Consider the following 55,821-nt stretch of genomic DNA (forward strand, 5'->3'; position numbering starts at 1 on the left):
TCTTGCCGTAGATCTCGGCCATCATCCCGTGCACGTCGACGCCTTTCGCGATGCAATGGCCGTGGCCACGGTGCGTGGTCGCGACATAGTCGTCGAGGCCGAGGTGCAGTATCGTGCCGACCGCGGACGCCTCCTCGCCCGCGTACAGGTGAACGAAGCCGGGGATCTCGCCGGTCGCGAATTCGACGTGCAGGCGTTCCTCGAATTCGCGGATCGTGCGCATCAGCCGGTAGGCGTCCAGCAGCTTGTCCCTGCTGAGCTGTGTCGAAACGGTCATGTGTGTCTCCTGGGTAGGTCTGACTGCGAATGCCGCCGCGGCGACGCCGTGGCGACGGATTGCACGGCCTGCGGCCGTCAGTGGAACGTGAAGCCGCCGTCGACGTTCACGGCCTGGCCCGTCACGTTGTCCATCGTCGCGAAGAACAGCGCGAGCCGGCCCATGTCTTCCGGTGTCTGCGCGCGGCCCTGCGGAATCAGCGTCAACTGGTGCCGCTGCCACGATTCCTCGACCGTTTCGCCGTCGGCCTTCCATTCGTCGGACAGCCGGTCCCACATATAGGTACGGACGATGCCGGGGCAGATCGCGTTGACGGTCACGCCGTCGCGCGCAAGCTCCTTCGCGAGCGCGTTCGTGAAGCCGACGACCGCGAATTTCGATGCGCTGTAGTGCGCGAGATTCGGAAAGCCTTCCTTGCCGGCGATCGACGCGACGTTGATGATCCGGCCGCGGCCCTGCGCCTTCAGGTGCGCGAGCGCCGCGCGGCAGCCGAGGAAGGTGCCCTTCGCGTTCACGTCCATCACGACATCCCAGTCGCGCTCGGTCAGTTCGGCGACCGGATGAATGCTGATCACGCCCGCGCAATTCACGAGGATGTCGAGCCGGCCGAGCTCGGCGAGCGCCTGCGCGACCATCGCGTCGACCTGCTCGGCCTGCGTGACGTCGACCTTCGCGACCGCCGCCCGCCGGCCGAGCGCGCGTACCTCGCGCGCGGTGGCGTCGAGCGCGTCGTCGAGCAGGTCGGCCAGCAGGATGTCGGCGCCCGCGCCGGCAAGCGTCAGCGCAATGCCGCGGCCGATGCCGCGCGCGCCGCCCGTGACGATGGCGACCTGTCCTTCGAGTGAAGCCGTCATGGCAATGTCTCCTTGAGGATCGTTATGGATGTCGAAATGTCATGCGAAAAAGCGGCGGCTCAGTCGTGCCACGCACCGGCATCGCGCAGCAGTTGCCGCGACGACGCGTAACGCAGCGTGCGGCCGACATCGACCGTCAGCGGCCCGCGCCAGTCGAGCGAGATCTCGTAGCGATCGCCGCGCGCGACCTCGATCTCGCGTTCACCGTCGAACGCCAGCGTGCCGCGCTCGAACGGGATCGTCTGCCACGCGCCCGGCTCGAGCCGTTCGCAACTGCGCATCACGACGCGATCGACGCGGCCCGGCGCAATCGGCGCGACGAGCGGCGTGCCGGCCGCCTTGCCTTCGGCCGCGAAACGCATCGCGAGCCCGTGCGGCGCGCTGCGTTCGAGCGGCGCCCACGCGCCGCCGAGCGCGGACAGGCCGATCCCGTCCGGTTCCGCGAACGTCAGGTAGAGCGAATCGATGTCGTCGGACCCCGAGATCGCGCGGGCGCCGATGAAGCGCTGGCGTGCGGCGCACACGTCGACGAGCGCGATCTCCTCGCGCCCCGGCTGCGCACCCGCCACGCAGCGCACGACGAGCCGCTTGTTGCGCGTGAACGCGACTTCGGCCGGCACCGCGCCGGTCGCGGCGAGTCCTGCCGCGACGCCCGCGACGGTTGCCTCGCGATGTTCGGGAAACGCGTTGTTGGTGCCGGTGGACAGCGCGACGAGCGGTGTCGCGCCACAGTGCGCAGCCACGGCGCGATGCGTGCCGTCGCCGCCGAGCACGACGATCAGCGCGACTTCCATCCGGTGCAGGTACGCGGCACCGGCCTGTGTGTCGGCGACGGTATCGGTGATCGGCAGGTCGACGAATTCGACCTCGGGCCAGCGCTCGTGCGGCGCGACCGCGCGATGCGTGTCGATCGCGCGCAGCAGCAGCGTCGCGATGCCCGTGCGGTCGCGCAGCGTCAGCACGCGCTCGACGCCCATCGCGCCGAGGCCGGCCAGCAGGCGCACGATCATGTTCGCCTTCTCCGCCGTCGGAAACACGGAGGCATGCGTCGTGAGGCGGCGGATGTCGCGCCCCGATGCGGGGTTCGCGATCACACCGACGGTAACGGGCGTCGTCACGGGTTTGTCTCCATCCAGTTGGCCGGCCCCGGCGCATGGGTGTACGCCGCGGCCCTGCCTGTCTCGTCCGCTGCCATCGCCGGGCGGCGGATCTTCATCGTCGACGCGACCGCGCCGACCTGCCCGAGATCTCTGCAAGCGGCGTGCCATCGTGCGTGCGATGACCGTGAAACCCGTGTGCACGCTGGCGCGGCGGGAATGTCGACGCCGCCGGTTCGCTGCCGGAGCCACGGCGTGCGCGGCAATTCCGCCCGTTCGTCTCACCCCGTCGATGCGACGAAACGGCCGCCGCGACGCCGGTGCAAGCGCGCCGTTGCGCCCGCAAACCCCGCGCTGTCGCGGCGCCGCGCGGGCCGCGTCATGCCGGACGATCCGCGCATGCCGCACATGCGCGCGTCTCAGCGACACGAGACAGCGCGCGATACCGGTGAGACGAACGTCTCACGCCCGCCGCGTGCTGCGATGCAATGTGATCCGTCGAACGGGATGTGCTACAAGAACATCGCATTCCCCGCCGTACGGAACCGGAGCCGACCATGCCTTACGCCGTCCCCCAGGCCCAGCACGCCGACCGTGTGCTCGGCGCGCTCGCCGGACGCCTGCCCGCGCCGGCCGAATCCACGCGCCTCGTGTCATCGTGGCAACGGTCGCTCGAGCGCTACCGTCTCGACCCCGCTTCGTCGATCGGCCCGCGCGTGCTGACCGCGGCGGAGCTGCGCGAAGTGCGCGACAAGGAAGAGGCCTTCCTGCGCGCGTCGGGCCAGTGCCTGACGCGGCTGCACGACATGATCCGCGTCGCCGACTACTGCGTGATGCTGACCGACGCGCACGGCGTGACGATCGACTACCGGATCGACCGCGAGCGCCGCAACGACTTCCGCCACGCGGGGCTGCACATCGGCTCGTGCTGGTCGGAAAGCGAAGAAGGCACCTGCGGTGTCGCGAACGTGCTGACCGATCTCGCGCCGATCACCGTGCACAAGACCGATCACTTTCGCGCGGCCTTCACGACGCTCACCTGCAGCGCGGCGCCGATCTTCTCGCCGGGCGGCGAGCTGATCGGCGTGCTCGACGCGTCGGCCGTTCAATCGCCCGACGGTCGCGACAGCCAGCGTCTCGTCTATCAGCTCGTGCGGCAGAGCGCGGCACTGATCGAGGACGGCTACTTCGTGCACAGCACCGCGCAGCACTGGATCCTGTTCGGGCATCCGAATCGTCACTACGTCGAAGCGCAACCCGAGTGGCTGATCGCGTTCGACGAATGCGGCAATATCGTCGCCGCGAACCGGCAGGCGCGCGACGCGCTGCCGGCACTGCGCGAACCGCGCCATATCGACGAGATCTTCGATGCGACCGAGATGCCGCTGCGCGATGCCGCGCGGCTCGATGCGATCGTCGCGCTGCGGCTGCGCGCGACCGGCGCGCCGCTCTATGCGCGGCTGCGCGCGCCGCTACGGCGCACCGGCCGCGAGCCCGGCACGGCCTCGCGCCGCCCGGGCACCACGCAACGCCACGTCGGCGCGCTGACGCCGTTCCTGCACAGCAGTGATGCGCATATCGCGCAACAGGCCGAACTCGCGTTGCGTGTCGCGAGCAAGCGGTTGCCGATTCTCGTGCTCGGCGAGACCGGTGCGGGCAAGGAAGTGTTCGCGCGCGCGATCCACGACGCCGGCGCGCGGCGCGCGCGGCCGTTCGTCGCCGTCAACTGCGGCGCACTGCCGGAAGCACTGATCGAGAGTGAATTGTTCGGTTATGCGGCCGGTGCGTTTACCGGCGCACGCAAGCACGGCGCACGTGGCAAGATCGCGCTCGCCGACGGCGGCACGCTGTTCCTCGACGAAATCGGCGACATGCCGCTCGCGCTGCAGACACGCCTGTTGCGCGTGCTCGCCGATGGCGAGGTCGTGCCGCTCGGCAGCGATACGCCCGTGCGCGTCGATCTCGACGTAATCTGCGCGACGCACCGCGATCTCGCGCGCATGGTGGCCGACGGCACGTTCCGCGAGGATCTGTACTACCGGCTGAGCGGCGCGACGTTCGAACTGCCGCCGCTGCGCGCGCGCGCGGACGTGCGCGACGTGATCGCCACCGTGTTCGCCGAGGAGGCGCAGGCAACCGGCCACGTGCTGACACTCGATGCAACGCTCGCGGAACAGCTCGCCGCGTATCCGTGGCCCGGCAACGTCCGGCAGTTGCGCAACGTGCTGCGCTATGCGTGCGCGGTGTGCGACGCCGCGCGCGTGACGCGACAGGATCTGCCGGCCGATATCGCCGCGCAGCTCGGCGGCGCGTCGATCGGCACCCTGCCTGACGACGAGCGCGGCCGCATCGTCGCCGCGCTCACCGCGCACCGCTGGCGGCCCGACGCCGCCGCGCAGGCGCTCGGCATCTCGCGCGCGACGTTGTACCGGCGCATCGCGAAGCACCGGATCATCGCGCCGCACCGCGCGTGACGCGCGGGTGCCGACGCGTGCCCCGTCACGCGAGCTGCCCGACCGCGTCGTGCGCGTCGTTCGCGTCGTTTTCCTCTGCGGCCGCTTCGTCGAGCCGCGCGAACACCTCGCGCGCCGCGAACAGCGCGTTGAGCGCGGCCGGGAAACCCGCGTACACGGACATCTGCATGAACACCTCGACGATCTCGTCGCGCGTGCAGCCCACGTTCAGCGCGGCCTCGATATGCACCTTCAACTGCGGCTGCGCATTGCCGAGCGCGGCCAGTGCCGAGATCGTCGCGATCTCGCGCGCCTTCAGGTCGAGTTGCGGCCGGCTGTAGATGTCGCCGAAGCCGAACTCGACCAGCAGCCGTGCGAAGTCCGGGGCGATCGGCGCAAGCGCCGCGATCACGCGTTCGCCCACCTCCCCGTCGATTTCCTTCAGTTTGTTCCAGCCGCGCGTGTAGCGGTCCTCAACGAGTCGTTCCATGGTGTTCGTCCTGTTCCGATGGGGAGTGAGAGGGTTTTGCCCGTCGTGCCGCATCACGCTCCTGTGCCTCGTAGTACGCGATCTTGTCGCTGATCACGTCGAGGCTCGCCTGCAACTCCGCGAGATGCGCGCGCACCGCGTCGCGATGCGTGACCAGCAGGTTGCGCCGCGCACCGAAGGTCGGCTCGCCCTGCGCGCGCAGCGCCGCGAATTCCTGCATCTGCGCGATCGGCATGCCGGTCGCCTTCAGGCGCATCACGAAGGCCAGCCAGTCAAGGTCGGCCGGCGCATAGAGCCGGTGCCCGGCCGCCGTGCGCGAAATCGCACGCAGCAGGCCGGCCTGCTCGTAGTAGCGCAGCGTATGCGTGGACAAGCCGGTCAGCTCGGCGACTTGCCCGATCGTCAGCGGGCCGGTGGCGGAAGGTTTGGATACGGTTTTCGACATGGCAGGAACAAGGTTAGGAGTTAGAGTCAACTCTAAGTCAAGCGCTTTTGAACGGCCAGCGCGACGACGACCCACGACACCCCGCGACACCGTAAAGAATGGTCAAAACCGCCGCCCGGCACGGGTTTCGGTCTTTACAGCGCCGCAAGCCTTCAGCAAGATTCGGTCAGCCTGTCTTAAAAAGGGCACGCATTTGTCCTATGCTTAACGGCGACGCCCGGCCAAGTCTCGCCCGCCGTCCGTTGCAACAGCCATTCATCCGTCAGAATCAGAACCAGGGAGCCTTTGCCATGCTGAAAAAGCTGCTGATGCTGTTCGTCGCGCTGTCGCTGTCACTCGCCGCAGGCCTTGCCGCGGCCGTCGAAGTCAACACGGCCGACCAGGCCGCGCTCGAATCCGTGAAGGGTCTCGGGCCGGTGAAGTCGAAGGCGATCATCGACGAACGCACCAAGAACGGCCCGTTCAAGGACGCGGACGATCTCGCGAACCGCGTAAAGGGCCTCGGCACGAAGTCGGTCGGCCATCTCGAGGAAAACGGCCTGACGATCGGCGGCTCGTCGACGCCGCCGAAGGGCGTGAAGCTGTCGAAGCCGGCCGCGACGACACCGGCGACCCCGTCGGCAACGACGTCGGCAGGCACCGCGTCGACGTCCACGACCGCAACGGCCGGTACGACGGCCACTGCGCCGGCACCGGCGGCAAGCGCGCCGGACACGGCGGCGAAACCGGCCAAGACCAAGCGCGCGTCGAAGAAGGAAAAGGCCGCCGCGGCCGCAGCGGCATCCGCCGACGCGGGTGCGAGCGCACCGGCCGCGGCGTCGTCGACCAAGGCGACGAAGGGTTCGAAGAAGAAAAACAAGAAGGACAAGGCAGCCTCCGCCGCCGCGGCGTCGGGCGCCTGATGTGCGCCGCGCGCGCGACGGCGTGCGCGCGGCATTCGTTCAACGGGCGTCGTCGTCACGACGCCCTTTTCAGTAAAGGTGAAGCACCATGGGTCTCCTCGACATCGTTGGCGGTCTGCTCGGCGGCCAGGCCGGCGGCAACTCGCAAAGCGCGCTGATCACGACCGCGCTCGAATTCATCAACAACCAGCCGGGCGGCCTGAACGGCCTGATCGAGAAATTCAAGGCAGGCGGCGCCGGCGACATCATCGGCTCGTGGGTCGGCAACGGCGAAAACCAGCCGATCTCGGCAGACACGCTGCAGAACGTGCTCGGCTCCGACGTCGTCGGCTCGCTCGCGAGCAAGGTCGGCATCGATCCGTCGCAGGCTTCGTCGATCCTCGCGCAGGTGCTGCCGCACGTCGTCAACGGCGCGACGCCGAACGGCGAAGTGCCGGCAGGCGGCCAGGTCGATACGTCGAACGTGCTCGGCACGCTCACGCAACTCGCCGGCATGTTCGGCGGCAACAAGCAGGGCTGAGCCCGCACCACGCCGGCTGACGGCCCCGGCGGCGGTTTCGGCCGCCCCATAAGCAAACACCCCGCCGAGGCGGGGTGTTTGTTTTTGCGCGCCCGGCGCGAACCGGGCGGGCAGCCGATGGCAGGCGATCAGTGAACGACGCGGTCGAACACAAACTTGCCGTCGTTGACGTCGACCGGAATCACGTCCTTCGGACCGAAACGGCCCGCGAGGATGAGCTTCGCGACCGGGTTCTCGATCTCCTGCTGGATCGCGCGCTTCAGCGGCCGCGCACCGAACAGCGGATCGTAGCCGACCTTGCCGATCTGTTCGAGCGCCGCCGGCGACACGTCGAGCGCCATGTCGAGCTTCGCGAGCCGGTCGTGCAGGCGGGCGAGCTGGATCTTCGCGATCGACTCGATGTTGCTGCGGTCGAGCGCATGGAACACGACGACGTCGTCGATCCGGTTCAGGAACTCGGGGCGGAAATGCTGCTTCACCTCGAGCCACACCGCGTCCTTGATCTCTTCCTGCGGCGCGCCCGTCATCGCCTGGATCACCTGCGAGCCGAGGTTCGACGTCATCACGATCACCGTGTTCTTGAAGTCGACCGTGCGCCCCTGCCCGTCGGTCATGCGGCCGTCGTCGAGCACCTGCAGCAGCACGTTGAACACGTCCGGATGCGCCTTCTCGATCTCGTCGAGCAGGATCACGCTGTACGGCTTGCGGCGCACGGCTTCCGTCAGGTAACCGCCTTCCTCGTAACCGACATAACCCGGCGGCGCGCCGATCAGCCGCGCGACGCTGTGCTTCTCCATGAACTCGCTCATGTCGATGCGGATCAGATGCTCTTCCGAATCGAACAGGAACGTCGCCAGCGCCTTGCACAGCTCGGTCTTGCCGACACCCGTCGGACCGAGGAACAGGAACGAGCCGTACGGACGGTTCGGATCGGCGAGACCCGCGCGCGAACGGCGGATCGCGTCGGCCACCGCGCTGATCGCCTCATCCTGGCCGACCACGCGCTCGTGCAGCTTTTCCTCGATGTGCAGCAGCTTCTCGCGTTCGCCCTGCATCATCCGCGACACCGGAATCCCGGTCGAACGCGACACGACTTCCGCGATTTCCTCGGCACCGACCTGCGTGCGCAGCAGGCGCGGCCGCGTCGGGTTGTGCTGCTCCTGCTCTTCGGCCTGCGTGACCTGCTTCAGCTGTGCCTCGAGCTGCGGCAGCTTGCCGTACTGCAGCTCGGCGACCTTCTCCAGCTTGCCGTCGCGCTGCAGACGCGCGATGTCCGCACGCACCTTCTCGATCTCTTCCTTCAACTGCGCGCTGCCCTGCACCGCGGCCTTCTCGGCGGTCCAGATCTCCTCGAGGTCCGCATATTCGCGGCCGAGGCGCTCGATCTCTTCCTCGATCAGCTGCAGGCGCTTCTGCGATGCTTCGTCCTGCTCCTTCTTCACGGCTTCGCGCTCGATCTTCAGCTGGATCAGCCGGCGGTCGAGCTTGTCCATCTCTTCGGGCTTCGAATCGATTTCCATCTTGATCTTCGAAGCGGCTTCGTCGATCAGGTCGATGGCCTTGTCGGGCAGGAAACGATCGGTGATGTAGCGGTGCGACAGTTCGGCCGCGGCGACGATCGCCGGATCGGTGATGTCGACGCCGTGGTGCAGTTCGTACTTCTCCTGCAGCCCGCGCAGGATCGCGATCGTCGCCTCGACGCTCGGCTCGTCGACGAGCACCTTCTGGAAGCGGCGCTCGAGCGCGGCATCCTTCTCGATGTACTTGCGGTATTCGTCGAGCGTGGTCGCGCCGATGCAGTGCAGCTCGCCGCGCGACAGCGCCGGCTTCAGCATGTTGCCCGCATCCATCGCGCCTTCGGCCTTGCCCGCGCCGACCATCGTGTGGATTTCGTCGATGAAGACGATCGTCTGGCCTTCGTCCTTCGCGATGTCGTTGAGCACCGCCTTCAGGCGCTCCTCGAATTCACCGCGATACTTCGCGCCGGCGAGCAGCGCGGCCATGTCGAGCGACAGCACGCGCTTGCCCTTCAGCGTCTCCGGCACCTCGCCGTTGACGATCCGCTGCGCGAGCCCTTCGACGATCGCGGTCTTGCCGACGCCCGGCTCGCCGATCAGCACCGGGTTGTTCTTGGTGCGGCGCTGCAGGATCTGGATCGAACGGCGGATTTCGTCGTCGCGGCCGATCACCGGATCGAGCTTGCCCGCACGGGCGCGCTCGGTCAGGTCGACCGTGTACTTCTTCAGCGCCTCGCGCTGGCTTTCCGCATCCTGGCTGTGCACCTGCGAGCCGCCGCGCACCGCGGCGATCGCGGCTTCGAGCGACTTGCGCGTGAGGCCGTGCTGGCGCGCGAGCTTGCCGGCTTCGCCCTTGTCGTCGGACACGGCGAGCAGGAACATTTCGCTCGCGATGAACGTGTCGTTGAGCTTCTGCGCTTCCTTGTCGGCCTGGTTCAGCAGCCCGGCCAGTTCGCGGCCGATCTGGATGTCGCCGCCCGTGCCCGTCACTTGCGGCAGGCGCGAGATCGCTTCGTTCAGCGCGCCTTGCAGCGCCTGGATGTGAACACCCGCGCGCGACATCAGCGAGCGGGCGGAACCGTCCTGCTGCGCAACCAGCGCGGCCAGCACGTGAACGGGTTCGATGTATTGATTGTCGCGGCCGGCCGCAAGGCTTTGCGCGTCAGCGAGTGCTTCCTGGAACTTGGTGGTGAGCTTGTCGATTCTCATTTTGTCGAGACCTCCAATTTTCGATTAACACCAAGGTGAGGATGGTTATGCGGCTTTCAAGCGTAATTCGGGTTGATTCAGCGCAAAAATCGATGGATATCCTCGAAGCGGTCCCGGGACGGGCCGCTGCCGGGTCGCAGGGCACGGCGCTCGCGTATCAGCCGCCCGTCGACGGCGGCTCGACGGACACGGGCGCGTCTTCCGGCAACGGCGCGGCGGGATGCACGCGCACGGCCGGGCGAATGCCGAGCAGCGCCATGAGCGGCGCAGCGGGTTCGACCAGTTCACCGAGCGTGTGACGGTCGAGTTCGGCGAAGAACGCATCGCGCGCGGCCGCCAGTACGCCCTTCAGGCGACACTGCGGCTCGATCACGCAGCCGCGCGACTCACCTTCGGCCGAAAAGCAGCCGACCAGCGCGAAATCGCTCTCGGTTGCGCGCACGACCTGACCGACGGTCAGTTGCAGCGATTCGGGGAACAGCCTCAGCCCGCCATTGCGGCCGCGAACGGTGTCGACCCATCCCAGCTCGCCGAGCTGCTGCACGACTTTCATCAGATGGTTCTTCGAGATGCCGTAGGCGTCCGAGATCTCCTGGATCGTCGCGAGTCCCTCGCCGCGCACGGCAAGGTAAAGCATCACGCGCAGCGAATAGTCGGTGTAGTCGGTGAGTCTCATGGGTGAATACGGAAGAGATCGATCGTGTCCCATTTACGTGAGCCGGGCCGATCGGGATGCGCACGGGGCCGGTCGACAGCCCTGTTCCGCGGCCCCGGGTTGCCGGGATGGCGCGCGCGCAATAAGATGCGTGACATCTACACGTTTTTCAGGGGTCGTTGGTCGCTATTTTGCGTCAAAATCCGGCCGGCGTCCTGCCCGATGCCGCCGCCGCCGCCCCGTCGTTGTCTGTCTCTCCCGGCCCTTTTTTGCCATGACCGTCCTGCCTGCCTCGCCCGAACCCGCACCGGCCCGCCCTCGCGACGCCGAGCCGACCGAAGAAAACATCCGCGATCTCGTCTACGCGTTCTACGACCGCGTGCGCACCGATCCGCTGCTCGGGCCCGTGTTCGACGCAAGGCTGGCCGGCCGCTGGGACGACCACCTGCCGAAGATGGTCACGTTCTGGTCGAGCCTCGTGCTCGGCACCAAGGGCTATCGCGGCAACGTGCAGCAGGCGCACCAGCCGCTCGGCGGGATCGAGCCGGCCCATTTCAGCCGCTGGCTGTCGCTGTTCCTGAAGACCGTCGAGGCGCGCTACGCACCGCCCGCGGCGATCCGCTTCATGGAGCCGGCGCTGCGGATCGCACAGAGCCTGCAGTTGAGCCGCTTCGGCTGGGATTACCGGATTCCGCCCGAGCAGCAGGCGCTGCTCGACGCGATCGCACCGCGCCGCCGCGGCGGGGACGACGGGGGCGACGATCCGCACGCGTTGCCGTCGCGTGCCCGCGGCGAGCCGTTTCCGACGAAGATCATCGGGCGCAGCACCGATCCGGACGCATAACGGGTTGCCGTCACGGGTTGCCGTCGCGCGCGGCGCTTGCATGCATGCGGCACCTTGCCGCACGATGCCGACGCCGCGCTCAGCGTCGTGTATTGCCCGATTCGATCCCCCAGCGCGCGAGCGCGGCATCGTCGGTACTGCGCGCGTCGACCCAGCGCTCGCCGTCCGGCGTGGTTTCCTTCTTCCAGAACGGCGCTTCGGTCTTCAGGTAGTCCATCACGAACTCGCACGACGCGAACGCGTCGCCGCGGTGCGACGCAACCGTGGCGACCATCACGATCTGGTCGAGCGGCAGGAGCCTGCCGACGCGATGCACGATCGCGACGTCGATGCCCGGCCAGCGCCGGCCGGCCTCGGCGGCAATCTTCTCGAGCGCCTTCTCGGTCATCCCCGGATAGTGCTCGAGTTCCATCGCGGCAACCGCATCACCTTCGTTCAGATCGCGCACCGTGCCGACGAAGCACGCGACCGCGCCGATCTTCGGGTTGCGCGCACGCAATGCCGCGACCTCGGCGTTCAGGTCGAAGTCGTCGGTCTGGATTCGTACCGTTGCCATTGCCGGTGCCTCAACCGCCCGTCACCGGCGGAAAGAACGCCACTTCGCAGCCTTCGGTGAGCCGCGTATCGGGATCGGTCATCTCGTGATTGCACGCCATGCGCAGCGCGCGCCCTTCCGCGAGCGTCTCGGCCCATGCCCCGCCGCGCACGCGCAGCCATGCGCGCACGTCGCCCACGGTCGTGACGCTGTCCGGCACATCGGCCTGCTCGTCGGCCACACCGAGTGCCTCGCGTACGCTTGCAAAAAATTTCAGCTGAATCTTCATGGTTCGGGAAGCCGTCGCGTTACGACAGCAGTTCGGAAAACGGAATGAAACGCACGGTCTCGCCGGCGCTGATCGCGTGCTGCGGCGGATTGTCGATCAGGCCGTCGCCCCACACCGTCGACGTCAGCACCGCCGAACTCTGGTTCGGGAACAGGTCGAGGCCGCCGGCCGCGTTCACGCGGGCACGCAGGAATTCGTTGCGGCGGTCGCCCTTGCGTTGCGAGAAGTCGGCGCGCAGCGACAGCGCGCGCGGCGCGACGTCGCGCACGCCGGACAGGCGCAGCAGGAACGGCCGCACGAACAGCAGGAACGTGACGAAACTCGACACCGGGTTACCGGGCAGCCCGATGAAGTGCGCGTCGGGGCGATCGTCGCCGCGGCGCACCGCGCCGTAGGCAAGCGGCTTGCCGGGCTTCATCGCGATCTGCCACAGCGCGAGCCGCCCTTCGGCCTCGACGGCCGGCTTCACGTGATCCTCGTCGCCGACCGACACGCCGCCGCTCGTCAGGATCACGTCGTGATCGCGCGCGGCCGCGCGCAGCGTGTCGCGCGTCGCGGCGAGCGAATCGGGCACGATCCCGTAGTCGGTCACGTGGCAGCCGAGCCGCTCCAGCAGCCCGCGCAGCGTGAAGCGGTTCGAGTTGTAGATCGCGCCAGGCTTCAGCGGCTCGCCCGGCATCGTCAGTTCGTCGCCGGTGAAGAACACCGCGACGCGAATCCGCCGCGCGACCAGCAACTGCGCGCAGCCGACCGATGCGGCAAGACCGAGCGCCTGCGGCGTGAGCCGCGTGCCGGCCGGCAGGATCACCGAGCCCTGCCGGATATCCGCGCCCTGCGCGGTGATCCATTCACCGGCCTTCGGCGTGTGCAGGATCTCGACCGCATCGCCGTCGGCCGACGCCTGCTCCTGCATCACGACAGCGTCGGCGCCGGGCGGCACCGTCGCGCCGGTGAAGATCCGCGCGGCCGTGCCGGCAACGAGCGGCGCGGCCGGATGGCCCGCCGGAATGCGCTGCGACACCGGCAAACGCCGCTCGCCATGCAGCAGGTCGGCGACGCGCACCGCATAGCCGTCCATCGCGCTCGTATGCATCGGCGGCACGTCGAGCGGCGAGCTCACGTCGGCCGCCAGCACGCGGCCGAGCGCATCGAGCGTGGCGACGGTTTCGACGCCGGGCAACGGCTTCGCGGCATCGAGCAGCGCGGCGAGCGCCTCGGCGGTCGACAGCATCGGCGCGCGCGGCGCCGCGGGATTCGGGTTCGACATCGATGGAATCGGGGATCGTTGGATGCAATACGTCATTGTAGCGACGCCGTCGCGCGGACGCGCGATATGGCGGACATGCGGAAACTGTGATTCGCGCGAACGCGCGGGTCTGGCACTTGTTTCACGCGCGATGCCGGTTTGACCGCAGCCGCGCGGCGCGGCACCGCCAAACGAAACGGCCGGAACCCCGATCCGTTCGACGAATCGGCATTCCGGCCGTCCTGCGCTGCCGGGCCCGCGGCCCGGCCACGCGTCATGCGCCCGTATGGGCGGCGATGAAGTCCTTCACCTGCTGCGCGTCGGCCTTCACGACCTCGAAACGCTGCGGCAGCGCCTCGAGCCCGTCGAATGCGGCCGGACGTTCGGCTTCGCGATCGAGCGCCTCGCGAATCGTCTCGCCGAACTTGATCGGCTGTGCGGTCTCGAGCACGACCATCGGCACGCCCGCGTCGAGATGCTCGCGCGCGACCTTCACGCCGTCGGCCGTGTGCGTATCGATCATCGTGTCGTAACGCGAGAACACGTCGCGGATCGTCGCGATGCGGTCCGTGTGGCTGCTGCGGCCCGACACGAAACCGAACTCGGCGACCCGTGCGAAATCGCCGCTCGCCGCGAGATCGAAGCCGCCTTTCTCCTCGACGTCGCGGAACAGCTGCATCACGCGCGCCGGATCGCGGCCGAGCAGGTCGAACACGAAGCGCTCGAAGTTCGATGCCTTCGAGATGTCCATGCTCGGGCTGCTCGTGTGATAGGTGTTCTCGGCGCTGCGCACGCGATACGCGCCCGTGCGGAAGAACTCGTCGAGCACGTCGTTCTCGTTGGTCGCGACCACGAGCTTCGCGATCGGCAGGCCCATCATCCGCGCGATGTGGCCCGCGCAGACGTTGCCGAAGTTGCCCGACGGCACCGTAAACGACACGCGCTCGTCGTTGGACTGCGTCGCCGCGAAGTAGCCCTTGAAGTAATACACGACCTGCGCGACGACGCGCGCCCAGTTGATCGAGTTGACCGTGCCGATCTTCTGCTGCGCCTTGAACGCGTGATCGTTCGACACCGCCTTCACGATGTCCTGGCAGTCATCGAACACGCCCTCGACCGCGAGGTTGAAGATGTTCGGATCCTGCAGGCTGAACATCTGGGCCGTCTGGAACGCGCTCATCTTCTTGTGCGGCGACAGCATGAACACGCGCACGCCGGCCTTGCCGCGCATCGCGTATTCGGCCGCGCTGCCCGTGTCGCCGGACGTCGCGCCGAGAATGTTCAGCGTCTGCCCGTGCTTCGCGAGCGTGTACTCGAACAGGCTGCCGAGCAGCTGCATCGCCATGTCCTTGAACGCGAGCGTCGGGCCGTTCGACAGTTCCAGCAGCGACAGCGCCGCACCGTTCTCGGTGCCGAGCGTCTTCAGCGGCGTGATGTCGGACGCGTTCTCGCCATGGCGCGTGTTGCGGTACACGTCGGCCGTGTACGTGCGGCGCGTGATCGCGCGCAGGTCGTCGGCCGGCACGTCGTCGCAGAACTTCGACAGGATCTCGAACGCGAGATCCGCATACGGCAGCGTGCGCCAGCGCGCGAGCTCGTCGGCCGACACCTTCGGATATTCGGACGGCAGGTACAGACCGCCGTCCTTCGCGAGGCCGCCGAGCAGGATGTCGGAGAACGTGTGGCGCTCGCCGATGCCGGCGCCGCGCGTGGAGATGTAGTTCATGTCGCCTTCCGTCCTCAGTTCAGCGCTTCCATGCGCAGCTTCGTTACCTTCGAGACCACCGTCGAGAGGCTCTCGATCTGCGCGATCGCCGCGTTGACGTTTTTCTCGACCGTCTCGTGCGTGATCAGGATGATGTCGGTCTCGCCGTTCGCGCCGTCGATCTGCTCGGATTCCTTCTGCAGCAGCGCGTCGATCGAGATGCCCGACGCGGCGAGGATGCGCGTGATGTCGGCCAGCACGCCCGTCTGGTCGGCGACGCGCAGGCGCAGGTAGTAGCCGCTCGTCACTTCCTCGATCGGCAGGATCGGCGTGTTCGACAGGCTGTCCGGCTGGAACGCGAGATGCGGCACGCGATGCTCCGGGTCCGCCGTGTGCAGGCGCGTGACGTCGACGAGATCCGCGACCACGGCCGACGCGGTCGGCTCCGCGCCCGCGCCCTTGCCGTAATACAGCGTCGTGCCGACCGCGTCGCCGTGCACGACGACCGCGTTCATCGCGCCCTCGACGTTCGCGAGCAGGCGCTTTTCCGGGATCAGCGTCGGGTGCACGCGCAGCTCGATGCCGTTTGCGGCGCGGCGCGCAATGCCGAGCAGCTTGATCCGGTAGCCGAGCTCTTCCGCGTAGCGGATGTCGGTCGCGTCGAGCTTGCTGATGCCCTCGACGTATGCGCGGTCGAACTGCACCGGCACGCCGAACGCGATCGCGCTCATGATCGTCGCCTTGTGCGCGGCGTCGACGCCTTCGATGTCGAAGGTCGGATCGGCTTCCGCGTAGCCGAGCTCCTGCGCGGCCTTCAGCGCGGTCGCGAAGTCGAGCCCGCGATCGCGCATTTCCGACAGGATGTAGTTGGTCGTGCCGTTGATGATGCCCGCGATGTACTGGATGCGGTTCGCGGTCAGGCCTTCGCGCAGCGCCTTGATGATCGGGATGCCGCCGGCGACGGCCGCTTCGAACGCGACCATCACGCCCTTCGCGCGCGCGGCCTCGAAGATCTCGGTGCCGTGCACCGCGAGCAGCGCCTTGTTGGCCGTCACGACATGCTTGCCGTTCGCGATCGCGCGCAGCACGAGGTCGCGCGCGATGCCCGTGCCGCCGATCATCTCGGCGACGATCGCGATCGACGGATCATCGACGACCGCGTTGAAATCGTCGGTGATCTGCGCGGCGCCGGCATCGCCGCCGAGCGCAGCCAGCGCCTTGGCCGGGTTGCGCACCGCAATGCGCGTCACCTCGATACCGCGCCCCGCGCGTCGCTTGATTTCTTCCTGGTTGCGGCCCAGCACCGTGAAGGTGCCGCTGCCCACCGTGCCGAAGCCCAACAGGCCAACTTTGATCGGTTCCATGCTGCGTGTGATCGATGAGTAAGAAGTAGTGAGTACCGTGTGGCCCTGCCGCTCAGGCCGAATGGCGCTTGCGGTAGCCGTCGAGGAAGCGTGCGATCCGGTTGATCGAATCGGTCAGGTCGTCGAGGTTCGGCAGGAAGACCACGCGGAAGTGGTCCGGCGTCGTCCAGTTGAAGCCCGTGCCCTGCACGAGCAGTACGCGCTCCTCGAGCAACAGGTCGAGAATGAACTGCTGGTCGTTCTGGATCGGATAAAGCTTCGGGTCGAGGCGCGGGAACATGTACAGCGCGGCCTGCGGCTTCACGCAGGTCACGCCCGGGATCGACGTGAGCATGTCGTACGCGAGTTCGCGCTGCTTGTACAGGCGCCCGCTCGGCACGATCAGCTCGTTGATGCTCTGGTAGCCGCCGAGCGCCGTCTGGATCGCGAACTGCCCGGGCACGTTCGCGCACAGGCGCATCGACGACAGGATGCCGAGCCCCTCGAGGTAATCCTTCGCGCGCCGGCGGTTGTCGCCGCCGAGGCCCGACACGGCCATCCAGCCCGCGCGGTAGCCGCACGAGCGATAGCTCTTCGACAGGCTGTTGAACGTGACGGTGATCACGTCCTCCGACAGCGAACCCAGCGCCGTGTGCTCGAGGCCGTCGTAGACGATCTTGTCGTACACCTCGTCGGCGAACACGATCAGCCCGTGCTGGCGCGCGATCTCGAGCAGTTCGAGCAGCAATTCGTCCGAATAAAGCGCGCCCGTCGGGTTGTTCGGGTTGATCACGACGATCGCCTTCGTGTTCGGCGTGATCTTGCGGCGGATGTCGTCGAGATCGGGCATCCATGCGTTCTGCTCGTCGCAGATGTAATGCACCGGCGTGCCGCCCGACAGGCTGACCGCCGCCGTCCACAGCGGGTAGTCGGGCGCGGGCAGCAGCACTTCGTCGCCGTCGTTCAGGAGCGCCTGGGTCGCCATCACGATCAGCTCGGACGCGCCGTTGCCGATGTAGATGTCGTCGAGGCCGACGCCCACGACGCCCTTTTCCTGCGTGTAGTGCATCACGGCCTTGCGCGCCGAGAACACGCCCTTCGAATCCGAATAGCCGGACGACGTCGGCAGGTTGCGGATCATGTCCTGGATGATCTCGTCCGGCGCATCGAAACCGAACGGCGCGAGGTTGCCGATGTTCAGCTTGATGATGCGGTGGCCTTCTTCCTCGAGGCGCTTCGCGTGCTCGAGCACCGGGCCACGGATGTCGTAGCAGACGTTGAGCAGCTTGTTCGACTTCTGAATCGGTTTCACGACGACACGGTTCCTGGGTTGGCCTTGCGGCCGGGGGGACGGGATCAAAACTGGAAAGCGGCCGGTCTGTGCGCGCTGTCTAGACTGGGGAAAAGCGGGCGGTCGGGCGCGGCTTGTGGCGACGCGCGACGCAAGTGGCGCCCGGGAGCGACCAAAAAGTTATAATTTAGCGGATTTTGGCCGACTTTCGCAATGCACCATAGCCGCGCCGGGCCCACGCCGTCAGGCGTCCCGCGTGCCCGGGCAAGCGAAACCGGCCTTCCGGGCCCCCTGTGGCCCTGCAACACATTCCCCTTCGGAACCGCGGAATACCGACTTGAAACTGCACCAGGACGCGAGCGGCGCGCTCAACACCGTCACCGGCTACGGCCCCGATTATGTCGACGTCAATCTCGAACGCCATGAAACGAGCGTCATCGTGCTGCCCGGCGCGCCGGTCCAGACGTGGCCCGTGTCGTCGTTCGACGCGCTCGCGCCCGAGCATTTCGCGATGCTGCTCGAGCCGACGCCCGAACTTGTCATCTTCGGCAGCGGCGCACGGCTGCGCTTCCCGCACCCGCGGCTCGTCGCGGCACTCACGGCCAAGCGGATCGGCGTCGAGACGATGGATTTCCAGGCGGCCTGCCGCACCTACAACATCCTGATGGCCGAAGGCCGCAAAGTCGCCGCCGCGCTCTTAATTGAACGTTAATCCGCGATGCGGTAAAACTCGGGCCGGCGCAGCGGGTCGATCCCCCGGATCGGCCCGGCCAGGCCGCCCGCCCCCGGCGCAACCCGCCGGCGGCCCGTCACAACAACCAACAGGCTGAAAATCCATGAACGATACGCCGTCGAGGCTACCGCTCAACCGCATCACGCTCGTCCTCCTCGTCGTCGCGCTCGCGATCGTCTGGTTCGCGCCGCTCGGGCTGCGCCACCTGATCCCGAGCGACGAAGGCCGCTACGCGGAAATGGCGCGCGAGATGTTCGTCACCGGCGACTGGATCACGCCGCGCTACAACGGCTACAAGTACTTCGAGAAGCCGCCGCTGCAGACCTGGCTGAACGCGCTCACGTTCGCGTGGTTCGGCATCGGCGAATGGCAGGCGCGCCTCTACACGGCCGTCGCGAGCTTCGCCGGCGTGCTGCTGGTCGGCTTCACGGGCGCGCGCCTGTTCAACCCGCTGTCGGGCTTCCTCGCCGCCGTCGTGCTCGCGGCGTCGCCGTACTGGAACCTGATGGGCCACTTCAACGCGCTCGACATGGGCCTTGCGTTCTGGATGGCGCTGTCGCTGTGCTCGCTGCTGCTCGCGCAACGGCCCGGGCTGCGCCCGGCCGCGGCACGCGGCTGGATGTGGGCGTGCTGGGCCGCGATGGCGTTCGCGGTGCTGTCGAAGGGCCTCGTCGGCCTGATCCTGCCCGGCGCCGTGCTCGTGCTCTATACGTTGATCGCGCGCGACTGGGCACTCTGGAAGCGCCTGTACCTGGTGAGCGGCCTCGTGATCTTCTTCGCGATCGTCACGCCGTGGTTCGTGCTCGTCCAGCAGCGCAACCCCGAGTTCTTCAACTTCTTCTTCATCGTCCAGCAGTTCCGCCGGTACCTGACCCCGGAACAGAACCGTCCGGGCCCGCTCTACTACTTCGTGCCCGTGCTGCTGGTCGGCTTCCTGCCGTGGCTGTCGGTTGCGTGGCAGAGCATCCGCCATGCGCTGCGGATGCCGCGCCAGCCGAACGGCTTCTCGCCGATGCTCGTGCTGCTGATCTGGAGCGCATTCATCTTCCTGTTCTTCAGCGCGTCGCATTCGAAGCTGATCTCGTACGTGCTGCCGGTCGCGCCTGCGCTCGCGCTGATCATCGGCGCGTACCTGCCGCTGATGACCGCCGACCGGTTCCGCCGCCACCTGCTCGGCTACCTCGTGTTCTTCGTCGCCGCGGCGTTCGGGATCATCTTCCTCGCGTACCAGGGCGATGCCCGCACGCCGAACGCGCTGTACCGCGCGTTCCAGATGTGGCTGTATGCTGGCCTCGCGGTCGCCGCCGCGCTGACGCTCGCGGCCGCCTGGCTGAACCGCCGCACGGGCGTCGCCGCCGCGCTTGCCGCGTTCGGCGCCGCGTGGCTCGCCTTCGGCACGATCGGCGGCACCGGGCACGACGAGTTCGGCCGCTACAGCTCGGGCGCGCTGCTCGCGCCGACGGTGCGCGCCGAGCTGGCGAAACTGCCGCCCGACACGCCGTTCTACTCGATCGAGATGCTCGATCACACGTTCCCGTTCTACATGGGCCATACGACGATCATGGTCCAGCGCCAGGACGAGCTCGCGTTCGGCATCTCGATGGAGCCCAACAAGTGGATTCCGACCGTCGACGAATGGATCACGCGCTGGAAGCAGGAAACCCATGCGCTCGCGATCATGCCGCCCGGCCAGTACGACGCCCTGGTCAAGCAAGGCGTGCCGATGCGCGTGATCGCGCGCGACAACCGTCGCGTGATCGTCGAGAAACCGCAATCGTAAGGACGCCCATCGCATGAATCCCGTTTCGCTCGTCTGCATCGTCACCGGCGTGATGCTCAACGCCGTTGCGCAACTGCTGCTGAAGGCCGGCGTCAACGCCGTCGGGCACTTCGAGTTCAGCCGTGCGAACATCATCCCGGTCGGGCTGAAGATCGCCACCCAGCTGCCGATCATCGGCGGCCTCGGCTGCTACGTGCTGAGCGTCGTGGTCTGGATCCTCGGGCTGTCGCGGGTCGACGTGTCGATCGCGTACCCGATGCTGTCGCTCGGCTACGTCGTCAACGCGTTCGCGGCCTGGTACCTGTTCGGCGAGGTGCTGTCGATCCAGCGGCTCGTCGGCATCGGCATCATCCTGATCGGCGTGCTGGTGCTCGCGCGAAGCTGAGCACGCTCCGCCGCGTTAAGCGTCCGCCTACAAAAAATCACGGTGCGTTTCCGCCAACCGGTGTTTAATGCCGGTTTCGGCCGGGATCGCCCGACCCTTTTATTACACGCCATTACAGGCCAAAGCGTACATGAGCCAGACTACCGCTCCGTTTCTGCCGTTCACCCGCCCCGAGATCGATGAGGAAACCATCCAGGGCGTCGTCGAAGTGCTGCGTTCGGGCTGGATCACCACCGGCCCGCAAAGCCAGAAATTCGAAGCGGCGCTGTCCGAATACTGCGGCGGCCGTCCGGTCCGCGCGTTCAACTCGGGCACCTGCACGCTCGAGATCGGCCTGCGCATCGCGGGCGTCGGCCCCGGCGACGAGGTGATCACGACGCCGGCGTCGTGGGTCTCGACCAGCAACGTGATCCTCGAGACGGGCGCGACGCCCGTGTTCGCCGACATCGATCCCGTCACGCGCAACATCGACCTCGACAAGCTCGAGCAGGCGATCACGCCGCGCACGAAGGCGATCATCCCCGTGTTCCTGTCCGGCCTGCCGGTCGACATGGACCGCCTGTACGCGATCGCGCGCGCGCACAAGCTGCGCGTGATCGAGGACGCCGCGCAGGCGTTCGGCTCGACGTGGAAAGGCAAGCGCATCGGCGCGATCGGCGACATCGTGTCGTTCAGCTTCCACGCGAACAAGAACCTCACGACGATCGAAGGCGGCGCGCTCGTGCTGAACAACGAGGAAGAAGCGACGCTCGCGCAGAAGTACCGGCTGCAGGGCATCACGCGCACCGGCTTCGACGGGATGGACTGCGACGTGCTCGGCGGCAAGTACAACCTGACCGACGTCGCCGCGCGTGTCGGCCTCGGCCAGCTGCCGCACATCGAACGCTTCACCGCGCAGCGCCGCGCGCTCGCACGCGCGTATTTCGACGCATTCGACGGCAGCGCGGCCGTGAAGCTCGGCGTCGGCCTGCCGGTCGCCGAATTCGAGAACGGCAACTGGCACATGTTCCTGATCACGCTGCCGCTCGAGCGGATGACGATCACCCGCGCCGAGTTCATGGCGCAGATGAAGGAACGCGGCATCGGCACGGGCATCCACTACCCGGCGATCCATCTTTTCACGCTGTACCGTGCGCGCGGCTTCAAGGAGGGCATGTTCCCCCACGCCGAACGGTACGGCGCGTCGACCGTCACGCTGCCGCTCTTCACGCAGATGACGGAAGGCGACGTGCGTCGCGTGGTCGACGCCATCAACCAGATTTGCGAACAATACGGAAATTAAGCGTACATGAGTCACCTTGAAGCACGCGCCGGGCATCCGGGCGCCGGGCACCTGGACGCAGGCCGTCCCGAAGTATCGGTCATCATCCCCGTGTACAACGAGGAAGACGGCCTCGCCGCGCTGTTCGCGCGGCTGTATCCGGCGCTCGACGCACTCGACACGTCATACGAAGTGATCCTGATCAACGACGGCAGCCGCGACCGCTCGGCCGCGATGCTCGCCGATCAGTTCCACGTACGTCCCGACACGACGCGCATCGTGCTGCTCAACGGCAACTACGGCCAGCACATGGCGATCCTCGCCGGCTTCGCGCAATCGCGCGGCGAGATCGTCATCACGCTCGACGCCGACCTGCAGAACCCGCCCGAGGAAATCGCCAAGCTGATCGCGAAGATGCGCGAGGGCTACGACTACGTCGGCTCGATCCGCAAGCAGCGCCAGGACAGCCTGTGGCGGCGCAAGGCGTCGCAGATGATGAACCGGCTGCGCGAGCGCATCACGCGCATCAAGATGACCGACCAGGGCTGCATGCTGCGCGCGTACAGCCGCCGCATCATCGATACGATCAACGTGTGCGGCGAAGTCAACACGTTCATCCCCGCGCTCGCCTATACGTTCGCGCAGAGGCCGACCGAGATCGAGGTCGCGCACGAGGAGCGCTTCGCCGGCGAATCGAAGTACTCGCTGTACAGCCTGATCCGGCTGAACTTCGACCTCGTGACGGGCTTCTCGGTCGTGCCGCTGCAGTGGCTGTCGTTCATCGGCGTGATCCTGTCGCTCGGCTCCGCCGCGCTGTTCGTGCTGCTGCTCGTGCGACGCTTCATCGTCGGCGCGGAAGTGCAAGGCGTGTTCACGCTGTTCGCGATCACGTTCTTCCTGCTCGGCGTGATCATCTTCGCGCTCGGCCTGCTCGGCGAGTACGTCGGCCGCATCTACCAGCAGGTGCGCGCGCGGCCGCGCTACCTGATCCAGGCCGTGCTCGAGCAGCACGACGGCGTGCCGCCGGTGCCGGCCGGCACGAACCGCACGGGAGCCGGGCAATGAAACCGCGCGCAGTCGTCTTCGCGTATCACAACGTCGGCGTGCGCTGCCTGCAGGTGCTGCTCGCGCGCGGCGTCGACGTCGCACTCGTCGTCACGCACGAGGACAACCCGAACGAGAACATCTGGTTCGGCAGCGTCGCATCGGTCGCCGCCGAGCACGGGATCCCGGTCGTCACGCCGGCCGATCCCGCCGATCCGGCGCTGCGCCGCGCGGTGTCCGACGCGCAGCCCGATTTCATCTTCTCGTTCTACTACCGGCACATGCTGCCGGTGGACCTGCTCGCGATCGCGCCGCGCGGCGCGTACAACATGCACGGTTCGCTGCTGCCGAAATACCGGGGTCGGGTACCGACCAACTGGGCCGTACTGAACGGCGAGACCGAAACCGGCGCGACGCTGCACGAGATGGCCGCGAAGCCCGACGCGGGCGCGATCATCGCCCAGACCGCGGTGCCGATCCTGCCGGACGACACGGCCGCGCAGGTGTTCGACAAGGTCACGGTGGCCGCCGAGCAGACGCTCTGGCGCGTACTGCCCGCGCTGCTCGCGGGCGAGGCGCCGCACCTGCCGAACGACCTCGCGACCGGCAGCTACTACGGCGGGCGCAAGCCCGAGGACGGCCGCGTCGACTGGTCGAAGCCGGCCGCGCAGGTCTACAACCTGGTGCGTGCGGTCGCGCCCCCTTATCCGGGCGCGTTCACGGACGTCGACGGCACGCGTTTCGTGATCGCGCGCGCGCGCCTCGCGGCGCCCGGCAGCGCGGCAGCTGCCGCCGCGGCAGATTTGCCGCCCGGCCTGCACGTAAGCGATAATGCGCTATTCGGCGTCTGCGGCGACAGCCGCGCCCTATCCATTCTCGAGCTGTGGCAGCAGCGCGACGGCAGCGAAACCGTCGTGACGCCCGCGGAATTCGCGCAGTTCATTCATTCTTCCCGTCATTCATGAAAGCAAAAAAAGTCCTGATCCTGGGTGTGAACGGCTTCATCGGCCATCACCTGTCGAAGCGCATTCTTGAAACCACCGATTGGGAAGTGTTCGGCATGGACATGCAGACCGACCGGCTGGGCGACCTCGTCAACCACGAGCGGATGCATTTCTTCGAAGGCGACATCACGATCAACAAGGAGTGGGTCGAGTATCACGTGAAGAAGTGCGACGTGATCCTGCCGCTCGTCGCGATCGCGACGCCCGCCACCTACGTCCAGCAGCCGCTGCGCGTGTTCGAACTCGACTTCGAGGCGAACCTGCCGATCGTGCGTTCGGCCGTCAAGTACGGCAAGCACCTCGTGTTCCCGTCGACCTCCGAGGTCTACGGCATGTGCTCGGACGAGCAGTTCGACCCGGATGCATCGGCCCTCACCTACGGCCCGATCAACAAGCCGCGCTGGATCTACGCGTGCTCGAAGCAGCTGATGGACCGCGTGATCTGGGGCTACGGGATGGAAGGCCTGAACTTCACGCTGTTCCGTCCGTTCAACTGGATCGGCCCGGGCCTCGACTCGATCTACACGCCGAAGGAAGGCAGCTCCCGCGTCGTCACGCAGTTCCTCGGCCACATCGTGCGCGGCGAGAACATCAGCCTCGTCGACGGCGGCTCGCAGAAGCGCGCATTCACCGACATCGGCGACGGCATCAGCGCGCTGATGAAGATCATCGAGAACAAGGACGGCGTCGCGTCGGGCAAGATCTACAACATCGGGAATCCGAAGAACAACTTCTCGGTTCGCGAACTCGCGCACAAGATGCTCGAGCTGGCGGCGGAATTCCCCGAATACGCCGATTCGGCCAAGCAGGTGAAGCTCGTCGAGACGACGTCCGGCGCGTACTACGGCAACGGCTACCAGGACGTGCAGAACCGCGTGCCGAAGATCGACAACACGATGCAGGAGCTCGGCTGGGCACCGCAGGCGACGTTCGACGACGCGCTGCGCAACATCTTCGAAGCGTATCGCGGCCACGTCGCCGACGCGCGCGCGCTCGTCGAGCAGCAAGGCTGAGCGGGACGTTCGCTTGGCTCGCATCGTCCTCAAGATCGACGTCGACACGCTGCGCGGCACGCGCGAAGGCGTGCCGAACCTCGCGCGCATCTTCGACCGCTTCAGTGCGCGCGCGACCTTCCTCTTCAGCCTCGGGCCCGATCACACGGGCTGGGCGCTGCGGCGCGTGTTCCGCCCCGGCTTCCTGAAGAAGGTGTCGCGCACGTCGGTGGTCGAACACTACGGCGTGAAGCAGCTGATGTACGGCGTGCTGCTGCCGGGCCCCGACATCGGCCGCCGCGCGATCGCCGACATGCGCGCGATTCACGAGGCCGGCTTCGAATGCGGGATCCACACGTGGGATCACGTGTACTGGCAGGACAACGTCCGTGCGCGCGATCGCGACTGGACCGCGCGTGAAATGCAGAAGAGTCACGCGCGCTTCATCGAGATCTTCGGCGCGCCGCCCGTCACGCACGGCGCGGCCGGCTGGCAGATGAACGATTCCGCGTTCGAGCAGATCGACGCATGGGGGATGCGCTACGCATCCGACGGCCGCGGCCATTCGCCGTACCTGCCCGTCGTCGACGGCCGCACGCTGTCGCACGTGCAGATGCCGACCACGCTGCCGACGCTCGACGAAGTGCTCGGCATCGACGGCGTCGACACGCACAACGTCGCCGCGCACATCCTCAAGTTCACCGAAACCAATCCGCACGACCAGGTGTTCACGCTGCATGCGGAACTGGAAGGCCAGAAGCTCGCGCCCGTGTTCGAGCAACTGCTCGCCGGCTGGCGCGCGCAAGGCCACACGTTTGCGACGATGGGCGACTACCACGCGACGCTGGACCGCGACTCGCTGCCATCGTACCCTGTCACGTGGGGCGAAATTCCCGGCCGCTCCGGCGAACTGATCGTCCAGCCCGACTGAGTTCGCGCGCGCCGGCGTCGCCCGCGCCGCCCATGCGGCGCGCTGCCGCGACGCCCCGCCGAACCGCGCCGCCGCAGCGGCGCCTTTCCATAACAACAGGAGAAACACGTGTCCGTCGAAGTTGACCGTCAAGTTCCCGATTTCACCGCACCGGCCACGGGCGGCGACATTTCGCTGTCCGGCCTGAAGGGCAAGAAACTCGTGCTGTACTTCTATCCGAAGGACAACACGCCGGGCTGCACGACCGAAGGGCTGCAGTTCCGCGATCTCTATCCGAAGTTCAAGAAAGCCGGTGCGGAAGTCATCGGCGTGTCGCGCGACAGCCTGCGCTCGCATGACAATTTCAAGGCAAAGCTCGAACTGCCGTTCCCGCTGATTTCCGATGCCGACGAAGCGCTGTGCGCGCTGTTCGATGTCATCAAGATGAAGAAAATGTATGGGAAGGAAGTGCGCGGAATCGAGCGCTCGACGTTCCTGATCGACGCCGACGGCGTGCTTCGCCAGGCATGGCGCGGCATCAAGGTACCGGGTCATGTGGACGACGTGCTAAGTGCTGTACAAGCGCTTTGAGGCGCGTTATATTGGGCCGCAATGAATGCCAGTTCGCCCCATATTTCTCGTAGCTGCGCCGGTGCCTGTTGCAATGCTTCATGGCACCTGACGCGCATCACGACGGCATCAGCCGAGCCGCATGTCCCTGTCGACGGGGCAGCGGCTTTTTTTATGGAACGCGCGCCGGCCCTCCCCGGTCCGGCCTTTACCGCATCGAGGAGCTGATCGACACTTAGGCGAACCGGCTAGACGAAATTCCTGTGCGCCACCGCGCGCAAACTGCATGCATCTACGTCACGCAGGATGCGATCAGCGGCGCACGCCATGCGACACGATTCCTCCCGAGGGACACCATGCCTTTGCCTACCCCCCCCAGCAAGCTCGGCAGCCTGCTGCCGCCCGACGAATACAAGGCGAAAGCGCGGCCCGCGAAAGCCGCGAAGAAATCCGCCGAAGGGGACGCATCCACAGCCGGTGACTACGGTCCGGCGAGCGTGGCCCAACCGATGATCGAAGCCGCGAACACGGCCGCGCCGCTGCGCGCCGTCGCGTCTTCGGCGCAGGAAACCGCGAGCGCACCCGCACGCGGTCGCAAGACCAGACAGACGGCCGCACTGTTGCAGCCGATGCCGGCACCCGCCGAACCCGCGGCGCCGGTCGTCGCGCGCAACGACAAGCCGGCCGCCGGCAAACCGGCGGCGGCTCCCGCGCGCGACACGGGCGCCGCGACGAAATCGCGCAGCCGCAAGGCCGCCGAAGCCGAACAGCAGAAACTGTTCGTGCTCGACACCAACGTGCTGATGCACGACCCGAGCAGCCTCTTCCGCTTCGAGGAACACGACGTCTATCTGCCGATGATGACGCTCGAGGAACTCGACAACCACAAGAAGGGGATGTCCGAAGTCGCGCGCAACGCACGCCAGGTCAGCCGCACGCTCGACGCGCTGGTCGCCGATGCGGGCCCGATCACGGCCGGCATTCCGCTGTCGCGCCTCGGCAGCCGCGAGGCGGTCGGCCGCCTGTACTTCCAGACGAAGCTCACCGACATCGCGCCCGTCGAAGGCCTGCCCGAAGGCAAGGCCGACAACCAGATCCTCGGCGTCGTGCGCGCGCTGCAGCGCGACCGGCCGGACCGCCAGGTCGTGCTGGTGTCGAAAGACATCAACATGCGGATCAAGGCGCATGCGCTCGGCCTGCCCGCTGAAGACTACTTCAACGACCAGGTGCTCGAGGATTCGGATCTCCTGTACAACGGCGTGCGTGAGCTGCCGCAGGATTTCTGGACCAAGCATGCGAAGGGCATGGAGAGCTGGCAGGACACGAAGACGGGCACCACGTACTACCGCGTGACGGGCCCGCTCGTCGCGTCGATGCTCGTCAACGAGTTCGTCTATCTCGAGCCGCAGAACGGCGAGCCGACGTTCCATGCGATCGTCCGCGAACTGAACGGCAAGACGGCGCTGCTGCAGACGCTGCGCGACTACAGCCACCACAAGAACAACGTGTGGGGCATCACCGCGCGCAATCGCGAGCAGAATTTCGCGCTGAACCTGCTGATGAACCCGGAGATCGACTTCGTCACGCTGCTCGGCCAGGCCGGTACCGGCAAGACGCTCGTCGCGCTCGCGGCCGGCCTCGCGCAGGTGCTCGACGACAAGCGCTACAACGAGATCATCGTGACGCGCGCGACCGTGCCCGTCGGCGAGGACATCGGTTTCCTGCCCGGCACCGAGGAAGAGAAGATGCAGCCGTGGATGGGTGCATTCGACGACAACCTCGAAGTGCTGCAGAAGACCGACGACGCCGCCGGCGAATGGGGGCGTGCCGCGACGCAGGAACTGATCCGTTCGCGCCTGAAGGTGAAGAGCATGAACTTCATGCGCGGCCGCACGTTCGTCGACAAGTACCTGATCATCGACGAGGCGCAGAACCTGACGCCGAAGCAGATGAAGACGCTCGTCACGCGCGCGGGCCCGGGCACGAAGATCGTGTGCCTCGGCAACATCGCGCAGATCGACACGCCTTACCTGACCGAAGGCAGCTCGGGGCTCACGTACGTCGTCGACCGCTTCAAGGGCTGGGGCCACAGCGGCCACGTGACGCTCGCGCGCGGCGAACGCTCGCGACTCGCCGACTACGCGTCGGACATCCTGTAACGCGACAGGCCGGCCCGTCGGCCGGCCGTCGACGCATCGCGGCGCTCCGTTTCCGGAGCGCCGTTTTTATTTTTGGGGTCTGAAACGTTGGTCATGCATCGTTACGCAACAGCCGCACTTACGCGCGAAACTTCAAGTAAATTCTCAGGAACGGTTGATTAAGTCCCGCCGGAACGTCTACCATCGGGTCTGTCTGTTGTCATACGATTCGCGAGCGTCCCGCGCTCGCCCGCCTTGCCATGCTTCGAATCTGGGTTCCCGTTGCTGTCGTTTCACTGCTTGCGGCCTGCTCCAGCGTGCCGCCGCAGTCGGCATCGCGCCCCGCGTCGGGCATGAGGATCACGACGCCGCGCGCATTCCCCGCTCCCGCCAATTTCCCGAAGTTCGTCGATCACAGCGTCGGCCAGGAAGAAATTTCGATCCAGGCGATGAGCCTCGTCGGCGTCCCGTATCGCTGGGGCGGCAACACGCCGACGAGCGGCTTCGACTGCAGCGGGCTCGTGCGCTACGTGATCGGCCGCGCAGCCGACGTGAACCTGCCGCGCACGACCGCCGACATGAGCGGCCGCGGCGTATCGGTCGAGCCCGACCAGATCGCGCCGGGCGACCTGATCTTCTTCAACACAACCGGACGGCCGCATTCGCACGTCGGCATCTACGTTGGCAAGCTGCGCTTCGTCAACGCACCGTCGACGGGCGGCACCGTACGGCTCGACTACCTGACGAACCCGTACTGGGCCAAGCGTTTCGACGGCATTCGCCGCGTCGCGCCGCCGCGCGGGGCACCGACGCCGTTCGATGCGCCGACCTACGAGGCGAAGCGCGACGAGCCGCGCAATTTGCCGGCGGTCGCGGCTGCTCCGGTGGTCGTGACGGCTGCCACCGCGCCGCGGCAACCTGCGACTGCGTCGTCGCAAGCGAGAGCGGCGCAGGTGCAGGCGCCCGCCCCGACCACGCCGGTCGTGACGACGGCCGCAGTTGCACCAGCAGCACCGGCCGCCGATCCGTACGAACCGCCGCCCTCGCGGATGCAGGCGGCCCAGCAGCAGGCCACGTCGATGAATGACGAGGTGACCGCGACGACGGCCAATGCCGCACCCGCCGCCACGGCGGAAGCCGGCACGCAGATTCCGACGACCGCACTGACGGCCGCCCAGGCCGCCGCCTTCGATGCCGAACCGCCGCCCGCCACCGCGTCGATGCCTCCACGCAGCACCGAGCCCGTGCAGGTGTGGCGTGCGTCGACGCAATCCGCGCCCGTCAGTCCGCGCACGAGTACGGCAGACGATCCGATCGCGCGGTTCGCGAACGGCAGTTACTGACCGGTCGCTCGACCTTCGACCGCCGCGAGGTTGGCGGCATCCGCCGCCCTCCACCTCGCCGCCCCCTTCCGCCGCCCCAATAGAAAATGCGCCGCAGCCTTTCGGCTTGCGGCGCACTTCATGTCCGTTCGACAGTGCTGGCGATCAGAAGATCTGGTGGCCGAGCCACCATCCACCGGCCGCGAACAGCGCGGCTGCGGGCAGTGTCAGTACCCACGCCCACACGATGTTGCCGGCGACGCCCCAGCGCACGGCCGACAGCTTCTGCGTCGCACCGACACCGACGATCGCGCCGGTGATCGTATGCGTGGTCGACACGGGAATGCCGAGGAACGACGCGATGAACAGCGTGATCGCCCCGCCGCTTTCCGCGCAGAAACCACCGACCGGCTTGAGCTTCGTGATCTTCTGGCCCATCGTACGCACGATGCGCCAGCCGCCGAACAGCGTGCCGAGGCCCATCGACAGGTAGCACGCACCGATCACCCACGCCGGCGGCGCATCGGCGGTGGCCGATGCGTAGCCGCTCGCGATCAGCAGCATCCAGATGATGCCGATCGTCTTCTGTGCGTCGTTGCCGCCGTGGCCGAGACTGTACAGGCCGGCCGACAGCAGCTGCAACCGGCGGAAGCGCCGGTCGACCTTGCTGGGCGCGGTACGGAAGTACAGCCACGACACGCCGAGCATGAACAGCGAACCGAGGATGAAGCCGAGCAGCGGCGAAATGAAGATGAACGCAACCGTCTTCAGCAGTCCGTCGATGTTCAGCGAGCCCCAGCCCGACTTCGCGAGCGCGGCGCCGACGAGGCCGCCGATCAGTGCGTGCGACGAGCTCGACGGAATCCCGTAGTACCAGGTGATCACGTTCCAGCCGATCGCGCCGACCAGCGCGCCGAATATGACGTAGTGGTCGACGATCTCGGGGTCGATCGTGCCTTTGCCGACGGTCTGCGCGACTTTAAGGTGGAAGATGAAATACGCGATCACGTTGAACGCGGCCGCGAACACGACGGCCTGCTGGGGCTTCAGCACCCCGGTCGACACGACGGTGGCGATCGAGTTCGCCGCGTCGTGAAAGCCGTTCATGAAGTCGAATACGAGCGCGACGAGAACGAGCGTCGCGACCATCCAGAGGGCGAGTTGTATCGAATGCATCGTGGTCCGCTCAGGCGTTTTCCAGCACGATGCCTTCGATGATGTTCGCGACGTCCTCGCACTTGTCGGTGATCTCTTCGAGCAGCTCGTAGATCGCCTTCAGCTTGATGAGCGTCTTCACGTCGTCTTCCTCGCGGAACAGCTTCGACATCGCCGCGCGCAGCACGCGATCGGCCTCCGATTCCCAGCGATCGATCTCCTCGCACTGCTTGAGGATCTGCGCGGACTGCTTCATGTCCGACAGCAACCCGACCGCCTGCTGCACGTGCTGGGCGGACTGCGTGACGATGTGCGCGAGCTGGCTCGCCTCGGACGTGACGGACTGCACGTCGTACAGCGACACGGCGGTCGCGACGTCTTCCATCAGGTCGAGGATGTCGTCCATCGTCGTGATCAGCTTGTGGATCTCGTCGCGATCGAGCGGCGTGATGAAAGTCTTGTGCAGCAGATCGATCGCCTCGTGCGTGAGCTTGTCGGCGGCCTTCTCGGCAATTTGCACGTTTTGCTTGTGAATCTCGGCGTCGGCGAGATTGTCGATCAGCAGTTCGAGCTCGCGGCCACCGGAAACGATGTGCTTCGCGTGCGCGTTGAAGAGTTCAAAGAACTTGCCCTCGGTGGGCATGAATCGACCGAACATGGGATTCCTGAGAGATTGTCAAACTACTGTCACGAAAACGGGCGACATTGTACCGTTTTCGGTCGCGCCGCGACGCGCGCACATGCGCGCGCCGGGATTGGATACAACGTTTGGCGATTTAGGACTTTACAATCGGCGTTACTCGCCGTAGAACGTCTGCGCTCCCGCAAAGTTGTCGAACTTCGTGTATTGCCCCAGGAACGTGAGCCGAACGGGGCCGATCGGCCCGTTACGCTGCTTGCCGATGATGATCTCGGCCGTGCCCTTGTCGGGGCTGTCCGGGTTGTAAACTTCGTCGCGGTAAATGAACAGGATCACGTCCGCATCCTGTTCGATTGCGCCCGATTCGCGCAAATCGGACATCACCGGACGCTTGTTCGGGCGCTGTTCGAGGCCACGGTTCAACTGCGACAGCGCGATCACCGGCACGTCGAGTTCCTTCGCGAGACTCTTCAGCGATCGCGAGATTTCCGAGATTTCGGTCGCGCGGTTCTCGCCCTGCGACGAACCCGACATCAGCTGCAGGTAGTCGACGATAATCAGGCCGAGCTTGCCGCACTGCCGCGCCAGGCGCCGCGCGCGCGAGCGCAATTCCATCGGGTTCAGGCCGCCCGTCTCGTCGATGAAGAGCTGCGCCTCGCTCATCTTCTGCACCGCGTGCGTCAGCTTCGGCCAATCCTCGTCCGTCAGGCGCCCGGTACGCATCCGGTGCTGGTCGAGCCGGCCGATCGAGCCGAGCATACGCATCACGAGCTGGGTGCCCGGCATTTCCATCGAGAACACCGCGACCGGCAGCCCGTACTCGACCGCGACGTATTCGCCGATGTTCATCGAGAACGCGGTCTTACCCATCGACGGTCGTCCCGCGACGATGATCAGTTCGCCGCCGTGCATCCCGGAGGTCATCCGGTCGAGGTCGACGAAGCCCGTCGGCGTGCCCGTGACGTCGCTCGGGTTCGCGGTGTGGTACAGCGTGTCGATGCGCTCGACGACCTGCGTGAGCAGCGGGCCGATCTCGAGGAAGCCCTGGTTGCCGCGCGCGCCCTCTTCGGCGATCGAGAACACCTTCGATTCGGCCTCGTCGAGCAGCTGACGGACTTCCTTGCCCTGCGGGTTGAACGCATCGGCCGAGATTTCGTCGGCAACCGACACGAGCCGGCGCAGCACCGCACGGTCGCGCACGATTTCCGCATAACGGCGGATGTTCGCGGCGCTCGGCGTGTTCTGCGCGAGGGCATTCAGGTACGCGAGGCCGCCGACGTCGTCGGCCTTGCCGGACGTGGTCAGCGCTTCGTACACGGTCACGACGTCGGCCGGGCGCGTCGACGCGATCAGCCGGCCGATGTGCTCGTAGATGATCCGGTGATCGTAGCGATAGAAATCGCCCTGAGACAGGAAGTCGGCAATCCGGTCCCATGCCGCGTTGTCGAGCAACAGGCCGCCGAGCACCGACTGTTCGGCTTCGACCGAATGCGGCGGGACTTTCAGCGATTCGATTTGGGGATCTTGCGGCGCGTTCATGGGTTGGGATTATCGCGAATAGATCGCAGCAGCGCTACCGCTCCGGCGATCGGGCAATAAAAAAGGCAGGCCCCGGTTGCCCGGGCGCCTGCCCTTGTCCGGACGACGGAAGCCGCCCGGAAAGCTTGCGTACGCTTACGCGTGGTCGCCGATCACGTTGATCGTGACGTCGACGACGACGTCCGTGTGCAGCGCGACCTGGACGTTGTGCTCGCCGATCATCTTCAGCGGGCCTTCCGGCATGCGAACTTGCAGCTTCTCGACTTCGAAACCTGCCTTCTTCAGCAGTTCCGCGACGTCGCCGTTCGTGACCGAGCCGAACAGACGGCCGTCAACGCCCGACTTCTGCGTGATTTCGAACGACTGGCCGTTCAGCTTCTCGCCGACTGCCTGCGATGCTGCCAGCTTTTCAGCGGCGATCTTTTCGAGTTCAGCGCGGCGCACTTCGAATTCGGCGATCGCTTCCTTCGTTGCACGGCGAGCCTTGCGGTTCGGGATCAGGAAGTTGCGAGCGTAACCGTCCTTGACCTTGACGATGTCGCCGAGGTTGCCCAGATTGGCGACTTTTTCCAACAGAATGATTTGCATTCGAATTCTCCTTATGGCGTCGCCGAGTTACGCCTTGTGCTGATCGGTGTACGGCAGCAGCGCGAGGAAACGCGCACGCTTGATTGCCGTGTCGAGCTGACGCTGATAGTGCGCCTTCGTACCCGTCAGACGCGCCGGCGTGATCTTGCCGTTTTCGCCGATGAAGTCCTTCAGCGTTTCCGTGTCCTTGTAGTCGATCTGCTCGACGCCTGCGGCCGTGAAACGGCAGAACTTCTTGCGCTTGAAGAGCGGGTTTTGTTGCTGACGACGCTTGTCGAATTTCTTACCAGTCGGGCGGGGCATGATTTCAGTCCTTTCCAATGTCCTGCAATGCTGTGATGTGAAACACCAAGGTTCTCGCGTTGCGGCTTTTTTTTGCCAGGAAGCCCGTGAACAGCGTTTCGACGCCCATTTCACGGCTTTCCAGCCTGCCGCTCGCCTCACCGGCCGCCACCGCCTCGATCGTCATTTCGACCTGACGGGGAATGCCTGCTTCGACGACTTCCGTGCGGTGATGCAATGTGGCGCTTGCGATCGGAACACCTGCCGGCGTATATCGCACCGGTGCGCGTTCGACGACGCTCGCCGTCAATTGCAACCTGTTCACGTGAGTGGCGCGCTCCTTGATGGCTTAATGAATGACGAACTTAAGCCTGCGCTTCGGTCGGCTGAGCTGCAGCCGCCTTCTTGGCTTCTTCGCGCTGAACTTCCTTCATCATCGGCGACGGGCCGGTTTCGGCCTTCTTCATCTTGACGATGAGGTGGCGCAGCACGGCGTCGTTGAACTTGAACGCGTGTTCGAGTTCGTCGAGCGTCGTCTGGTCGCACTCGATGTTCATGCAGACGTAGTGAGCCTTCGCGAGTTTCTCGATCATGTAGGCCAGTTGGCGACGGCCCCAGTCTTCGACACGGTGGATCTGACCGCCGTGCGACGTGATCGTGGTCTTGTAACGCTCGATCATCGCGGGCACTTGCTCGCTCTGATCGGGGTGCACGATGAATACGATTTCGTAATGACGCATTACACACTCCTTGTGGATTAAAGCCACCCGGGCGTCTGAACCGGTGTGGCAAGTGAGAAGCCGAAGATTCTAACCCGGATACGGGGCGCATGCAAGACCAATCGACGATCGGCGTGCGGATTCGGCCATGTTTTCAAAGACTTGAAGGGGCGCGGCCGGGCAGCCGGGCCGTTCTTCGGCCTTTTCCCCGCTCAGGGTCGGAGCGCAAGCGGGCGGCGGGCCCGCAGCCCGCCGTCGCGACGTCACTCGCTGCGCGTGCCGGCCAGCCGCGCGTCGAGCGCGGTCCTGAACGCCGCAAGTGCCGACGGCTCGGCGTCGGTCACGGCCCACCACGTCATCCCGGCCGCATCCCAGCGGTCGAGCGCATAACCCTGCGACACGGTCGAGTACGGCGCCCCCGGCCCTTCCCCGGCCGGCCGCACATAGACGTCGATCACGTGCTGCCGGTAACGGTAGACCAGCACCGCGACACGGCGGCGCCCGACGTAGTCGAGCCGGCCGCCGACCAGCGCGAAGCCGTTCGCCGCGAGATCCTCGACCGGCGGCGCATAGTCGAGCCGGCCGTTGAACCACGGCTTGACCGTGTGCCGGTCGGTCGAGATCACGTCGATGTCGCGCGCCGACAGGTCGGCACGCACGTGGCTCGACACGAGTTCGTCGACCGTGCGGTCGGTGTCGGCGTGGCGCGCGGACACCACCATCCCGCCCGCCGCGGCAAGCGCCACCAGCAGCGCGACGCCCCAGCCGAGGCCGGGCAATGCCGCGACGCGCGGCCCGGTGCCGGCCGTGGCCGGGCGTGCCGCCCCGCCAAGCCCCCGCAGCCAGGACAACCCGTTACGCCCGCGCGGCCGCCGCTGCGGCTGCGATCGGGATCCGGATTGCGGCTCCGCCCGCGCCTGCTCGCGGGCAGGCGCATCGGCCGCGGCAGGCAGGCTCGCAAGAATGCTCGCCCGCAACGCATCCGGTGCACGGTGATAGTCGGCCTGACGCACGGCCTGCACCAGCGTGACGACCCGTTCGCGTTCCTGGCGACACACGTCGCATCCTTCGACATGCTGCTGGACCCGCAACGCGTCGGGCGCCGACAGCTCGCGGTCGACGTCCGCGTCCAGCAACGCTCGCGCTTCGTTACAGTCCATCGATAGCCTCCGATGCGGTTCCGCCTGCCGGCGTACGGCCCGGCCTGCCTTCGGCCGCCGGTGCCGGCGCGCCGCCCAGCAGCGCGGCGAGCTTGCGCCGGCCGCGTGCGAGCCGCGACATCACCGTGCCGACCGGCACGTCGGCGATCGCCGCGATCTCGCGGTAGCTCAGGTCCTCCATCTCGCGCAGCACCAGCACCTCGCGGTATTCGGGCGGCAGCTTCGCGAGCGCCGCGTTCACGAGCCGCACGTTCTCGCCGCGCAGCAGGTGCGCGAGCGGGTCCTCGGTGGCGGGCTGCCAGTCGTCGGGCACGTCGGTGTCGTCCAGCGTGTCGGGCAGCGCGACCTCGTGCGCATGCGTGCGGCGGCGCCACTCCGTGTACCAGGTGTGGCGCACGATCGTCAGCAGCCACGGCCGCGCGTTGTCGCCGCGACACGAATCGACGAAGCGCAGTGCGCGCATGCACGCGTCCTGGACGACGTCGTCCGCATCGCCGGCGTTGCCGCTCAGCCATCGAGCGAGGTTGTACGCGGCGTCGAGATGCGGCAGCACGAGCGCGCGAAACCGCTCGCCGCGCGCGACCGCGTCGTCTGCCACCCGTTCTTCGACCGCCTGTCCGGCTTGCCCCACATGGCCTCCCTGGTCCCGGCGGCCGAAACCGCGCCCGTTCCGCGCACGGCGCCCGGACAGACCGGCAACGTGCGCGCTCGATGACCATACCGTTGCTGCGTCGAGTTTATTCCCGCGCCGGGCGCATGAAGCGTAAAAAAATCGCCGGGCCGCCCGCCTCCCGTTACGGCGTGGTGCTCCAGTAACCGGGGCGCGCATACGCGGCGCGCAGGTAGTCGATGAAATAACGCACGCGCGCCGGCACGTAGCGCTGCTGCGGGTAGACCGCGAGGATGTCGTAATCGGGCAGCGCGTATTCGTCGAGCACGGTCTCGAGCTCGCCCGTCTCGAGCTGCGCGGCAATTTCCCACGTCGAGCGCCAGCCGAGCCCGAGGCCTTCGGCCACCCAGCGGTGCAGCAGCTCACCGTCGTTGCAGTCGAGGTTGCCGGCCACGCGCATCGTCGCGATCTTGCCGTGGCGCTGGAAATACCAGCCGCGGTTCTGGCCGCCCTGCAGGTTGAACGCCAGGCAGTTGTGCCTCAGCAGGTCGTCGAGCGACTTCGGCCGGCCGTGCCGGCGGAAATACTCGGGCGTGCCGCACACGACGCGCCGGTTCGACGCGAGCTTCACCGCGACGAAGTTCGGATCGACCGCACCGCCGATCCGGATCGACAGGTCGTAGCCCTCGCGCACGAGATCGACGACGCGGTCGGTCAGGTTGAACGACAGCTGCATCTCGGGCTTGTCGGCCAGAAAGCCCGGCGCGTGCGGCGCGACGTGCTTGCGCCCGAACGCGGCCGGCGCCGACACGATCAGGTGCCCGCTGACCGCGCGCCGCCCGGCGGCCAGTTCGTTCTCGGCCTGGTCCCATTCGGACAGCAGCCCGCGGCAGCGCTCGAGGAACGCCGCACCCTCCTCGCTGACCACCAGCCGCCGCGTCGAGCGGTACATCAGCTTCACGCCGAGCCGCTTCTCGAGCGCGTCGATGCGCCGCCCGAGCACGACCGGCGACACGCCCTCCTCGAGCGCCGCCGCCGCGAGGCTGCCGGCATCGGCCACGCGCACGAACGTCTCGATCTGCTTGAAGCGATCCATCTCCCGTCTCCGTCTCTGTTCCGGCTCCGGCGGAAAGCCCCGCCCGGCCGTCATTCCATACTTTTAGTTTCGAAAAAAGCGACTTCGGCTGATCTTATCAAACCTTTCCTGCATCCCTAAAGTGTCCCCAACAGACCCATTCGCAAGATCCACCCCATTCAAGGAGACATTCATGGCCAAGATGAGAGCCGTCGACGCAGCTGTGCTCGTGCTCGAGAAGGAAGGCATCCAGACCGCGTTCGGCGTGCCGGGTGCGGCGATCAACCCGTTCTACTCGGCGATGCGCAAGTCCGGCGGCATCAGCCACGTGCTGGCCCGCCACGTCGAAGGCGCGTCGCACATGGCCGAAGGCTTCACGCGTGCGGCCCCGGGCAACATCGGCGTGTGCATCGGCACGTCGGGCCCGGCCGGCACCGACATGATCACCGGTCTCTACTCCGCTTCCGCCGACTCGATCCCGATCCTCGCGATCACGGGCCAGGCACCGCGCGCCCGCCTGTACAAGGAAGACTTCCAGGCCGTCGACATCGAATCGATCGCAAAGCCCGTCACCAAGTGGGCCGTCACCGTGCGCGAACCGGCGCTGGTGCCGCGCGTGTTCCAGCAGGCATTCCACCTGATGCGCTCGGGCCGTCCGGGCCCGGTGCTGGTCGACCTGCCGATCGACGTGCAGCTCGCCGAAATCGAGTTCGACATCGACACCTATGAACCGCTGCCGGTCTACAAGCCCGCGGCCACCCGCGCGCAGATCGAGAAGGCGCTCGCAATGCTCAACGACGCGGACAAGCCGCTGATCGTGTCGGGCGGCGGCGTGCTCAACGCGGCGGCCGAAGACCTGCTCGTGCAGTTCGCGGAAACGGTCGGCGTGCCGGTGATCCCGACGCTGATGTCGTGGGGCGCGATTCCGGACGACCACCCGCTGATGGCCGGCATGGTCGGCCTGCAGACGTCGCACCGCTACGGCAACGCGACGCTGCTCGCGTCCGACTTCGTGCTCGGCATCGGCAACCGCTGGGCGAACCGTCACACGGGCAGCGTCGAGGTCTATACGAAGGGCCGCAAGTTCGTGCACGTGGACATCGAGCCGACGCAGATCGGCCGCGTGTTCGGCCCGGATCTCGGCATCGTGTCGGACGCGAAAGCCGCACTCGAACTGTTCGTCGCGGTCGCGCAGGAATGGAAGGCCGCCGGCAAGCTGAAGGACCGCAGCGCATGGGTCGCCGACTGCCAGGCACGCAAGCGCACGCTGCAGCGCAAGACGCACTTCGACAACGTGCCGGTCAAGCCGCAGCGCGTGTACGAAGAGATGAACAAGGTGTTCGGCCGCGATACCTGCTACGTCAGCACGATCGGCCTGTCGCAGATCGCCGCCGCGCAGTTCCTGCACGTGTTCAAGGCACGCAACTGGATCAACTGCGGCCAGGCGGGCCCGCTCGGCTGGACGATCCCCGCCGCGCTCGGCGTGCGTGCCGCCGACCCGAGCCGCCCGATCGTCGCGCTGTCCGGCGACTACGACTTCCAGTTCATGATCGAGGAACTCGCAGCCGGCGCGCAATTCAAGCTGCCGTACGTGCACGTCGTCGTGAACAACTCGTACCTCGGCCTGATCCGCCAGGCACAGCGTGCGTTCGACATGGACTACTGCGTGCAGCTCGCGTTCGACAACGTGAATGCGCCGGAGCTGAACGGCTATGGCGTCGACCACGTGGCCGTCGCGGAGGGCCTCGGCTGCAAGGCGCTGCGCGTGTTCAAGCCGGAGGAGATCGAGCCGGCGCTGCGCCAGGCGCAAACGCTCGCGGAAGAATTCAGCGTGCCGGTGGTCGTCGAAGTGATCCTCGAGCGCGTGACGAACATCTCGATGGGTACCGAAATCGACGCGATCAACGAATTCGAGGATCTCGCCGAAAAGGCCGAGCACGCACCGACCGCGATCTCGATGCTCGACTGAACCGCACGCCATTTTTGACTGACCGACCGAAGAGGCTTAGCTCATGCCGAAGTTTGCTGCAAACCTGACCATGCTGTTCAACGAAGTGCCGTTCCTCGACCGCTTCAGGGCGGCCGCCGATGCGGGCTTCGACGCCGTCGAGTTCCTGTTCCCGTACCCGTACGCGAAAGAGGAACTCGCCGAGCGGCTCGAGACGCATCGCCTGCGCCTCGTGCTGCACAACCTGCCCGCCGGCAACTGGGACCAGGGCGAGCGCGGCATCGCGTGCCTGCCCGATCGCGTCGGCGAGTTCCAGGAAGGTGTCGGCCGCGCGATCGAGTACGCGAAGGCGCTGAAGGTGCCGCAGCTGAACTGCCTCGTCGGGATTCCGTCGGCGAGCACGGCGCGCGACAAGACCTTCGTCACGATCGTCGACAACCTGCGCTTTGCCGCCGACGCGCTGAAGCGCGAAGGCATCCGCCTGCTCGTCGAGCCGTGCAACAGCTTCGACATCCCGGGTTTCGCGCTGAACCGCTCGTCGGAAGGGCTCGACGTGATCCGCGCGGTCGGCTCGGACAACCTGTTCCTGCAGTACGACATCTATCACATGCAGCGCATGGAAGGCGAACTGGCCGCGACGATCGAACGCAACCTCGCGTCGATCGGCCACGTCCAGCTCGCGGACAACCCGGGCCGCAACGAGCCGGGCACGGGCGAGATCAACTACGCATTCCTGTTCGCGCTGCTCGACCGGCTCGGCTATGCCGGCTACGTCGGCTGCGAATACAAGCCCCGCACCACCACGACGGAAGGCCTCGGCTGGCTGCAAAGCGTCGCCGGCTGCGCACCGGGCTCGGCGCGTCGCGCCGCCTGAGATCCGCCCTTTCCGCATACGCCCCTATAGGAGACTTTCACATGGCAACCATCGGTTTCATCGGCCTCGGCATCATGGGCGCGCACATGGCGCGCAACCTGCTCAAGGGTGACCACCAGCTCGTCGTGAACGGCGCGTTCCCGATTCCCGACGACCTGCGCACGAGCGCGAAGGTCGTCGCGAACTCGACCGAAGTCGCACGGAACGCGGACATCATCATCTCGATGGTGCCGGATACGCCGGACGTGCGTAACGTGCTGTTCGCCGACGACGGCGTCGCGAAGGGCCTGACGGCCGGCAAGCTCGTGATCGACATGAGCTCGATCTCGCCGCTCGACACGCAGGAATTCGCGAAGCAGATCAACGCGCTCGGTTGCGACTACCTCGACGCGCCGGTGTCCGGCGGCGAAGTCGGCGCCCGCGAAGCGACGCTGACGATCATGGTCGGCGGCCCGGAGGCGGCATTCGAGCGCGCGAAGCCGCTGTTCGAGAAGATGGGCAAGAACATCACGCTCGTCGGCGACAACGGCGCGGGCCAGACCTGCAAGGTCGCGAACCAGATCATCGTCGCGCTGAACATCGAAGCCGTCGGCGAAGCGCTGTTGTTCGCCGCACGCTCGGGCGCGGACCCGGAGCGCGTGCGCCAGGCGCTGATGGGCGGCTTCGCCGCGTCGCGCATCCTCGAAGTGCACGGCGCGCGGATGACGAAGCGCACGTTCGATCCGGGCTTCCGCATCGAACTGCACCAGAAGGACCTGAACCTCGCGCTCGACGGCGCACGCAAGCTCGGCCTCGCCCTGCCGCACACGGCGAGCGCGCAGCAGCTGTTCAGCGTGTGCGCATCGCACGGCGGCAAGGCATGGGATCATTCGGCACTCGTGCGTGCGCTCGAGATCATGTCGAACTTCGAGATCGAGAAGACGGCGGGCTGAACGCATGCCGCCTGGCGCGGCTTCGTTCGGATGATGCAGTAACGCGCGGTCCGTCGCGATGACGGACACGCGAATGACACACGCGACCGGCACGGCCGGTCGCATCGATGCGCGAGACACGCGCGCATCACGGTGGGGCGCCCCGCCCTGCACTGCCGACGGCATGCGGGACGGGGCGAAAAACGCCGCTCTGGGCTGAGAGCGGCGTGGTGGGGTCCGCAGCGGCACCCGGCGACGCCGGGGAAGCCTTGGTCGGTCAGACGTCGTCGTCGGGTGTCCGCCTGTCGGATTTCGCGTATTACATTTCTTTACGTTCGAGCGTGCGATTTTTCATGCAATCGTCGCGCTGAACGCCTACACTTTCGCCACGCCTTTCGAGAAAACCGCCGCGCTTGTGGTCACTTCCGGTGACCGCGCCCAGCGCGGTGTTTTTTTCGCCACTTCACGGCGCGTTTTCTTTTCAACCACCCAAGGAGTGCAACGATGGGTCTTCTTTCGTTTATCAAAGAGGCGGGTGAAAAACTGCTGGGTCATGCCGACGCGCAAGCAGCGGAAGATCCGAATGCCGCAAACCAGACCGCGGCCGATGCCATCAAGAACTACATCAACACGCAGGGTCTCGATACGTCGAACCTGACCGTGGCGTTCGACGGCGCATCGCGCACCGTGACGCTGTCGGGCAGCGTCGCCGACCTCGACACGAAGGCGAAGGTCAAGGTCGCGGCCGGCAACGTGCAGGGCGTCGCGGGCGTCAACGACGACGATCTGCAACCGGACGATCCCGAAGTGCAGTACCACGACGTGAAGCCGGGCGACACGCTGTCGGCGATCGCCAAGGAAGTGTATGGCGACGCGAACAAGTACCCGGCGATCTTCGAGGCGAACAAGCCGATGCTGTCGAGCCCGGACCGGATCTATCCGGGCCAGAAGCTCGTGATTCCGCCGCAGTCCTGAGCATTCGTGCAGCACTGACGCAAAAAAGGCAGGCCGCTCGGCCTGCCTTTTTCATGGGCGACGCGCGCCGTGCAATCGGCGCGTATCGGTCATCCCGTCATCGAATCACAGCGTATCGAACGCGCGTTGCAATGCGTCGCGATCGTGAATGCCGTTCGCGAGCGCGAGCATCAGCAGCACGCGCGCCTTGAACGGGTGCAGCGACCCCGCGCTCACGAAACCGAGCGCATCGTCGCTCGCGGCGCCGTTGCGCATCACGTGCCCCGACCCGACGCGCGACGCACGCACCACCGCCACGCCCGCGTTCACCGCATCGGCGAGCGCCGCCTGCAGCGTCGCATGGATCGAGCCGTTGCCGGTGCCGGCGACGACGAGACCGCGCACGCCGGCCGCGACGAGCGCGTCGACGGCCGTGCGCGTCACACCCGCGTAGCTGGCGACCACTTCGACGGGCGGCCATGCTGCGGCGATCGCCAGCTGCGCGTCGCGCGAACGCGTGACGCGGCGTGCGAATTCGACCCGGCCGTCCTGCACCCAGCCGAGCGCGCCGAGTTCCGGCGACTGGAACGCGTCGACCGCATAGGTGCTCGTCTTCACCACGTCGCGCGCGCCGTGGATCCGGTTGTTGAACGCGACCAGCACGCCCTGCCCGCGCGCGGACGGATGCACGGCCACCGTTACCGCATTCAGCAGGTTCAGCGGGCCGTCGGACGACAGCGCGGTCGCCGGCCGCATCGCGGCCGTCAGCACGACCGGCTTGTCGCCCCTGACGACCAGGTGCAGCGCGTACGCGGTTTCCTCGAGCGTGTCGGTGCCGTGGGTGATCACGATACCGTCGACCGCCGGGTCGGCCATCAGTGCGTCGATCCGCGCGGCGAGCGTGTTCCACAGCGGCAGCGCGAGATCCTTGCTGTCGATGCTGGCGACTTGCTCGGCGTCGATGCGCGCGACGGACGCGAGCGCCGGCACCGCGTCGACCAGGAAATTGACGCCGAGCGCGCCGGCCTGGTAGCCGGCCGTGCTGGCCGCGTCGGGCGCGGCACCGGCAATCGTGCCGCCGGTGGCGAGCACGGCGATGCGCGGCAGGGCCGCCGCGGACGAAGGGGATGCGGGATTCAGAGTATTCATGGCCGCGATTGTAAAGGCTTGCGGCCGGTATCCGGCAGGTTCCGGCACGGCGGCCGGGGCCGGCCGCCGCACATCATGGTTTGCCCCGATCGTCCGGCCGGGTGCGCCGTCAACGGACGTGGTATCTGCAACGTTATAGGAAGTGCCGTTTTGGTGTTTTCACATTGATTTGCCATAATCGGATCGCCCCGCGCGATGCGGCCCCTATGCTCATCGTGCGGTGCGTCGTGACGGCGTCGATAAAACGCAATTCACCCCATGGGAGTGTCGAAATGAAAATCCAATCGCTCGTAGCCGCAGTGCTTCTCGGCGGCATGCTGGCTTCCCCCGCGTTCGCGGCGAACAGCCAGCAGGACAAGATGAAGGCCTGCAACACCCAGGCAGCCGGCAAGACGGGCGATGAACGCAAGGCGTTCATGAAGGACTGCCTGTCGGCGAAGCCCGCGAAGGCGATGACGCAGCAGGAAAAGATGAAGGCATGCAACACGCAGGCCACCGGCAAGAAGGGCGACGACCGCAAGGCGTTCATGAAGAGCTGCCTGAGCAATCAGCCGGCAGCCTGAGTTCCGGCGCTCCCGTATCGAATGCCGCGCACCGCTTCGGCGGGCGCGGCATTTTTGTTTTCGTTGCACGCGCATCGACGCGCCCGGCCCCGACCTCTCCCGCCCCGCTTTCCCGGCCCGCCGTGCCGGCGCCGCCACATGGTGCGGCAATTCGCCGCGATTTCTTCTATGATGGCTGCAACGCGGCCCTTCCAAGTACAAGAAGCGCCATCGGGCCGCCCTCGAGACGGACGCGCACGCGCGTCAAACGGAGGCATGGATGGCATGGAGACAACACCGCTGGTTCCGCCGCTGGCTGATCGTGATCGTGTTCTGGGCCGTGCCCGTCGCGATCGTCGCCGTCCGCGAGATCCGCGAGGAAATGGCCTACAACAAGGCGGACCTGCAGCTCGCGCTGACCACCTGGCAGCTCACCGATGCGCAGCAGGCCGCCGGCGCCGCCGCGAAGTGCCACGGGGATCCTGACGAGGCGCGCGCGGCCGGCTGCCCGGCCGACGTGCTCGCCGCCAACGCGCCGCGCCAGCAGGCGGCCCGCGACGAATACGTGCTGCGCCGCAGTACGCTCGCGGGCTACCTGTGGCATGCATTCGTCGGCTACTGGGTCGTGCCGGCCGCGTTCCTGTTCGCGTGCGGCGTCGTGATCGCGCTGATCCGCCGCGTGCTGCGCCGCCCGCCGATCAAGCCGCCCGTTCCACCCGTCACGCACTGATGCGCGCCGCGGGCGCCACCCACCGCACGATCGACCGCGGCGCCTGCATGCCGCGCCGCCCCCGGCGCGCGGGCGCCGGATCGTCCGTTGGCACGCCGCGACACCCTCGCCCGATTTGACGCTTTTTGTTGCGCGGACGAAAAGGGGGTGTAATCCACTGTGATATAACTGCCGACGTGATCCGCTCCCTGAGCGAGACTCACTCCGAACGTCATCCGATGGAGAAGAACGATGCAAAAACGGAATCTCGTGCTGAAAGCCGCCGCTGCGCTCATCGTCGGTAGCCTCGCGCTCACCGGTTGCACCACCACCCCGGACAAGCCGGACAACGCCGCGACCAACGCGTCGAAGCGTCAGGCAATCGACTCGAGCGTCGACGCCACGCTGTCGCGCATGTACTCCACGGTCAAGGGTTCGCGCGAACTCGTCGCGAAGTCGCGCGGCGTGCTCGTCTTCCCGGACGTGATCCAGGCCGGCTTCATCGTCGGCGGCCAGTCCGGCAACGGCGCACTGCGCGTCGGCGGCAGCACGGTCGGCTACTACAACACGTCGTCGCTGTCGGTCGGCCTGCAGGCCGGTGCGCAGTCGAAGGCGATCGTGTTCCTGTTCATGACGCAGGAAGCGCTCGACGAATTCCGCGGCTCGGACGGCTGGGCCGCCGGTGCCGGCGCGTCGGTCGCGCTCGTGAAGATGGGCGCGAACGGCGCGGTCGACACGACCACGGCCACCGCACCGGTCCAGGTCGTCGTGCTGACGAACGCGGGCCTGATGGGCGACGTGTCGATCAACGGCACGAAGGTCTCGAAGCTGAAGATCTGACGCTGGCGGGCCGCCCGTGCGCACCGCGCGCGGGCCACGCACGAACGGCGATGTCCTCGCGGGCATCGCCGTTTTTTTATCCGTGCTTTATCCGCGCGCGCCGCGCGTCAGGTCGTCGAGTCGATGACCTTGAAGCGCGAGCGTTTCTGCGCGCGGATCACCGACTGGTAGACGTCGACATACTGCTGCGCCATGCGGCGCGACGTGAAGCGCGCCTCGAAGCGCTGCCGCACGCGCGCGCGCGGCAGCAGGTGCAGCCGGTTCACGGCGGCCACCGCGCTGATTTCATCCTCGACGATGAAACCCGACACACCCTCGTCCACCACTTCGGGCACCGCGCCGCGATTGAACGCGATCACCGGCGTGCCGCACGACATCGCCTCGATCATCACGAGGCCGAACGGCTCCGGCCAGTCGATCGGAAACAGCAGCGCATGCGCGCCCGACAGGAACTCGGCCTTCTGGTGATCGGCGATCTCGCCGATGTATTCGACGTGCGGCAACGCGAAGAGCGGCTTGATCTCGCGCTCGAAGTATTCCTGGTCGGCCGCATCGACCTTCGCGGCGATCCTGATCGGCAACCCGCACTGACGGGCGATGCGGATCGCCGTGTCGACGCGCTTCTCCGGCGAGATGCGGCCGAGGAATGCGAGATAGCGCGGCTCGACGGGCTGCGGCATGTACAGCGTATCGGGCAGCCCGTGGTAGACGGTCGTCAGCCATTTCGCCTGCGGCAGCGGCTGGCGCTGCGAGTTCGAAATCGAGATCACCGGCGCCGTGTTGAACGTGTCGAACACCGGCTGCTGCTCGGGCAGGTCGAGCCGGCCGTGCAGCGTCGTCACGTAAGGCGTTTCCTGCCGGTTGAAGACCGAGAACGAGTAGTAATCCATGTGGAAATGGAGCACGTCGAAGTCCTTCGCGCGGCGCGCGACCGTCTCCATCAGCAGCATGTGCGGCGCGACCCGGTCGCGGATCGACGAGTCGAGCCGCAGTGCACGCGGCCAGACCGGCTCGAGCTTCGCCCGTGTCGTCGAATCGCCGCTGGCGAACAGCGTCACGTCATGACCGAGCTCGACGAGCGCCTCGGTGATGTAGGACACGACGCGCTCCGTGCCGCCGTACAGCTTCGGCGGCACCGATTCGGTCAGCGGCGCGATCTGGGCAATTCTCATGGTCCACGTCTCCTGTGTCCTGTCCGTTGCGGCACGGCCGGCGGGCCCTTGCGCTTTTGCGCGCGGCTCGCCCCGATGCAGCGCCCGCCGGATATCTCCTCATTATTCGCGATCCGGTTGCCCGGAACCGCCCGTCTTTCATTTTATGGGTGTTGTTACAGGCAGGATACATTCCGCCTGCCGGGCCGATATGGCCCCCGACACGGCCATCGCCCCCCGAACGCACCCGAACGCGCGCCGCGCCGCCCGTCAGCGCGACGGCCACTTCCATGCCGGCAGGTCGCGCGTGTCCGCGTCGACGAGCCCCGTCGCGCCGAGCTGCTTGTCGAGCACCAGCGATTCGCAGCCGGCCTCGCGCTCGAGCGTCGCGATGAGCCGCGCCGCGTGCGACACGACCAGTACCTGCGAATGCTGCGCCGCCTGCGCGATCAGGCGGCCGAGCGCCGGCAGCAGATCGGGATGCAGGCTGGTTTCCGGTTCGTTCAGCACCATCAGCGCCGGCGGCCGCGGTGTCAGCAGCGCCGCCGCGAGCAGCAGGTAACGCAGCGTGCCGTCCGACAGCTCGGCCGCCGCGAGCGGCCGCAGCAGCCCCGGCTGGCGCATCAGCACGTCGAAGCGGCCACGGCCGCCCGGGTTGTCGATCTCGACCGACGCGCCCGGAAACGCGTCGTCGATCGCCGCGTCGAGTGCCGCGCCGTCGCCGATTTCGCGAATCGTCTGCAGCGCGGCGGCCAGGTCGGCGCCGTCGTCCGCGAGCACCGGCGTATGGGTGCCGACGTGCGATTGCCGCGCGGGTGCCTGCGCATCGGTGCGGAAATGGTCGTAGAAGCGCCACGAGCGGATCCGTTCGCGCACCGCGATCATTTCCGGCGCACCGGTCGGATCGGCGAACTCGGTCATCATGCTGTCGAAGCTCGCCACCGGCTGCGGAATCGTCTGCCAGTCGCCGGTCGCGGTGCGCGCGCGGATCTGCGCACCCTGCCGGTCGACCAGCAGCGTCGACGGGCGCAGCACCGCGCCGCCCCAGATGCACTCGCGCTTGACGACCGGATCGAGCGAGAACTGCGAGTGGCTCGGAATCGGCATGCCGAGATCGATCGAATAACCGAAATCGTCGCAGGCGAAACCGAGCTTCAGGCTCACGGGCCCCTTGCGCACCGTGCCGGTGACCGGCGCGTCGCCGTCCAGCATCGCCCGCGAGAAACGCTCGGGGCCGGCCCACAGCGTCGACGGCAACCCGCCTTCGCGCGCGAGGGACGGGATCACGCGCCCCTGCGCGGTGTCGGCGAGCAGCCGCAGCGCGCGGTACACGCTCGACTTGCCGCTGCCGTTCGGACCCGTGACGACGTTGAGCGCCGCGAGCGGCACGATCAGCTCGCGCAGCGAGCGGTAATTGGCAATGGCAAGGGTTTTCAGCACGGTCATGACGGTGGCGGGCGGGCCGCGTTCAGCGGCCTTCGACGGCCTGCGGGTCGGCCGCGGTGTTGGCCGCCGTACTGGCGGCAGGGGCGCGCGCGTGCGGCCGTTCGGGATTCGGCGCATCCGGTGCGGAATCGTGCGGATACAGTTCCATCCTGCTGCGCGGCAGGCATTGCGGATAACGGTCCTGCAGATAGGCGATCAACCCTTCGCGCACGCGGCAGCGCAGATCCCAGCACGACGACGAGTCGGCCGCGCTGACGAGCGCGCGCAACTGCATCGTGCGCTCCGTCGCGTCGGTCACCTGCAGCACCTGCACGCGGCCGTCCCACTCCGGCGCCGCATGGACGAGCCGCGCGAGCTCCTCGCGCAGCGGCGCGAGCGGCGTACGGTAATCGACCGACAGGTAAACCGTGCCGATGATCTCCGAGCTGCTGCGCGTCCAGTTCGTGAACGGGTTCTCGATGATCCATTGCAGCGGCACGACGAGGCGTCGCTGGTCCCACAGCCGCACCGACACGAACGAACCGGTGATTTCCTCGATGCGCCCCCACTCGCCCTGGATCACGACCACGTCGTCGAGCCGGATCGGCTGCGTGAGCGCGATCTGCAGCCCGGCGATCAGGTTGCCGAGCACCGGCCGCGCGGCGATACCGGCGACCAGGCCCGCGACGCCGGCCGACGCCAGCAGGCTCGCGCCCACCTGGCGCACGTTCGGGAACGTCATCAGCGCGGCGCCGGTGCCGATGATCACGATCAGCACCATCACGGTCCGCACGAGCACCTTGGCCTGCGTATGGATGCGCCGTGCCTGGAGGTTGTCGGCCGTATCGATCGGATGAGCCTGGATGATCGCGTCGCCGACGCCGGCCGCGAGCCGCACCAGCAGCCACGTGAGCGACACGATCGAGCCGACCGCGGCCGCGGTGCGCATGCCGCGCACGAACGACATGCCGTCGTCCGCCTGGAGCCACACGAACTCGAGCGCCAGCAGCGCCAGCACGACGAGCGACGGCTTGTCGATGTAGCGCAGGATCGCGCTCATCAGCGGATACGGCTGCGCGAGGCGCTTGACGATGCGTGCGCCGAGGCGGTGCACGATCGTGACGACCAGCATGACGATGACCGACACGGCCAGCGTGCCGAGCCACGAATGCAGTGGCGCATCGGTGATGCGCTGCAGTTCCTCGATTGAAATCATCGGCGCCCGTGGGTAATGAGGCGCGCACGCCTCGTCCTGGATGCGTCGGCGACGTCCGGGCCACGCACGGGCCCGGACACGGCGTCAGGTCAGTTGCCGCTCCGGCAGGGAAACGCCTTGCCGAGACCGAGCGACACCGCGGTGCTCGCGTTGTAGTCGGCCAGTTTCGGATTTTCCGCGATGTACTTGCGCACCGCGTCGGTCATCTGCTGCGCCCGGATGTCGGGCGGCAGGCAGAAATACTGGCCGACCCGCGGCCCCGTCGTGCCGCCGATCGCATCGATGGTGTTGTAGACGCCGTCGGCGGCGCCTTCGATGTAGGCCGCGCACGACGCCCGCGACTTGACGTCCGTCTTCGCGCACAGCCGGTCGAGATCAGCGCCCGTGAAAGCCGCCGCCGACAACGGCACGGCAAACGCCGCGGCACAAAACATTGCGCGCAACATGGTGTTCCTTATGTCAATGCGGCCCGAGACCGCCTGCTGCCTTGGCCGGCGCGGCACCGGAACGCCCTGCTCCGGCCGGAATCCGGCCGGGCGGGCACCGTCTGCCGCACCGAAAACCGTCATTTTGCACTCTTTTGCGCACCTGCCGGCGTCGATGCGCCGATGCGCGTCGTCCGCTTGCTCAGGATCTCGATCGCGTCCGGTGCGTTGTAGTGCTTCGCGAATTCGAGCGCGGTGATGCCGAGCTGGTTCTTCACCTGCGGATCGGCGCCCTGGTCGAGCAGCAGCGTCACCGTCGACGCATGGTTGCCGCGTGCGGCCATCATCAGCGGCGTCGTGCCGTTCGGCGACGCGGTATCGATATACGCGTCGTGGTCGAGCAGCAGCTTCACGACCGCGTCCTGGCCGTTGGTGGCCGCGTAGTGCAGCGGCGCCCAGCCCTTCTTGCTGACTTCCGCGCCCTTGTCGACCAGCAGCTTCGCCAGGCCGAGGTCGCCGTTCAGCGACGCGAGCATCAGCGCGGTTTCGCCGGCCTTGTCTTCCTTCTCGAGGTCGACGTTCGGCGTCGCGGCGAGCGCCGCCGCGACCTTGTCGGACTTCTCGCGCGCGGCGATCACGATCAGCGGGTCGCCATTCGGCGCGATCGTGTTCGGGTCGAGCTTGCCGCTCTTGAGCTGCTTGCCGATGTCGGCGATGTCGTCGAACTTGACGGCCTTGACGATCGCATCGAGCGATTCGGCATGCGCGCCGGCTGCCGCGAACAGGCCGCTCGCGACGAGCGCGGCGGCAACGAGTGCACGTTTCGGCAGATGGTTGGTCGGCTTCGTCATTGTTGTGGGCTCCTTCCCTGGGTTGTCGGCTGCGCGCACGTCGTTAGCGGGCGATCTTGAACAGCCGGAAAAAGTTCTGCGTCGTCGCATCGGCGAGCGCCTCGACGGCGATCCCGCGCTCGGACGCGATAAAGCGTCCGACATGGCTGACGTACGCAGGTTCATTCGGCTTGCCGCGATACGGCACCGGCGCGAGGTACGGCGAGTCGGTCTCGATCAGCAGCCGGTCGAGCGGCACGCGCCGCGCGACGTCCTGCACATCGGTCGCGTTCTTGAACGTGACGATGCCCGACAGCGAGATATGGAAGTTCTGCGCGAGCGCCTGCTCGGCCACCGGCCACGGCTCGGTGAAGCAGTGCATCACGCCGCCCGGCACGTCCGCGCGCTCCTCGGCCATGATCCGCAGCGTGTCTTCCGACGACGAACGCGTGTGGATGATCAGCGGCTTCATCGTCGCGGTCGCCGCGCGGATGTGCGTGCGAAAGCGTTCGCGCTGCCATTCCATGTCGGCGATCGAGCGGCCTTCGAGGCGGTAGTAGTCGAGGCCCGTTTCGCCGATCGCGACGACCTTCGGGTGCGCGGCCAGCTCGACGAGCTCCGCGAGCGTCGGCTCGCGCATGTCCTCGTGATCGGGATGCACGCCGACCGATGCGTACACGTTGTCGTGCGCTTCGGCGATTGCGAGCACGTCGGGCAGCGTCTCGAGATCGACCGACACGCACAGTGCGTGCGTGACGTCGTGCTCGCGCATGTTCTCGAGCACGGCCGGCAGGCGGTCGGCCAGGCCCTTGAAATTGATGTGGCAGTGAGAGTCGACGAACATCGTGTTTCCTGAATTCGTAAGGCGCGCGCTCATGCACGCGCCGGCATGCGGCAACAGGCGGCGTTCGCGGGCCGGCCGGCCACGGTCGCGTCGCGGCGTGAGCCGGTCATCGTTTCACAACCCACGGGAAACAATGCCGGATCACGCGAAGATTTCCCGGTACCCGAGAAACAATTCCTCGAATACGAGCCGCGCGTTGAGCGGATGGTTCTCGACCGTCCGCTGCCGCGTCACGGCCTTCATGAACCGCGCGAACGCGTTCGCATCGACCGCTTCCGCGCACCGCGCGAGCGCCGCCGCATGCATCGGGAAGTAGCGCGGCGCGCCCGCCATCCGCTGCGCGAGCAGGTCGTACAGCCAGCGCTGCAGCCAGCCGAGCACCAGCGGCACCGGCAGTTTCTGCAGCGTCTCGCCGCACGCGAACGGGTCGCATGCCGCACCGGCCGCGAGTTGCCCGAGCGTGTAGTCGCGCAGCGGGCGGTTCTCGTCGCTCGCGAGCGCCAGCGCGGCGAGCGGCGCGCCGCCGGCCTCGGCGAGCAGCGCGTCCGCATGCTCGACGCCCTGCGCCGCGAGCCAGGCCGCGGCCGCGTCGGGCGCCGGTACGGTCATCGGCCACTGCCGGCAGCGGCTGATGATGGTCGGCAGCAGGCGGTCGATACGCGCCGACACGAGCAGGAACACGACGCCGGACGGCGGCTCCTCCAGCGTTTTCAGCAGCGCGTTCGACGCGGCGACGTTGAGCGCCTCGGCCGGATACAGCACGACGACGCGCGCGCCGCCGCGATGCGAACCGACCCCGCAGAAGTCGAGCAGCGCGCGCACCTGCTCGATCTTGATTTCCTTGCTCGGCGCGCGGGTCTTCTTGCCGCCTTCGTCCGCGTCGGCCGCTTTCGGGTCGTCCGCGGCGCCCGGCGCCTCGCCCGCCAGCGCCTCGGGCAGCACGATCCGGTAGTCCGGATGGTTGCCCTGCGAGAACCACGTGCAGGCCGCGCAGGCGCCGCACGGCTCGCCGTTCGGCTGCGGCGATTCGCACAGGAAGCCCTGCGCGAGATGCTGCGCGAACTGCAGCTTGCCGATCCCGGCCTGGCCATGCAGCAGCAGCGCGTGCGGCCATTGCGCACGCAGTTGCTGCAGGCGGTTCCAGTCGTCGGTCTGCCACGGATAGATCATGTGGTGCGTTCCTTGCGAATTACAGTGCGGCGAGCACGCGCTCGAGCTGCTGGCGAATCTCGGGAATCGTCTGCGTCGCGTCGACGATCGCGAAGCGGTGCGGCGCCTCTTCCGCACGCCGCAGGTATTCGCCGCGCGTGCGCGCGAAGAACGCGTCGGATTCGCTTTCGAACTTGTCGGGCATGCGCGCGGCGCCGCGCCGCTCGCTCGCGACTTGCGGCGCGACGTCGAACAGCACCGTCAGGTCGGGCTGGAAGCCGCCCTGCACCCAGCGCTCGAGCGTCTCGAGCTTGTCGCGCGGCAGCCCGCGGCCGCCGCCCTGGTACGCGAACGTCGCATCGGTGAAGCGATCGGACACGACCCAGTCGCCGCGCGCGAGCGCCGGCTCGATCACGAGCGCGAGATGCTCGCGACGCGCGGCGAACATCAGCAGCGCTTCCGTCTCGAGATCCATCGGCTGGTTCAGCAGGATCTCCCGCAGTTTCTCGCCGAGCTGCGTGCCGCCCGGCTCGCGGGTGACGACGACCTGCCGGCCGGCCGAGGCCAGCTTGCCCTGGAGGCGTTCGCAGAACCATTGCAGGTGGGTGGTCTTCCCCGCCCCGTCGATGCCTTCGAACGTGATGAATTTACCGCTCGCCATTATTGACCTCGTATGTACTTGTCCACGGCCTTGTTGTGGTCGCCGAGCGTGTCCGAGAACACGCTCGTGCCATCGCCCTTCGCGACGAAATAGAGCGCGCTCGTCTGGGCCGGATTGATCGCCGCCTGCAACGCGGCGACGCCCGGCAACGCGATCGGCGTCGGCGGCAGCCCGCGTCGGGTGTAGGTATTGTAAGGAGTGTCGGCCTGCAGGTCGCGCTTGCGCAGGCGGCCGTCGTACGCGTCGCCGAGCCCGTAGATCACCGACGGATCGGTCTGCAGCGGCATGCCGATGCGCAGCCGGTTCGCGAACACGGCCGCGACGAACGCACGATCGGCCGCATGGCCCGTTTCCTTCTCGACGATCGACGCGATCGTCAGCGCTTCGTAAGGCGTCTTGTACGGCAGGCCCGGCACGCGCGCGGCCCAGGCCTCGTCGAGACGCGTCTGCATCAGATGGTAGGCGCGCCGATAGATGTTCAGGTCGCTCGTGCCCTTGTCGAACAGGTAGGTATCGGGGAAGAACAGCCCCTCGCCGCTGCCGCGTTGCACCGCGTTGTCCGGCGCGCCGATCGCGCGCAGCAGCTCGGCGTCGCTCATGCCGGCCGTCGAGTGGGCAAGATCGGGGTTCGCATCGAGTTCCGCGCGCATCCGCTTGAACGTCCAGCCCTCGATGACCGTCGCGACGTACTCGTTCACGTCGCCGCGCGCGATCTTCTGGAGTACCTCGTACGGCGTGATGCCGGTCTTGAATTCGTAGTTGCCGGACTTGAGCCGGCTCGACAGCCCGAGCACGCGCGTCATCGCGACGAAGCCGAGCGGCTCGACCGGCACGCCGCCGCGCCTGAGCTGCAGCGCGACGCTCTTCACGCTGCTGCGCGGCTTGATCGTGACGTCGAGCGATGCGGAACCCAGCAGCAGTGGCCGGGTCGCCCAGTAATACCCGCCGCCCGCGCCGGCAGCGGCCACAACGACGGCCAGCGCCACGATCGTCGCGGCGCATTTCTTCAGTAGGGACATGGAAACGTGACTCAGGTAAGACCCATATAATACTTGCTCGCCTTCGTCAAAGTCAGGGTTGACTGTTCCCTCATTCCATGAGCACACCGTTCGCTTCACCGGCTGCCCAGGCCGCATCTGCCTCGCTCCCCGTTTTCCCCCGCCCGTCCGCCGCCGATTTCGACGCGCCGGGCGCCTGCATGCCGCTGCCGCAGTTCGGCGTGATCGACGTGGCCGGCGATGACGCCGCGACGTTCCTGCACAGCCAGCTCACCAACGACATCGAGCATCTCGACGCCGCGAGCGCGCGGCTGTCCGGCTATTGCTCGCCGAAGGGGCGCCTCCTCGGGTCGTTCCTCGCGTGGCGCGCCGGCCACGGCGTGCGCCTGCTGGTGTCGAAGGACGTGCAGCCCGCCGTGCAGAAGCGGCTGTCGATGTTCGTGCTGCGCGCGAAGGCGAAACTGACGGACGCGAGCGACACGCTCGCGGTGGCCGGCTTCGCGGGCGACGTGCGCGACGCGCTGTCGGGCATCTTCGACGCGCTGCCGGACGGCGTGCACGTGAAGGTCGACGGCCCGGCCGGCACGCTGATCCGCGTGCCCGATGCGGCCGGCCGCAAGCGCTATCTGTGGATCGGCCCGCGTGCGGAAGTCGATGCGCGCATCGCCGCGCTCGGCGGTACGCTGCCGGTCGTATCGCCGGCCGTATGGGACTGGCTCGACATCCGCGCGGGCGAACCGCGCATCACGCAGCCTGCCGTCGAACAGTTCGTGCCGCAGATGGTCAACTTCGACGTGATCGGCGCCGTTAACTTCAGGAAAGGGTGCTACCCGGGCCAGGAAATCGTCGCACGCAGCCAGTACCGCGGCACGATCAAGCGCCGCACGGCGCTCGCGCACGTCGCCGGCGAAACCGATACCGTGCATGCCGGCGTCGAGCTGTTCCACAGCGACGATCCCGGCCAGCCGTGCGGGATGATCGTCAACGCGGCGGCCGCGCCCGCGGGCGGCATCGACGCGCTCGTCGAGATCAAGCTCGCCGCGCTCGACAACGGCACGGTACACGTCGGTTCGGCCGACGGCCCGGCGCTCGCGTTCGACGCGCTGCCGTACGCATGGCCGACGGAAGCGTGACGCACTGACAACCCGTTCGCGCGCCGGCTCGCGAGTCGCAGCCGGCGCCCGATGTTTCCTGCGAGAGATTCGCCCGATGTGTCTGATTGCCTTCGACTGGCAGCCCGATGCCGCCGCCGGTCCCGTCTTTACCCTCATCGCCAACCGCGACGAGTTCTTTCGCCGGACGAGCGCGCCGCTTTCGTGGTGGGAGGATGTCCCGGGCGTACTGGCCGGCCGCGATCTCGAAGCGGGCGGCACGTGGCTCGGCGTGTCGCGCGACGGCCGGTTCGCCGCGCTGACGAACTACCGCGCGCCGTTCGACATTCGCGCCGGCGCGCCGACCCGCGGCAAGCTCGTGTCCGATTTCCTCGGCGGCCCGTCCGTTGCGCCGATCGACTATCTCGGGCGGCTGGCCGAGCATGCGGCCGTCTACAACGGCTTCAACCTGCTCGTCGGCGACTGGAGGCGGCGCGAACTCGCGTGGTTCTGCAATCGTGCGCC

57 protein-coding genes and 1 pseudogene (2 of these 58 running past the window's edge) are annotated in these 55,821 nt (G+C 67.2%); 24 read left to right on the plus strand and 34 right to left on the minus strand.

Features of this window, described 5'->3' with window-relative positions:
• The 3 genes from VK92_RS05820 to VK92_RS05830 form a co-directional block, all read right to left on the minus strand.
• Positions 1–277, minus strand: partial view of a thiamine pyrophosphate-dependent dehydrogenase E1 component subunit alpha gene (locus tag VK92_RS05820; protein ID WP_021156490.1) — the 5' end (the start) only. It extends 707 nt beyond the left edge of the window; 277 of the gene's 984 nt are visible here — the first part of the coding sequence; the start codon lies at positions 275–277; its stop codon lies off the left edge, out of view.
• A 77-nt stretch (positions 278–354) separates the two neighbouring features.
• Entirely contained in the window at positions 355–1,131 is a 777-nt protein-coding gene (locus VK92_RS05825) for an SDR family NAD(P)-dependent oxidoreductase (RefSeq protein WP_048021071.1), read from the minus strand.
• A 59-nt stretch (positions 1,132–1,190) separates the two neighbouring features.
• Complete coding sequence (locus VK92_RS05830) at positions 1,191–2,249, minus strand: ATP-NAD kinase family protein (RefSeq protein WP_048021069.1); 1,059 nt, start codon at positions 2,247–2,249, stop codon at positions 1,191–1,193.
• 536 nt (positions 2,250–2,785) lie between these two features.
• Between VK92_RS05830 and VK92_RS05835 the strand changes: the two genes are divergently transcribed.
• Positions 2,786–4,702, plus strand: a complete 1,917-nt coding sequence (locus VK92_RS05835; RefSeq protein WP_048021067.1) for a sigma-54-dependent Fis family transcriptional regulator — start codon at positions 2,786–2,788, stop codon at positions 4,700–4,702.
• Positions 4,703–4,727: 25 nt separating this feature from the next.
• On the opposite strand, the gene VK92_RS05840 is transcribed toward VK92_RS05835, so the two are convergent.
• Together VK92_RS05840 and VK92_RS05845 are read right to left on the minus strand one after the other, a co-directional pair.
• Positions 4,728–5,171 (minus strand): carboxymuconolactone decarboxylase family protein, encoded by a 444-nt coding sequence (locus VK92_RS05840; RefSeq protein ID WP_048021065.1) that lies wholly within the window; start codon positions 5,169–5,171, stop codon positions 4,728–4,730.
• Positions 5,155–5,616, minus strand: a complete 462-nt coding sequence (locus tag VK92_RS05845; protein WP_048021063.1) for a MerR family transcriptional regulator — start codon at positions 5,614–5,616, stop codon at positions 5,155–5,157. The genes VK92_RS05840 and VK92_RS05845 overlap by 17 nt, the downstream gene beginning before the upstream one ends.
• Before the next feature lie 290 nt (positions 5,617–5,906).
• On the opposite strand from VK92_RS05845, the gene VK92_RS05850 reads away from it, so the two are divergent.
• On the plus strand, positions 5,907–6,518 hold the full coding sequence (locus VK92_RS05850) for a ComEA family DNA-binding protein (RefSeq protein ID WP_048021061.1): 612 nt from the start codon (positions 5,907–5,909) through the stop codon (positions 6,516–6,518).
• Positions 6,519–6,606: 88 nt separating this feature from the next.
• Positions 6,607–7,038 carry a YidB family protein gene (locus tag VK92_RS05855; protein ID WP_021156497.1) on the plus strand — a complete coding sequence of 144 codons (432 nt, stop codon included), beginning with the start codon at positions 6,607–6,609 and terminating at the stop codon, positions 7,036–7,038.
• Between the two features lie 128 nt (positions 7,039–7,166).
• On the opposite strand, the gene clpB is transcribed toward VK92_RS05855, so the two are convergent.
• Both clpB and VK92_RS05865 read right to left on the minus strand, forming a co-directional pair.
• On the minus strand, positions 7,167–9,764 hold the full coding sequence (gene clpB / locus VK92_RS05860) for an ATP-dependent chaperone ClpB (RefSeq protein WP_021156498.1): 2,598 nt from the start codon (positions 9,762–9,764) through the stop codon (positions 7,167–7,169).
• Between the two features lie 157 nt (positions 9,765–9,921).
• On the minus strand, positions 9,922–10,440 hold the full coding sequence (locus VK92_RS05865) for an Rrf2 family transcriptional regulator (RefSeq protein WP_048021059.1): 519 nt from the start codon (positions 10,438–10,440) through the stop codon (positions 9,922–9,924).
• Between the two features lie 253 nt (positions 10,441–10,693).
• On the opposite strand from VK92_RS05865, the gene VK92_RS05870 reads away from it, so the two are divergent.
• Positions 10,694–11,263, plus strand: a complete 570-nt coding sequence (locus VK92_RS05870) for a group III truncated hemoglobin (protein ID WP_048021057.1) — start codon at positions 10,694–10,696, stop codon at positions 11,261–11,263.
• Positions 11,264–11,342: 79 nt separating this feature from the next.
• Here the strand turns inward: VK92_RS05870 and VK92_RS05875 are convergent, their stop codons facing one another.
• From VK92_RS05875 to VK92_RS05900, 6 genes are all read right to left on the minus strand, one after another.
• Positions 11,343–11,819 (minus strand): molybdenum cofactor biosynthesis protein MoaE, encoded by a 477-nt coding sequence (locus VK92_RS05875; RefSeq protein ID WP_021156501.1) that lies wholly within the window; start codon positions 11,817–11,819, stop codon positions 11,343–11,345.
• 10 nt (positions 11,820–11,829) lie between these two features.
• The gene (moaD, locus tag VK92_RS05880) at positions 11,830–12,087 is read right to left on the minus strand and encodes a molybdopterin converting factor subunit 1 (protein ID WP_011352296.1); all 258 of its coding nucleotides are present in this window, start codon (positions 12,085–12,087) and stop codon (positions 11,830–11,832) included.
• A gap of 19 nt (positions 12,088–12,106) precedes the next feature.
• Complete coding sequence (locus VK92_RS05885; protein ID WP_048021055.1) at positions 12,107–13,354, minus strand: molybdopterin molybdotransferase MoeA; 1,248 nt, start codon at positions 13,352–13,354, stop codon at positions 12,107–12,109.
• 253 nt (positions 13,355–13,607) lie between these two features.
• A complete protein-coding gene (gene thrC / locus VK92_RS05890; protein WP_021156504.1) occupies positions 13,608–15,059 on the minus strand; it encodes a threonine synthase in 1,452 nt (483 codons plus the stop codon).
• Positions 15,060–15,073: 14 nt separating this feature from the next.
• Positions 15,074–16,402: a homoserine dehydrogenase gene (locus tag VK92_RS05895; RefSeq protein ID WP_021156505.1), complete on the minus strand. Its 1,329-nt coding sequence runs from the start codon at positions 16,400–16,402 to the stop codon at positions 15,074–15,076.
• A 52-nt stretch (positions 16,403–16,454) separates the two neighbouring features.
• Entirely contained in the window at positions 16,455–17,693 is a 1,239-nt protein-coding gene (locus VK92_RS05900; protein WP_021156506.1) for a pyridoxal phosphate-dependent aminotransferase, read from the minus strand.
• Between the two features lie 316 nt (positions 17,694–18,009).
• Between VK92_RS05900 and VK92_RS05905 the strand changes: the two genes are divergently transcribed.
• The 9 genes from VK92_RS05905 (at position 18,010) to VK92_RS05945 (ending at position 26,372) form a co-directional block, all read left to right on the plus strand.
• Positions 18,010–18,384 carry an Mth938-like domain-containing protein gene (locus VK92_RS05905; protein WP_021156508.1) on the plus strand — a complete coding sequence of 125 codons (375 nt, stop codon included), beginning with the start codon at positions 18,010–18,012 and terminating at the stop codon, positions 18,382–18,384.
• A 124-nt stretch (positions 18,385–18,508) separates the two neighbouring features.
• On the plus strand, positions 18,509–20,185 hold the full coding sequence (locus VK92_RS05910; RefSeq protein ID WP_048021053.1) for a glycosyltransferase family 39 protein: 1,677 nt from the start codon (positions 18,509–18,511) through the stop codon (positions 20,183–20,185).
• 13 nt (positions 20,186–20,198) lie between these two features.
• Positions 20,199–20,570, plus strand: a complete 372-nt coding sequence (locus VK92_RS05915; RefSeq protein ID WP_021156511.1) for an EamA family transporter — start codon at positions 20,199–20,201, stop codon at positions 20,568–20,570.
• Between the two features lie 130 nt (positions 20,571–20,700).
• Complete coding sequence (locus VK92_RS05920) at positions 20,701–21,852, plus strand: DegT/DnrJ/EryC1/StrS family aminotransferase (protein WP_048021050.1); 1,152 nt, start codon at positions 20,701–20,703, stop codon at positions 21,850–21,852.
• 6 nt (positions 21,853–21,858) lie between these two features.
• The gene (locus VK92_RS05925; RefSeq protein WP_048021048.1) at positions 21,859–22,896 is read left to right on the plus strand and encodes a glycosyltransferase; all 1,038 of its coding nucleotides are present in this window, start codon (positions 21,859–21,861) and stop codon (positions 22,894–22,896) included.
• Positions 22,893–23,840, plus strand: coding sequence for a formyltransferase (locus VK92_RS05930; protein ID WP_021156514.1), 948 nt, complete (start codon positions 22,893–22,895; stop codon positions 23,838–23,840). Before VK92_RS05925 ends, VK92_RS05930 begins: the two co-directional genes overlap by 4 nt.
• Positions 23,837–24,892: a bifunctional UDP-4-keto-pentose/UDP-xylose synthase gene (locus tag VK92_RS05935; protein WP_006482864.1), complete on the plus strand. Its 1,056-nt coding sequence runs from the start codon at positions 23,837–23,839 to the stop codon at positions 24,890–24,892. Before VK92_RS05930 ends, VK92_RS05935 begins: the two co-directional genes overlap by 4 nt.
• Before the next feature lie 13 nt (positions 24,893–24,905).
• Entirely contained in the window at positions 24,906–25,802 is an 897-nt protein-coding gene (locus VK92_RS05940) for a polysaccharide deacetylase family protein (RefSeq protein WP_021156515.1), read from the plus strand.
• 108 nt (positions 25,803–25,910) lie between these two features.
• Positions 25,911–26,372: a peroxiredoxin gene (locus tag VK92_RS05945; RefSeq protein WP_011657063.1), complete on the plus strand. Its 462-nt coding sequence runs from the start codon at positions 25,911–25,913 to the stop codon at positions 26,370–26,372.
• A 198-nt stretch (positions 26,373–26,570) separates the two neighbouring features.
• Here the strand turns inward: VK92_RS05945 and VK92_RS43390 are convergent.
• A pseudogene (locus VK92_RS43390) lies at positions 26,571–26,812 on the minus strand (hypothetical protein); the annotation flags it as partial.
• Here VK92_RS43390 and VK92_RS05950 point away from each other — a divergent pair.
• A complete protein-coding gene (locus tag VK92_RS05950; RefSeq protein ID WP_042972757.1) occupies positions 26,708–28,510 on the plus strand; it encodes a PhoH family protein in 1,803 nt (600 codons plus the stop codon). The pseudogene VK92_RS43390 and the gene VK92_RS05950 sit on opposite strands and share 105 nt — an antisense overlap.
• 239 nt (positions 28,511–28,749) lie before the next feature.
• Complete coding sequence (locus VK92_RS05955) at positions 28,750–29,832, plus strand: C40 family peptidase (protein WP_048021046.1); 1,083 nt, start codon at positions 28,750–28,752, stop codon at positions 29,830–29,832.
• Between the two features lie 144 nt (positions 29,833–29,976).
• On the opposite strand, the gene VK92_RS05960 is transcribed toward VK92_RS05955, so the two are convergent.
• The 10 genes from VK92_RS05960 to VK92_RS06005 all read right to left on the minus strand — a co-directional run bounded on the left by VK92_RS05960 (position 29,977) and on the right by VK92_RS06005 (position 37,600).
• Positions 29,977–30,987, minus strand: a complete 1,011-nt coding sequence (locus tag VK92_RS05960) for an inorganic phosphate transporter (protein ID WP_021156518.1) — start codon at positions 30,985–30,987, stop codon at positions 29,977–29,979.
• 10 nt (positions 30,988–30,997) lie between these two features.
• Positions 30,998–31,624, minus strand: coding sequence for a DUF47 domain-containing protein (locus tag VK92_RS05965; protein WP_006478627.1), 627 nt, complete (start codon positions 31,622–31,624; stop codon positions 30,998–31,000).
• 138 nt (positions 31,625–31,762) lie between these two features.
• Complete coding sequence (locus VK92_RS05970) at positions 31,763–33,145, minus strand: replicative DNA helicase (RefSeq protein WP_006486249.1); 1,383 nt, start codon at positions 33,143–33,145, stop codon at positions 31,763–31,765.
• A 135-nt stretch (positions 33,146–33,280) separates the two neighbouring features.
• Positions 33,281–33,733 (minus strand): 50S ribosomal protein L9, encoded by a 453-nt coding sequence (gene rplI / locus VK92_RS05975; RefSeq protein WP_021156519.1) that lies wholly within the window; start codon positions 33,731–33,733, stop codon positions 33,281–33,283.
• 27 nt (positions 33,734–33,760) lie between these two features.
• Positions 33,761–34,036, minus strand: a complete 276-nt coding sequence (gene rpsR / locus VK92_RS05980) for a 30S ribosomal protein S18 (RefSeq protein ID WP_006486248.1) — start codon at positions 34,034–34,036, stop codon at positions 33,761–33,763.
• 4 nt (positions 34,037–34,040) lie between these two features.
• Positions 34,041–34,340, minus strand: coding sequence for a primosomal replication protein N (gene priB / locus VK92_RS05985; protein ID WP_011657069.1), 300 nt, complete (start codon positions 34,338–34,340; stop codon positions 34,041–34,043).
• Between the two features lie 40 nt (positions 34,341–34,380).
• On the minus strand, positions 34,381–34,755 hold the full coding sequence (rpsF, locus tag VK92_RS05990) for a 30S ribosomal protein S6 (protein WP_006402295.1): 375 nt from the start codon (positions 34,753–34,755) through the stop codon (positions 34,381–34,383).
• Positions 34,756–34,997: 242 nt separating this feature from the next.
• Positions 34,998–35,894 carry an anti-sigma factor family protein gene (locus tag VK92_RS05995; RefSeq protein ID WP_048021043.1) on the minus strand — a complete coding sequence of 299 codons (897 nt, stop codon included), beginning with the start codon at positions 35,892–35,894 and terminating at the stop codon, positions 34,998–35,000.
• Complete coding sequence (locus VK92_RS06000; RefSeq protein ID WP_048021041.1) at positions 35,884–36,525, minus strand: RNA polymerase sigma factor; 642 nt, start codon at positions 36,523–36,525, stop codon at positions 35,884–35,886. Before VK92_RS06000 ends, VK92_RS05995 begins: the two co-directional genes overlap by 11 nt.
• Positions 36,526–36,688: 163 nt before the next feature.
• Positions 36,689–37,600, minus strand: coding sequence for a substrate binding domain-containing protein (locus tag VK92_RS06005; RefSeq protein WP_021162120.1), 912 nt, complete (start codon positions 37,598–37,600; stop codon positions 36,689–36,691).
• A 172-nt stretch (positions 37,601–37,772) separates the two neighbouring features.
• Here VK92_RS06005 and gcl point away from each other — a divergent pair, with 172 nt between their 5' ends.
• From gcl to lysM, 4 genes are all read left to right on the plus strand, one after another.
• Positions 37,773–39,548, plus strand: coding sequence for a glyoxylate carboligase (gene gcl, locus VK92_RS06010; protein WP_021162121.1), 1,776 nt, complete (start codon positions 37,773–37,775; stop codon positions 39,546–39,548).
• 43 nt (positions 39,549–39,591) lie between these two features.
• Positions 39,592–40,401 carry a hydroxypyruvate isomerase gene (gene hyi / locus VK92_RS06015; RefSeq protein WP_048021038.1) on the plus strand — a complete coding sequence of 270 codons (810 nt, stop codon included), beginning with the start codon at positions 39,592–39,594 and terminating at the stop codon, positions 40,399–40,401.
• A 26-nt stretch (positions 40,402–40,427) separates the two neighbouring features.
• Positions 40,428–41,333: a 2-hydroxy-3-oxopropionate reductase gene (locus VK92_RS06020; protein ID WP_330744519.1), complete on the plus strand. Its 906-nt coding sequence runs from the start codon at positions 40,428–40,430 to the stop codon at positions 41,331–41,333.
• 483 nt (positions 41,334–41,816) lie between these two features.
• The gene (gene lysM / locus VK92_RS06025; RefSeq protein ID WP_021162125.1) at positions 41,817–42,287 is read left to right on the plus strand and encodes a peptidoglycan-binding protein LysM; all 471 of its coding nucleotides are present in this window, start codon (positions 41,817–41,819) and stop codon (positions 42,285–42,287) included.
• Between the two features lie 105 nt (positions 42,288–42,392).
• On the opposite strand, the gene VK92_RS06030 is transcribed toward lysM, so the two are convergent.
• Entirely contained in the window at positions 42,393–43,415 is a 1,023-nt protein-coding gene (locus VK92_RS06030) for an asparaginase (protein ID WP_048021034.1), read from the minus strand.
• Positions 43,416–43,687: 272 nt separating this feature from the next.
• Between VK92_RS06030 and VK92_RS06035 the strand changes: the two genes are divergently transcribed.
• The 3 genes from VK92_RS06035 (at position 43,688) to VK92_RS06045 (ending at position 45,506) form a co-directional block, all read left to right on the plus strand.
• Entirely contained in the window at positions 43,688–43,978 is a 291-nt protein-coding gene (locus VK92_RS06035) for a PsiF family protein (protein ID WP_011549641.1), read from the plus strand.
• Between the two features lie 259 nt (positions 43,979–44,237).
• Positions 44,238–44,687: a membrane protein gene (locus VK92_RS06040; RefSeq protein ID WP_048021032.1), complete on the plus strand. Its 450-nt coding sequence runs from the start codon at positions 44,238–44,240 to the stop codon at positions 44,685–44,687.
• 231 nt (positions 44,688–44,918) lie between these two features.
• On the plus strand, positions 44,919–45,506 hold the full coding sequence (locus VK92_RS06045; RefSeq protein ID WP_011352325.1) for a BPSL1445 family SYLF domain-containing lipoprotein: 588 nt from the start codon (positions 44,919–44,921) through the stop codon (positions 45,504–45,506).
• 107 nt (positions 45,507–45,613) lie between these two features.
• Here VK92_RS06045 and VK92_RS06050 read toward each other — a convergent pair whose 3' ends face one another.
• From VK92_RS06050 to mltG, 9 genes are all read right to left on the minus strand, one after another.
• Positions 45,614–46,678, minus strand: a complete 1,065-nt coding sequence (locus tag VK92_RS06050; protein WP_021162641.1) for a glycosyltransferase family 4 protein — start codon at positions 46,676–46,678, stop codon at positions 45,614–45,616.
• Positions 46,679–46,927: 249 nt separating this feature from the next.
• The gene (locus VK92_RS06055; RefSeq protein ID WP_021162642.1) at positions 46,928–48,103 is read right to left on the minus strand and encodes an AAA family ATPase; all 1,176 of its coding nucleotides are present in this window, start codon (positions 48,101–48,103) and stop codon (positions 46,928–46,930) included.
• A 22-nt stretch (positions 48,104–48,125) separates the two neighbouring features.
• A complete protein-coding gene (locus tag VK92_RS06060) occupies positions 48,126–49,298 on the minus strand; it encodes a mechanosensitive ion channel family protein (RefSeq protein ID WP_048021030.1) in 1,173 nt (390 codons plus the stop codon).
• An 89-nt stretch (positions 49,299–49,387) separates the two neighbouring features.
• Positions 49,388–49,744, minus strand: a complete 357-nt coding sequence (locus tag VK92_RS06065) for a Rap1a/Tai family immunity protein (protein WP_006485939.1) — start codon at positions 49,742–49,744, stop codon at positions 49,388–49,390.
• A 119-nt stretch (positions 49,745–49,863) separates the two neighbouring features.
• Complete coding sequence (locus VK92_RS06070) at positions 49,864–50,574, minus strand: ankyrin repeat domain-containing protein (RefSeq protein WP_048021027.1); 711 nt, start codon at positions 50,572–50,574, stop codon at positions 49,864–49,866.
• Between the two features lie 43 nt (positions 50,575–50,617).
• The gene (locus tag VK92_RS06075; protein WP_021162645.1) at positions 50,618–51,397 is read right to left on the minus strand and encodes a TatD family hydrolase; all 780 of its coding nucleotides are present in this window, start codon (positions 51,395–51,397) and stop codon (positions 50,618–50,620) included.
• A gap of 141 nt (positions 51,398–51,538) precedes the next feature.
• Positions 51,539–52,567, minus strand: a complete 1,029-nt coding sequence (locus VK92_RS06080) for a DNA polymerase III subunit delta' (RefSeq protein ID WP_021162646.1) — start codon at positions 52,565–52,567, stop codon at positions 51,539–51,541.
• Positions 52,568–52,586: 19 nt separating this feature from the next.
• The gene (tmk, locus tag VK92_RS06085) at positions 52,587–53,207 is read right to left on the minus strand and encodes a dTMP kinase (protein ID WP_021162647.1); all 621 of its coding nucleotides are present in this window, start codon (positions 53,205–53,207) and stop codon (positions 52,587–52,589) included.
• Positions 53,207–54,226 (minus strand): endolytic transglycosylase MltG, encoded by a 1,020-nt coding sequence (mltG, locus tag VK92_RS06090; RefSeq protein WP_021162648.1) that lies wholly within the window; start codon positions 54,224–54,226, stop codon positions 53,207–53,209. Before mltG ends, tmk begins: the two co-directional genes overlap by 1 nt.
• 77 nt (positions 54,227–54,303) lie before the next feature.
• On the opposite strand from mltG, the gene ygfZ reads away from it, so the two are divergent.
• Positions 54,304–55,338: a CAF17-like 4Fe-4S cluster assembly/insertion protein YgfZ gene (ygfZ, locus tag VK92_RS06095; protein WP_042977209.1), complete on the plus strand. Its 1,035-nt coding sequence runs from the start codon at positions 54,304–54,306 to the stop codon at positions 55,336–55,338.
• A 76-nt stretch (positions 55,339–55,414) separates the two neighbouring features.
• On the plus strand, positions 55,415–55,821 hold the beginning of the coding sequence (locus VK92_RS06100; protein WP_048021023.1) for an NRDE family protein. It continues 439 nt past the right edge of the window; the window shows 407 of its 846 coding nt (coding positions 1–407); it begins with the start codon at positions 55,415–55,417; its stop codon lies beyond the right edge, outside the window.

Origin of the sequence: Burkholderia sp. LK4 (assembly GCF_001043615.1) — a bacterium.
Lineage (GTDB): Bacteria > Pseudomonadota > Gammaproteobacteria > Burkholderiales > Burkholderiaceae > Burkholderia > Burkholderia cepacia.

What these genes read in the sequence shown, in the direction of transcription:
- VK92_RS06005 (WP_021162120.1), bottom strand. Translation starts at nt 37,600, where the DNA reads ATGGATCGCTTCAAGCAGATCGAGACGTTCGTGCGCGTGGCCGATGCC.
- VK92_RS06080 (WP_021162646.1), bottom strand. Translation starts at nt 52,567, where the DNA reads ATGATCTATCCGTGGCAGACCGACGACTGGAACCGCCTGCAGCAACTG.
- rpsF (WP_006402295.1), bottom strand. Translation starts at nt 34,755, where the DNA reads ATGCGTCATTACGAAATCGTATTCATCGTGCACCCCGATCAGAGCGAG.
- VK92_RS06045 (WP_011352325.1), top strand. Translation starts at nt 44,919, where the DNA reads ATGCAAAAACGGAATCTCGTGCTGAAAGCCGCCGCTGCGCTCATCGTC.
- VK92_RS05870 (WP_048021057.1), top strand. Translation starts at nt 10,694, where the DNA reads ATGACCGTCCTGCCTGCCTCGCCCGAACCCGCACCGGCCCGCCCTCGC.
- VK92_RS06065 (WP_006485939.1), bottom strand. Translation starts at nt 49,744, where the DNA reads ATGTTGCGCGCAATGTTTTGTGCCGCGGCGTTTGCCGTGCCGTTGTCG.
- lysM (WP_021162125.1), top strand. Translation starts at nt 41,817, where the DNA reads ATGGGTCTTCTTTCGTTTATCAAAGAGGCGGGTGAAAAACTGCTGGGT.
- VK92_RS06035 (WP_011549641.1), top strand. Translation starts at nt 43,688, where the DNA reads ATGAAAATCCAATCGCTCGTAGCCGCAGTGCTTCTCGGCGGCATGCTG.
- VK92_RS05920 (WP_048021050.1), top strand. Translation starts at nt 20,701, where the DNA reads ATGAGCCAGACTACCGCTCCGTTTCTGCCGTTCACCCGCCCCGAGATC.
- ygfZ (WP_042977209.1), top strand. Translation starts at nt 54,304, where the DNA reads ATGAGCACACCGTTCGCTTCACCGGCTGCCCAGGCCGCATCTGCCTCG.
- clpB (WP_021156498.1), bottom strand. Translation starts at nt 9,764, where the DNA reads ATGAGAATCGACAAGCTCACCACCAAGTTCCAGGAAGCACTCGCTGAC.
- hyi (WP_048021038.1), top strand. Translation starts at nt 39,592, where the DNA reads ATGCCGAAGTTTGCTGCAAACCTGACCATGCTGTTCAACGAAGTGCCG.
- VK92_RS05845 (WP_048021063.1), bottom strand. Translation starts at nt 5,616, where the DNA reads ATGTCGAAAACCGTATCCAAACCTTCCGCCACCGGCCCGCTGACGATC.
- rpsR (WP_006486248.1), bottom strand. Translation starts at nt 34,036, where the DNA reads ATGCCCCGCCCGACTGGTAAGAAATTCGACAAGCGTCGTCAGCAACAA.
- VK92_RS06075 (WP_021162645.1), bottom strand. Translation starts at nt 51,397, where the DNA reads ATGTTCGTCGACTCTCACTGCCACATCAATTTCAAGGGCCTGGCCGAC.
- VK92_RS05835 (WP_048021067.1), top strand. Translation starts at nt 2,786, where the DNA reads ATGCCTTACGCCGTCCCCCAGGCCCAGCACGCCGACCGTGTGCTCGGC.
- VK92_RS06070 (WP_048021027.1), bottom strand. Translation starts at nt 50,574, where the DNA reads ATGACGAAGCCGACCAACCATCTGCCGAAACGTGCACTCGTTGCCGCC.
- VK92_RS05875 (WP_021156501.1), bottom strand. Translation starts at nt 11,819, where the DNA reads ATGGCAACGGTACGAATCCAGACCGACGACTTCGACCTGAACGCCGAG.
- VK92_RS05895 (WP_021156505.1), bottom strand. Translation starts at nt 16,402, where the DNA reads ATGGAACCGATCAAAGTTGGCCTGTTGGGCTTCGGCACGGTGGGCAGC.
- tmk (WP_021162647.1), bottom strand. Translation starts at nt 53,207, where the DNA reads ATGGCGAGCGGTAAATTCATCACGTTCGAAGGCATCGACGGGGCGGGG.
- VK92_RS05965 (WP_006478627.1), bottom strand. Translation starts at nt 31,624, where the DNA reads ATGTTCGGTCGATTCATGCCCACCGAGGGCAAGTTCTTTGAACTCTTC.
- VK92_RS05840 (WP_048021065.1), bottom strand. Translation starts at nt 5,171, where the DNA reads ATGGAACGACTCGTTGAGGACCGCTACACGCGCGGCTGGAACAAACTG.
- VK92_RS05935 (WP_006482864.1), top strand. Translation starts at nt 23,837, where the DNA reads ATGAAAGCAAAAAAAGTCCTGATCCTGGGTGTGAACGGCTTCATCGGC.
- VK92_RS05925 (WP_048021048.1), top strand. Translation starts at nt 21,859, where the DNA reads ATGAGTCACCTTGAAGCACGCGCCGGGCATCCGGGCGCCGGGCACCTG.
- gcl (WP_021162121.1), top strand. Translation starts at nt 37,773, where the DNA reads ATGGCCAAGATGAGAGCCGTCGACGCAGCTGTGCTCGTGCTCGAGAAG.
- moaD (WP_011352296.1), bottom strand. Translation starts at nt 12,087, where the DNA reads ATGAAGATTCAGCTGAAATTTTTTGCAAGCGTACGCGAGGCACTCGGT.
- VK92_RS06060 (WP_048021030.1), bottom strand. Translation starts at nt 49,298, where the DNA reads ATGATTTCAATCGAGGAACTGCAGCGCATCACCGATGCGCCACTGCAT.
- VK92_RS06055 (WP_021162642.1), bottom strand. Translation starts at nt 48,103, where the DNA reads ATGACCGTGCTGAAAACCCTTGCCATTGCCAATTACCGCTCGCTGCGC.
- VK92_RS05825 (WP_048021071.1), bottom strand. Translation starts at nt 1,131, where the DNA reads ATGACGGCTTCACTCGAAGGACAGGTCGCCATCGTCACGGGCGGCGCG.
- VK92_RS06050 (WP_021162641.1), bottom strand. Translation starts at nt 46,678, where the DNA reads ATGAGAATTGCCCAGATCGCGCCGCTGACCGAATCGGTGCCGCCGAAG.
- VK92_RS05955 (WP_048021046.1), top strand. Translation starts at nt 28,750, where the DNA reads ATGCTTCGAATCTGGGTTCCCGTTGCTGTCGTTTCACTGCTTGCGGCC.
- VK92_RS05930 (WP_021156514.1), top strand. Translation starts at nt 22,893, where the DNA reads ATGAAACCGCGCGCAGTCGTCTTCGCGTATCACAACGTCGGCGTGCGC.
- VK92_RS05910 (WP_048021053.1), top strand. Translation starts at nt 18,509, where the DNA reads ATGAACGATACGCCGTCGAGGCTACCGCTCAACCGCATCACGCTCGTC.
- VK92_RS05885 (WP_048021055.1), bottom strand. Translation starts at nt 13,354, where the DNA reads ATGTCGAACCCGAATCCCGCGGCGCCGCGCGCGCCGATGCTGTCGACC.
- VK92_RS05995 (WP_048021043.1), bottom strand. Translation starts at nt 35,894, where the DNA reads ATGGACTGTAACGAAGCGCGAGCGTTGCTGGACGCGGACGTCGACCGC.
- VK92_RS05950 (WP_042972757.1), top strand. Translation starts at nt 26,708, where the DNA reads ATGCCTTTGCCTACCCCCCCCAGCAAGCTCGGCAGCCTGCTGCCGCCC.
- mltG (WP_021162648.1), bottom strand. Translation starts at nt 54,226, where the DNA reads ATGTCCCTACTGAAGAAATGCGCCGCGACGATCGTGGCGCTGGCCGTC.
- rplI (WP_021156519.1), bottom strand. Translation starts at nt 33,733, where the DNA reads ATGCAAATCATTCTGTTGGAAAAAGTCGCCAATCTGGGCAACCTCGGC.
- thrC (WP_021156504.1), bottom strand. Translation starts at nt 15,059, where the DNA reads ATGAACTACATCTCCACGCGCGGCGCCGGCATCGGCGAGCGCCACACG.
- VK92_RS05970 (WP_006486249.1), bottom strand. Translation starts at nt 33,145, where the DNA reads ATGAACGCGCCGCAAGATCCCCAAATCGAATCGCTGAAAGTCCCGCCG.
- VK92_RS05850 (WP_048021061.1), top strand. Translation starts at nt 5,907, where the DNA reads ATGCTGAAAAAGCTGCTGATGCTGTTCGTCGCGCTGTCGCTGTCACTC.
- VK92_RS06040 (WP_048021032.1), top strand. Translation starts at nt 44,238, where the DNA reads ATGGCATGGAGACAACACCGCTGGTTCCGCCGCTGGCTGATCGTGATC.
- VK92_RS05865 (WP_048021059.1), bottom strand. Translation starts at nt 10,440, where the DNA reads ATGAGACTCACCGACTACACCGACTATTCGCTGCGCGTGATGCTTTAC.
- VK92_RS06030 (WP_048021034.1), bottom strand. Translation starts at nt 43,415, where the DNA reads ATGAATACTCTGAATCCCGCATCCCCTTCGTCCGCGGCGGCCCTGCCG.
- VK92_RS05855 (WP_021156497.1), top strand. Translation starts at nt 6,607, where the DNA reads ATGGGTCTCCTCGACATCGTTGGCGGTCTGCTCGGCGGCCAGGCCGGC.
- VK92_RS05960 (WP_021156518.1), bottom strand. Translation starts at nt 30,987, where the DNA reads ATGCATTCGATACAACTCGCCCTCTGGATGGTCGCGACGCTCGTTCTC.
- VK92_RS05915 (WP_021156511.1), top strand. Translation starts at nt 20,199, where the DNA reads ATGAATCCCGTTTCGCTCGTCTGCATCGTCACCGGCGTGATGCTCAAC.